Genomic DNA, 57,671 nt, shown 5'->3' on the forward strand with positions numbered 1-57,671 from the left:
AGGGTTTACTAATGTAAATCCAAATGAAATATTAGTAATTCTGGCAACATTGATGCCATCGGAGTTACATGCTTCGGTATCCACTTTAGCTCTACAGTTATTGCAAACAAGAAATACTAACTTATTATCTATCTCATTATTATTTACCTTGTATACCGCGTCGAGAGGGTTTAGAGCTATTATTTATGGATTAAATGAAGCCTATGAAGAAAAAGAAACTAGAGGGTATATAAAGGTTATCTTTATTTCGGTATTTTTTATGATAGGAGTATCTTTAGTAATAATTTTCCTACTTTTATTTTTAGTTTTTGGAGAAATGTTAAGCAAATATCTGGTAGGATGGATTGGGCTAGATGGAAATGTTGTTAGATATATTGGACTAATAAGATATCCTGTAGGATTCTTAGGCATGATAGTGGTTTTTTCAGCTCTATACTACTTTATTCCTTGTAAAAAGGTAAGCTGGCTTGAGGTAATGCCAGGAGCAATTTTCACTAGTTTTTTGTGGATTATACTTTCAATGCTATTTGCTTACTATGTGAATAATTATGGAAACTACTCTGCTATATATGGGAGCATAGGAGCAATTATAATTTTGATGCTGTGGCTTCAAATAACGTCTACCACCATTTTATTAGGTGGGGAGTTAAATGCTCTTTTAGCACATGATAGAGAGCTAAAATATAGGTTAAGTGAAAACAAGAGATAAATTATCCTAAGATTCTAGAGAAATGCAAAAAAGTATAAAAGCCTATATGTTAGTTTATTGCTTTATAAGTAACTCTATAGATTAAAATCAAAACATTAGGTAACAGAAATAGGACCTAATCAATACTATATATTAATAGCTAAATAAACTATGAAGAACTCCTTCATAGTTTTTACTTTAAATTAAGTATTATAGATTTAATTATTAAGTGGGGTTTTATTAGAAATCCTTTAATTTAAAGCTTTAGCTCAGTAATACAAATAGGTGATAAGGTGTATCCATTGAAATTTAAGCCCATATATTTTGAAAAGATTTGGGGAGGTAGAGGATTAGAAGCTATAAAGGATAACTTACCACAGGGAGATATAGGCGAGAGTTGGGAAATTAGCTGTCATAAAAATGGATCCAGTATAATTTCAAATGGAAAGTATGAAGGAATTACCTTAAAAGAATTAATAACCTTATATAAAGATAAAGTTTTAGGTGAGAGGTTTCAGGAGGAAGAGTTTCCTTTACTATTAAAATTCATTAGTGCTAGTGATAATTTATCAGTTCAAGTACATCCCAATGACTATTATGCAAAGCTATTAGAAGAGGACAGGGGAAAAACAGAGGCTTGGTATGTATTAGAAGCTGAAGAAGGTGCTAATCTTATAATTGGAACAAAAGGATGCAATAAGAATGACTTTATGGAGGGAATTGAAAGAGGAACCTTAGAAAAATGTTTAAATATAATTCCAGTAAAAAAGGGTGATGTATTCTTTATTGAGAGTGGACTAATCCATGCTATTGGTAAAGGGGTAGTGCTTCTAGAGATTCAGCAAAGTAGTGATATTACTTACAGGGTATATGATTATAATAGGGGAAGAGAAATTCATGTAGATAAAGCTATGAAGGTAATAGACTTTAATTTAAGCAGTGAAAAACTTGAGGGGGAGCTTCAAGTTACAGAAGATTATCATAGAAGAAAATATATTTCTTGTAAGTACTTTGAATTTGAAGAGTATATCATTAGAAATAATTTTAAAGATGATACTAGGGGCGAAAAGTTTTTTCTGTATAGCTGCATAGAAGGTGAAGGGAAAATAGTATATTCTGAAGGAGAAGAGTCAATAATTAAAGGTGAAAGTATATTAATACCATGCTCCCTTGGGAAAGTTAAAATTTTGGGACAACTGAAACTAATTAAAGTTCATGTGCCATAAGGTATCTGAAAATAAATAACAAGTCAAAGATGTGAAGAATATTTTGAGTTCACAAGCAAGCTTGTGCATACAAGTAAATAGGTTTCTTAGATAGTAGAGCAGAGCTATCTAAGGGTTCTGTTGATGTAGCATAACTCAATATAGACGAGGATACTGACTTATTTATTTTATGAAGATGCCTAACTCATGATCCTAACTATCCTCCTAAAGATAGCGAGTTTGTCGCTATCTTTTACTTTTTATAGTGTTATATGTTAAAATAATCCTGTAAATGTTTAATAACATTGCAATTAATAAAAGGTTTTGATACGTTATGGAGATAATATAAAGTTGGAAATCCTAAATCTAGTTATACACACCTTCTATAGATCCTTAATAACAAAATTAGTAAGTTAATGTAAAAGGCATAAAGAAGCTACATTAGAATTAAGGATATTAAGACTTTAATTCCATATATATTAATTTTTATGAGGTGATATTATATGAAAGTTAAAAAAGCCATAATACCAGCAGCAGGACTTGGTACTAGATTTTTACCTGCTACAAAAGCAGTGCCTAAGGAAATGCTACCAATAGTAGATAAACCAACAATTCAGTACATAATCGAGGAGGCGGTAGCCTCTGGAATAGAAGAAATTCTTATCATAACTGGAAGAAATAAAAAGCCTATAGAAGATCACTTTGATAAAGCTATTGAATTAGAGTTAAACCTTGAAAAAGGTGGGAAACAAGATTTATTGGAGTTAGTACATGAAAGCACTAACTTAGCAAATATACATTATATAAGACAAAAGGAACCTAAGGGTCTTGGGCATGCCATAAGTTGTGCAAAAGCCTTTGTGGGAAATGAGCCCTTTGCAGTTATGTTAGGTGATGATATTGTTGATAGTGAGGTTCCTTGCTTAAAGCAGTTAATCGAAGCCTATGAAGAAAAAAATGCTACAATTTTGGGTGTTCAAGAAGTAAAGAGAGAAAATGTTAACAAGTATGGTATTGTTAAAGGAACAGAAATTTCTAATAGAGTTTACACTGTTGAAGACTTAGTAGAGAAACCAAAGGTTGAAGAAGCACCTTCTAATGTTGCCATATTAGGAAGATACATAATAACTCCTGAGATTTTTAATATCTTAGAACAGACTAAGCCAGGTAAAGGAGGAGAAATTCAACTAACTGATGCTCTTAAAACTTTGATTTCTAAGGAAGAAATGTATGCTTATGTCTTCGAAGGAAGAAGACATGATGTAGGAGATAAACTAGGATTCCTTCAAGCTACAGTTGAATATGCTTTTAAAAGAGAAGACTTAAAAGAAGACTTTAAGGAGTATTTAAAAGATATATTAAAATAATAGTCATAAAATCCCTGCACTTATAATAATATTTAATGAAATGAAGTTAAATAAAAGAAAGTTAGGTAATGAGTTTATTCTTATTGTCTATATTCTTTTATAGGATTTAAATTTGAAGCTTATAAAATCTTTAAATTTAAGCATCATACTAATTAAATGTAAAGTGGGGGATTTTTTATGTCAAAGCAAAACAGAGGGAAAGCACTATGGAACTTACCGGCAAGAGGAAGAGGGACTTGTCCAGTTTGTAAGGTTGAGAGAATTAAGGTTCTGTATGATAAGACCCTAGGAGATGGTAATAAATTAAAGGTATGTAAAAGGTGTAGGAATAAAAAGATTCAAAGCTTAGAAAAGTAATATAGGTTATACATTGTTTTTTACAATAAAGTTTTTGTAAACAATCTCTACTAAAGAAAATGTAAATAGTGAGAGTTTGATTATGAATTTTTTTAATTCAATGTATATAAATAAAGGTATGTTGAAAATGTAAAGGGAACAAAAATGGAGAAAGCGATTGTCATCCATTTTTGTTCTTTTTTATTTTATATAAAGAAACTATAAATTTTACTCTAATTTCGACATAGAGATTATTATGGAGTAATTTATAGAGAGTATAGAGTAAAGAATAATTAAATAATTAGTATACTAATTATTAGAGTGGCTAAATATAGTCATAATGCAAAATGTGGTAGTATATTTTTATATATAACTTTAATATGAAGGAATATATAAACAGTTTTCAAGATAAGGAAATAAGAAAAAATAGAACGATTTTAATTAGGATTATAATTATATTAAAAAATGTTTAAGGAATAAACGATATATGTAGAATTTGAAAGAAATTTAACGGAAAAAATTTGTAAAATACCTTTATATTATAGTGTAAAATATAAACTGCATGATTTATTTATAATGTAAATAAGTAGTAGATATTGTATAGGAGGATATCAATGATTTCAATTACTAATGTAGATGTTGAATTTTATGATATTCTTTCGGACCCTGTAATAATTATTGGTGAGAATAATAAAGTTTTGTACTGCAATGAAAGAGCTATAAGATTTTTAAGATTCTCTACTTTAATGGAGATAAAGAATTTGCCGTTAGATAACTTTGTACAGTTTATGGGTGATGAAGAAGTAAAATTTAATTATGAGTTTTTAAGCCAAAGAAAAATATTGAATAGAATAAGAACTAAGATAAGTACATCTTTTCATGAGAACATTAAAGTAGAGATAGTTGGAAAAGGTGTTGTTTTTGATGGGATGGAAGCCATACTACTTTTGTTCAAGTTAGATGACTTACTTCACGAAGAGCAAAAGCTTGTTAATGATTATTTTGCAGATATAACAAGTAATGGATATAAAGAAATTGAAACAGTAGAAGATAATATTCAGGTGGAAGGATTGAATCAACTTAGTGAAGGAACTTTAAAAACTATAATTACCCATACACCTAATTCTGTGATTTTAGTTAAAAAGGGAGCAATCATATTTGCTAATAAGGCAGGTGTTGAGCTTCTAGGCAAAAAAAGTGAGAAGGAAGTATTAGGGGAGGATTTCTTTGAGTTAGTTAAATTTGATTTGGATGCAAAAGAAAATGTCATATGTGATGCTAAAAAGCTAATGGTTAGTGATACAATGCTACCAGTAGTAGAAAGAAAACTTACAAGAAAAGATGGTTCACAAATTTATGCAGAATTAACGGCTATGTGTTTTAAAGAAAATGAAGAAATTTTCACCTTATTTATTGGTAAGAATATTACTAAAAAAGTAGTGGCTGAACAATGTCTTCAGCGCAATCAAGCAAACTACTCTAAAATACTTCAATTTATGCCTTTTGGGGTAGCTATTTATAATGAGGATAAAGTTACATTTTCTAATGATGCCTTGTTTAAAATACTTGGAGTTCAATCGCTGAATGAAATAAATAAAAAGAAAGTCTTTGATTTTGTTCATAAAGATAGTTTGAAAGAAGGTTTTCAAATGTATAGGACTGTATATAAAAATATACAGCAATCAGAATTTAAAGAAATGATTTTAAAAAGAAAAAATGGTACAAAAGTTCAAGTGGAGATGGGGGCAGTGCCCATATTTTTTGACAATAAAATGTCAGTGATTTTTGTAATTCATGATATAATGGAAAGAAAAAAAGCTGAAAAAGATAAATTTAAACTGGACCAAGCATTAAAGTATGACAAGCTAAAAACAGAATTTATCTCTAACGTATCACATGAGTTAAAAACCCCGTTAAATATAATATTAAGTATTGTTCAAGTATTAGAACTTAATCAAGGAAAAGAAGCAAAACATTTAGATAAGAATAAATATTTAGGTGTTATGAAGCAAAATTGTTATCGATTACTAAGACTCATAAATAATTTAATTGATATTACTCGAATTGATGTAGGATACTTAAAAATGGATTTTGGAAATTACGATATAGTGAAAGTTATTGAGGATATAACTTTATCTACAGTAGAATATATTGAGAACAAAGGAATGTCTATAATTTTTGATACAGATATTGAAGAGAAAATTATAGGTATAGATAGAGAAAACATGGAGAGAGTAATGCTCAACTTGCTTTCTAATGCAGTTAAATTTTCAAAGGAAAATGGTGAAATATACGTAAAACTATCGGACTTAGGAGAAAAGGTAAGGATATCTGTAAAGGATAACGGCATAGGTATACCTAAAAATATGCATAAGAAAATATTTGAAAGATTTGTACAAAGTGAATCTCTATTTACTAGATCCCATGAAGGCAGTGGAATAGGTTTATCTTTAGTTAAATCTATAATGCAAGCTCATGGTGGACAAGTTTATGTTAAGAGTAAGGAAAATAGAGGCAGTGAGTTTATATTAGAACTTCCTAACATACTTTCAAAAAAAGAAAGTATGTTAGCACAAAAAAAAGCTGCTAATGCAGGAAATGTACAGAAGATAGAATTAGAGTTTTCAGATATATACAGTTAGTATAGAACATTATTAGGACATAATAATCACAGGTTATTGCTAGGCTATAGAGGATATTTTTTATATCTAGCAACACTGGTTATAACTGTTTAATTACTAGGGATGTTTTTGTAAACAAGTATAATATAAACATAGGATTACTAAACAATAGAATTTGGGAAAAATATTTACAAAGTGTTAACACATATTTGTTGTTATTTTTTTCAAAGGATGATTATAAAGTTCTAGCATGGATAAAATCCTTAAAAGAAGAATATATATTTTGGAGGTAAACCATGAATAGAATTGTTTTAGTTGGAAGATTGACTAGAGATCCAGAAATGAAAGTTCTGGAGGATAATAACAAGGTATTAACTAGAATTATGTTAGCAGTAGACAGACCTTATAAAACCCCAGCGGGAGAAAAGCAAGTAGATTTTATACCAGTAGTGCTTTGGGGAAAGAAAGCAGAAATAGTTAGTGAATATTTAGTTAAGGGAAGTATAATAAGTGTTACTGGAAGACTTCAAACAAAAGTCTATGAAAATGCGGAAGGCCAAAGAAAGTTTATTTCTGAAGTAATCGCAGATGAGTTCCAATTTATGAGTAGTAAAAGGGCAAATGAGAAAATAGTTTAAATAACTTTACATATAACTTCATAAATAGGTTTAGTTAATTAGAGAAATGTGTTTAACGTTATTTCATAATGTTAAATTATTTCTCTTTATTTTTTTGTTCGTATTGATATAATTATATGAATCAAATATGGGGAAAGAGGTTTGCGTGTGATACAAATTTCATAAGTTTTAATATTTTGAAAACTATTTAAAAATATATAAATATGTACGATAAAGTTGGTATAATATATTCATATAGTTAGGAGGTTAATTTATGGAGATTACAAAATTTCAACAGTTTAGCGAAAAAGTTAGGGAAAATATTGGAAAGGTAATAATAGGAAAGAGGGAAAATATAGATAAGATAACAGTAGCCTTTATTACCTCAGGTCATGTACTGTTAGAAGATGTTCCAGGACTTGGAAAGACAAAACTATCAAGAAGTTTAGCTAAGACTATGAATTGTAGCTTTAAAAGAATTCAATTTACTCCAGATTTATTACCGTCAGACTTAACTGGGATTTATTTTTATAACCAACGTAGTCAAGAATTCGAGTTTAGAGAAGGTCCGCTTTTAAGCCAAATAGTATTGGCGGATGAAATAAATAGAGCTACTCCAAGAACTCAATCTGCTCTTTTAGAGTGTATGGAAGAAAGACAAATTACTGTAGAAGGAAACACTATTCCTTTAAAAAAACCTTTCTTTGTTATAGCAACGCAAAACCCTGTAGAGCAATTTGGAACCTTCCCATTACCAGAAGCACAGCTAGATAGATTTTTTATTAAGCTTTCTATGGGTTATCCGGATTATAATGAAGAAAAGCAAATGTTAGATAGATTTATGGAGTCAGACCCCTTAGATACCTTACAATCAGTAGTAACTATGGAAGAGATAGAGTATGTACAAGATAACTACAGTAAGGTTCATGTAAGTGAAGAAATTAAGAACTACATTTTGGATATTGTTAAAGCTACAAGAGTTCATAAGGAAATTGAACTTGGCTGCAGCCCTAGAGCATCCTTAAATATGATGAAGGGGTGTCAAGCTTTAGCAGCCATCAGAGGAAGAGATTATGTTATTCCAGAAGATGTGAAAGAACTTGCGGTACCAATTATGAGTCATAGAATTATAGTTAAAAATGAAATAAATATTGGAAATAATAAAGCACAAAGCGTAATTAATGATATATTGAACACTGTTGAAACTCCCTTAGAAAAAATATAGGGGTGATACCATGTTATTTCAATATTTATTCTTAATAGCTCTGGTTGCCTTGCTTGTGATATTTGCTGACTTTACTAGAAGAAAGGGCTTTGATAATCTTAAAATATATAGAACCATAGAAAAAAATAGGCTAGTAGAAGGTGAAACCTTTGAAATGACTATGGTACTAGAAAATAATAAGCGATTACCCTTATTTTTTCTGGCAATTGAAGAGAAAATCCCAGCAGGATTAAAATATGCTAATGATGCAACCATGTTTAGGGAAGGCAATGATATTTGGCATGTTAGTAAGTATTCGGTTAAATGGTATGAAAGAAAGAAAAGAATATATACTCTAGTAGGTGCTGAGAGAGGTACTTATTTAATAAAAAATATGAGAATAAATGTAGGAGATATATTTGGATTTTCTGCTAATAGCAAAGAGGAAGAAGATTATGTAGAAATTTTAGTTTATCCAAGAATTCATGGTATTAATAAGTATGAGTTTGATATCACTAATTTTCAGGGAGAAGATGCTGTTAGAAGGTGGATACACAAGGACCCTCTTTTTATTAAAGGTATAAGAGAATATAATGTTGAAGATAGAATGAAGGATATCCATTGGAAGTCCAGTTTAAAAATGAATAAGCTTATGGTTAAAGACTATGACTATACCTCAGAACGAGAGCTAGTTATAATTTTAAACCTTCAATGTGGAGATCCGTACTGGACAAACATTCAAAAAGATGCTATTGACTCAGGAGCTAGGATTGCAGCTTCTTTAGCAGCTAAAGCCTTAAAGGAAGGAATTCCTACTGGACTTTGGACAAACGCTCAGTTAGTAACCTTTGACACTAAAGTTCCAAATGAAATAAAGCCAGCTATGAATAGTTTTACTAGCATTATGGAGATGTGTGCAAGAGTTGATTTAGCTATAAAGTGTGATTTTAATGAGTATTTAGCTAGCAGACTTCAACACTTAAATCCTAATTGCACCTATGTAATTATATCATCATACTTTAATGACAAGGATATAAACCTAATAACTAAGATGAGAAAAAATGGGTATAGGTTAAAAATTATAGATGTTTCTTTAAAATCCTCCTTGCCTAATATAGAAGGTATAGAAAAAATAGTATATAAAGGGGGAGTAAGATAATGAGTTGGTTTAGGCAAATAAAAACTCTGTACTCTTCAACTTATGTGCTAATGATATATATTATCTGGACAATGTTAACTTGTACCTTCATAGCTAATGAAGTATCCTTTAACCTTTATTTAATTACTTTGTTTAATGTGTTTTTAATGGAGTATTTATATGATAAGGAATATAAAAAGCACATAATTCTTTTGGTTCCTTTAATAATTGGAGCAGTAATATTATGGATTATTTACGACCCATATAAAGCGATACTAAATTATTTATTCTTTACAGCTTCAATAATTGTAGTTTATAGAGAAGAACCTAATCAAATAAATTATTATGAATATAAGCAAAGATGGATTGCAGGAGCTTATCTCATGGTAGGAGTCGCTGTATTTATTTTCATCTTTTCCTATCCATTGTTAGAGAAAATGTTTAGAGTATTTGTTATGTATCTGATTTTAGTGGTTATTAACTTAAGAGAAAGTTTAAGATATAGCTATAATATCAGAAGCAAGCATTCTAAATATATAAACCTAGGAATCATAGGGTTCATGGTTATTATCTTTCAAGAGCACACCTATAGGATATTCTCAGCTATTGTTAAGTCCATATATGGAGGAATAAACTATATTTTAAATATAATTTTAGGCGTTATTATTATTATAGTACGTTATCCTGTTGCTTATGGAGTAGAACTTTTAGGTAAGCTATTTGCAAACAGGGAAATGAATGCTGAAGCAGTACTTGAAGGATTTGCTAAGGTTAATGTACCAATAGAAGAACTTTTTAAGCAGGATACTTTTAGAGATGAAGCTTCTATAGCTTACGTAGCTGTAATATTAAAAATTATACTAGCTGCAGCTATTATAATAATAATTGTGAGAAGTCTTTCAGCTTTAATTAAAGTAGAGAAAAGAGAAGAAGGTTACGTTGAGCTCAGGGAAAAACTTAATGACAAGAAAAAGAATAAAGAAGGGCTTATACAAAAACTTAAAAAAACTATATTTAGGAAAAGAGGAAATCTTAGAGAAGAAATTCTTTACAGCTACAGTGAGTTTGAAAGAGTTACGGAAAAGGCAGAAATTTTCAAACCATATATGACTGCTTCACAACTAAAAAATGTAACAAAAATTAAAGTTGATAATATAGATAAGCTGGATGAAATGACGGACATATATAATAAAGCTAAATTTTCAAAAAAAGAACTTAAGGGAGAAAACCTAGAAGTAGTAAAGAAGGCAGTGGATAATATAAAATCACAATTATAACTATAAATTATATAATAAATATTATATAATTTTAGTTATAAAATATTATGAACAAAATGAAAACCTAGGCTTCGGACACCACTTTGTTTTAGGTAAAACTTCTTCTAGAGAGTTTGTTTAAAATAAAGGTGATGATTATTTAGGAGTCTAGTTTTTTTTCGACAAATGTAGAATTCTCAAATTGATTAATGCAACCTTTAGTTAAAATATTTTACAAAAAGGTTGACAATTAGTTGATAAAACATAGGGTTTTACAAAAAGGTTGAAGAGCTAAAAGAATGATTTTTACAAAAAGGTAGCGACTATTTTACAAAAAAGCTTCAACAAATTTAGTATTTTCCGACACAAAAAGAACTATAATGACCACTTAAATGTAAATATAAGGAAAAATATCTGATTGATACTACATTAAGATATCAATTTCATGATGATTGTGTCATTTTTAAGGGAGAATCTTTAAAAACTCCCACCATTAAGTGACACAATTTTCGTTTTCTTAGTGTTAAAATTTATTCATAGAGTTAGTAATAACAAGGGGGTTATCTAAGTGGTAGTTGAAACTTTAATGAATAAGGTATTAGAAGAGGGACGAGAGTTTACATACGTATATAAACTTCTAAAAAATGATTTTCTTATGGAAGTTGATGGTAACCAAAGAAATGTACAAGCATATGGTATTGAAATAGAAACACAAGGCGTAGTTAACGGAGAAGTAGAAAAAATTTATAGTGACTGCGAAAAATATATTAGTCCTCAAAGACATAAGGTGAAAGCATTGTTAAAGTTATTAAGTGATAATGCTGTATCACCAATCCATTTCATAGATATTGCTGGAGAATATATAGATGAATATATAAGTGATTTTGATGAAGAGTTTAAAGGAATAGCTAGTTGCTAAGGGAGATTTTACTCCCTTATTTTTTATACAAAATTAAATTTCATGGTTGAAGTCTATACAATAAGATTAAGTTTTATGGTAATATATTTAAAAGAACCTAAATTTTGAAAGGGTATTTTAAATGCAAATAGAAGGCTTGTATGGAGGGTTATTGCATATAAGGTATCTATGTCCTAGGATTAGCAATGTAGGTTTTAAGTAATTACAGAATCTTTTGCTAAATACAGGTTCTTTAAATTTATTTTATAACTGTTAGTGAAAATGAATATGCTCCTTTAGGAACTTTTTCATTATTTAATGAAAGAAGGGGGTGGTGTTGTGATAGTAGGTGTAGGAGTAGATATAATTGAGATTAGAAGAATAAGATCTGCATTAGATAAGGGTGAAGGATTTTTACAAAGGATTTTTACTAGTGAAGAAATAGAATATCTCAAAGGTAGAAATCTAAGACCAGAGTACATAGCAGGAAGATTTGCAGCAAAGGAAGCTGTGTCTAAAGCTTTAGGCACAGGTTTTAGGGGCTTCGAGTTTAAGGATATTATAATTGAGAGTACTACTCTAGGAAAGCCTATTGTTATATTGAAGGGAAAGGCAAAATTAATTGCTGAAAAACAAGGGGAATATAATTTGCATTTAAGCATTTCTCATGGAGAGGATAGTGCAATAGCTTATGCTGTTTTGGAGGTGAATTCCCATGGAAAGGACCTTGAATATACTAAAGAAGAATAAATTAAGCTCCCTCATATTTAATAGTAGGGAGATAAAGATAGATGAAACTATGATACAAAATGTAATAAGACCTAGGAGTGAGGAGGGATATAAGGGGGATTATGGAAGAGTTTTCATAATTGCAGGCTCTAAAGGGTATGCAGGCGCAGCTTATTTAACAGCTCAAGCAGCAGTAAGAAGTGGGGCTGGACTTGTAACTCTTTGTACTCCAAAGGAACTTCAGGATATTATGAGTGTAAAGCTTACGGAAGCTATGACTTTAAGTTATGAGGATACAGAAAAAATAAATAATATTATAGCTAAAAGCAATGTTATAGCAATTGGCCCTGGCATGGGTAATAGTAGACTGACTTATAATATTTTAAGTGAAACTATTTTAAAAAGTGATTGTCCAATAGTAATAGATGCAGATGGTTTAAATGTTTTACAAAACAATTTAGAACTTTTACAGTGCAAAAATCATGAAGTGATACTTACTCCGCACTATGGTGAAATGGCAAGACTTACAGGGCTTACTGTGGATGAGGTAAAAGAAGATAAGTTGAAAATTGCTAAGAAGTTTGCAAAGGACAATGATATAATTTTATTACTTAAGGGCCATAGGACTATAATTACAGATGGTGAGTATGTATTCATAAATACTACAGGGAATAGTGCAATGGCTTCTGGAGGAATGGGGGACACTTTAACAGGAATTATTGCATCCTTCATTGCTCAGGGATATGAACCTTTAGTAGCTACTTACTTAGCAACTTATGTTCATGGATATTGCGGGGACAAGCTAGCTGAAGATATGTTTTGTGTTAATGCATCTCATTTAATACAAGAGTTACCATTCATAATAAAAGATATTATGAGAAATAAATAAAAAGCATATATTTTGCAAGTAAAATCCAATAAACTTCAGGAAGTTCATAAAACAACTTAAGTTATTTCATCAAGGTATAATTGTCACAATACCAGTAATTGCTGGTTATAGAATGTTACTTTTTATAATAAATATAGTAGTGTATAAATTACTTGGAGGACAGTTATGAGAAAAAAGATTACTTTTACACTACTAGGGATCATGGCAATTTTTATAGTTTTAGCAATTATAGGAGTTGGGATTAGTAAGATATCAAAACCACAAGATCCAGAAGATATAATTACTACTTTATCTAAAAAACAAGGGTATAAAAGTGATGTAACCATAGAAGTGGTTAATGATATGCAAACTCTTGTTTATAAAGGACATCAGGTTTATAAGAAGGATGTAGCTTATAAATTAGATCTTAATGAGGGAAGAACCTTTACTTTTAGGGGTGATGAGGTAACAGTAGTAGATAAAGAAAACAAACGAGACTATAAAGTTGACAAAGCTTTTGATGAAGTATTAAAATATGGTTTTATTGGAGAATACATAGGATTAATATACACAAATGAAGATATAGGTTATAAAAAAGAAACCATTAATGATGAAGAACTATTACTTATAGAGGTTTTAATTCCAGGAAGCAATAGAAATTTGTTTAAAGGAATTATGTACGTAAGTATAAAGGACAACTTACCTAAGAAGCTAGTGATTTACGATGAAAAAGAAAAAGAGAGAGTAAGATACACTTATGACAACTTCAATTGGACTGAGAAAATTAATAATGAGGAATTATAACCTAATTCCTCTAAGTGACTAGTGGGGTGAATAAGTTGTTTAAAGATTTAAGGCCTGTATGGGCAGAAATAAATTTAGATGTACTTGCAGAAAATATGAAGGAAATTAGAAGAGTATCGACTAGTGAAAATATAATAGCAATAATAAAAGCAGATGGTTATGGTCATGGAGCGGTAGATATAGCACCTGTGCTTTTAGAGAATGGTGCTAATAGGTTTGGTGTGGCAATTATAACTGAAGCCATTGAGTTAAGGAAAAATGGTATTAACGTACCTATTATGATATTGGGCTTTACACCACCTACCTTATACGGAAGCATACTTGACTATGAAATTGAGCAAACTATTTATACTTATAGTGATGCAGAAGCTTTGTCTGAAGTTGCAGTTCATGCGAATAAGATTGCTAAAATTCATATAGCAGTGGATACAGGTATGGGAAGAATAGGATTTTTACCTCATGAGGAAAGTGCTTTGGAGGTATATAAAATAAGCAAGTTACCTAATGTAGAAATAGTAGGACTTTTTACTCATTTTTCTTGCTCAGATGATTTTGATAAAACTTATTCGTTATTGCAAGTTAAAAGGTATAATGAGTTTAATGAGAAACTATTAGAATTAGGCGTAAATATTCCAATAAAGCACTTAAGCAATAGTGCTGCAGTGTTAGATTTACCAACAGTTCATTATAATGCAGTGAGACCTGGAATTATACTTTATGGGTATTATCCATCTCAGGAAGTAGCTATGGAAAAAGTAAAGGTAAAACCTGTAATGTCCATAAAGGCAAATATAGTGCACATAAAAACCTTAGGAAAAGGTGAGTATATTAGTTATGGAAGAACTTTTATAACCGAGAGAGAAAGTGTAATTGCTACTTTGCCTATTGGGTACGCAGACGGTTTTACCAGATTGCTGTTTGAAAAAGCAAAAGTTATTGTTGGGGGCAAAATGGCGCCAGTAGTAGGAAGAATTTGCATGGATCAGTGTATGATAGATATTACTGATATTCAAGGAGTAAAAGTAGGAGATGAGGTTATACTTATAGGTGAAGATGAGTATAACAACGTCATTACCGCCGATGATATCGCCAATAAGTTAGGAACTATAAGTTACGAGGTAGTTTGTGCAGTAAGTAAAAGAGTTCCAAGAGTTTACAAAAAGCAAGGTAAAATCATAAAAATAAGGAATTATGTATAAATAAGTCCTAATTATAGAAGAAAAGTGTTAAAAAAATGTTGGAAAAAGTAGAAATATGATTTAATTTCTTTGACATAATGACAGTTGTTGAATTATAATTAATCTGTACATATAGTTGTTATTGTTAACAGGAGGTATTAAATTTCCATGTCTAATTCAAAGAAATTGATCGCTGAACTCTCAAAGACTTTTTGCCAAGAATTTAATGAAGCTTTTCAAAAAGAAAGTAAAAAAAATAGTAGATTTATTGATAAGGGTTTAATACTATATATAGAAGAGAGAAAATCTTCAACCTTTTTGGAGGATATGAAGCATGGCTATTTAGCTATGGCGGAGTTGAATCTAGAGAGTGCGGAAATTGGTTTTGAAAATGATATGTATGATTTAATTGAATATGAAGCTAGGCTTTAGGAGAGTGAATGCCTCATGACAACTGTTGTGAAGAGGGGAGATATCTTTTATGCTGACCTGAGTCCAGTAGTTGGCTCAGAGCAAGGTGGGATTAGACCAGTAATCATTATTCAAAATGATATTGGAAATAGATATAGTCCTACTGTAATTGTTGCAGCAATAACTTCTCAGATAAATAAGGCGAAACTCCCTACTCATGTGGAAATATCTTCAGAAGAGTATGGTTTGAATAAAGATTCAGTAGTTTTGCTAGAGCAAGTGAGAACCTTAGATAAAAGAAGGCTTAAGGAAAAAATTGGTCACATGACCGATGATGACATGGAAAAAGTAGATGTTGCATTGATGATCAGTTTAGACTTAAAGGTTAAAAGTAAAAGTTAATACAAAAAAAATTGGACTGTTAGATTATTAGCTAGCAGTCTTTCTATTTTTTAACTATGTAATTAAGAAGGATTATAATTACTTAAATTCTTGTAACTAAATAAATTGGTTATATAAAAGAAAATAATTTGCCACACTTTAAAAGAAAAAATATTGTGGCAATAATAAAAACTAAATCACAATAGTGAGAAAAAACTAATTAAAGTATCACAAATATCATTAATATAAGTAAAAAACAGCATAATTCAATAATAAAGCATTATTAGAGTATCATAAATTTTCTTTTTTTATGAGAATTTGTCCACTTATTTATAATAAAATGTTGTTAAATTACAACAAACTGTTGTTAAAAAGAAGAAAATTGTTATAATAAACTATAGAAGTAAATCTAGGAGGTATACTATGAAAAAATCGCTAGAGTCATTAAAAGATATTACTAAGAATATAAGACAGGACATAATTAAAATGTTAACAGAGTCAGGTTCAGGACACCCAGGTGGCTCCTTATCAGCAGTAGAAATTATGACTACATTATATTTTAATGAAATGAATGTGGATCCTAAAAATCCAAAAGATCCTAACAGAGATAGATTTGTACTTTCAAAGGGACACGCTGCTCCAGTATTATATAGTGTTCTTGCTGAAAAAGGATTTTTCAATAAAGAAGAGTTAATGGGATTAAGAAAATTAGGATCAATGTTACAAGGACATCCTAATATGAATTACATACCAGGTGTAGATATGTCTACAGGATCCTTAGGTCAAGGGATTTCAGCAGCAGTAGGAATGGCTCTTGCTGGAAAGTTAGATAAAAAGGAATATAGAGTATACACTTTGCTAGGAGACGGTGAACTTGAAGAAGGTCAAGTTTGGGAAGCTTCTATGGCAGCAGCACATTATAAATTAGATAATTTAACTGCTTTTGTTGATTTTAATGGCCTTCAAATTGATGGCGATGTAGAAGATGTAATGAATCCAAATCCAATTGCAGATAAGTTTGTTGCCTTTGGATGGAATGTGATTGCTCTTGAAGATGGTCATGATTTAGAGGCTATAAAAAATGCTATTGAAGAAGGTAAAAAGGTTAAGGATAAACCTACTATGGTAGTATGTAAAACTATAAAAGGTAAGGGTGTATCTTTCATGGAGAATGAAGCAGGGTGGCATGGTTCTACTCCTAATAAAGAGCAATGTGAACAAGCGTTAAGTGAAATTGGAGGGGAAGCATAATGAGTAAAATAGCAACAAGAGAAGCTTATGGAAAAGCACTTGCTAGAATAGGTCAAGAAAACGAAAATATAGTAGTGCTTGATGCGGATTTATCAAAATCTACTAAAACAGCAGATTTTAAAAAAGTTTGCCCTGATAGATTTATAAACATGGGGATTGCAGAAGGAAATATGATGACTGTAGCAGCGGGGCTTGCTGCTTGTGGTAAAATTCCATTTGCATCAACTTTTGCTATGTTTGCAGCAGGAAGAGCTTTCGAACAAATCAGAAACTCAATATGCTATCCAAAATTAAATGTAAAAGTTTGTGCAACTCATGCAGGAATTACAGTTGGTGAAGATGGAGCTTCTCACCAGTCAGTTGAAGATATATCTTTAATGAGAAGTATACCAAATATGGTTGTTATTAGTCCAAGTGATGCAGTGGAAACTGAAGCTGCTATTGAGGCAGTAGCAAAATATAATGGACCATGCTATGTGAGATTAGGTAGAAGTGGTGTACCAGTTATTAATGATAATGAAGGTTATAAATTCGAAATTGGTAAAGGCGTGATTTTAAGAGAAGGTAAAGATGTAGCTATAATTGCTACTGGAATAATGGTAGATGCTGCTCTTGAAGCGTGCAATATTTTAGCTGAAGAAGGAATTAAGGCTAGAGTTATTAACATTCACACAATAAAACCTATTGATGAAGAGTTAATTGGAAAAGCTGCTAGGGAAACAGGACTTATTATTACTGCAGAAGAACATAGTATAATAGGTGGACTTGGTTCAGCAGTTGCAGAGGTTGTTACCTCTTTACATGCTGTGCCAGTAATAAGAGTTGGAATAAAAGATACCTTTGGTGAAAGTGGAAAACCAGCAGAGCTTTTAAAAGCCTATGGATTAACTTCTGAAGACATAGTAAAAGCAGTTAAAAAAGGGCTTGAATTAAAATAAAATTTTTAAGCATAAAGCTAGTTTTTAAGGTTAATTTTAAAATAAGTTTAATAACTTCTAAAGGTGGATTTTAAAATCCACCTTTAATTTTATAAATGTTATGTAACTCTGCCTTGAAAGTTTTCACTACGAGTTATAATAACATGGTGTAAGGAGAAAAAGTTTATGGATAGAGATACTTTACTAAAAATGGATTCTTATATGGCTTTAAGTATAGTAAATATGAAATTAAGGGATGAGTTTAGTTCCTTAGAGGATTTTGCTCTGTATTGTAATATTGAAACAAAAGAAATTCAACATAAATTAAGTGAAATAGGCTATGAATATGATTGTATAACTAATAGATTTATATCTATGATTTAGTGATTTTTCAGACAAATTGTGATATAATTTTTACACTGATAAATTTTTTAAGAGTTGAAGAATTTTATCACAGTAAGGAGAGAAGTAATTATGAAAACAGCAATAGCTAATTTTTTTGAGGATTTCGTATACTGCATAAAGCTTTCTTTGAAAATAACTCTTCTTCCAATTTTGATTGGTTTGGTAGCTACAACTATATATTGCTTAATAAGCAAAAATCCAATATCTTTGTATGCTTTACTAAGAGGAGTTAGAAATACTGGTATAATTATGTCATGTTTTGGTTTGTTTATTTGCGCTTTAGCATTTTTGAAACCAGATACCCTTGGTCCTTTAAATTATCAAAAACAGTGGAGAATGTATTTTGTGAAGTTTAATTTAGTTGGAGCAATAATGTGTATTTGTACACTAATACTATTTTATTTTCTTATGTTTGATTTAGGATTGTGGTATATGTATTCCGCATAAAATAAAATTACAAGTAAATTTTGTCGAAGATGGAAATGTTATTACAACATTTCCATTAATTTTTATACAAAATAACATGTTTTTCACTATATTTTTTGTTTTTAATTATTTTATCTTGTATTTTTATGTTATAATGAACATATATTTTTACGCACATGGATTTGATTTGCACAAAAACAGATTAAATTAACTATATAATAAAAAAATATGGTTAAATTACTTAGGCTATGCATTGATTAAAGAAAAAATTTTAAGGAGAGTGAGAGTTTACATGATAGAATTTAAGAATGTAACTAAAGTTTATGATAATAATGTTCTTGCACTATCGAATTTAAATATAAATATAGACAAAGGTGAATTTGTTTTCCTTGTAGGGCCTAGTGGAGCAGGAAAATCAACTTTCATAAAAATGTTATTAAAGGAAGTAGATCCAACAGCAGGAGAAGTTATAATTGCAGGTACTAATATAACTAAACTTACCCATAAGGAAGTTCCTTTTTATAGAAGAAAGATTGGAGTGGTATTCCAAGATTTTAGATTGATACCAACTTTAAATATATACGAGAATGTAGCTTTTGCCCTAAGAGTTATAGGTGCTAGTGAAAGAGAAATTCAAAAGAAAGTTCCATCAGTTCTAGCAATGGTAGGACTAACAAAAAAGAGAAATGCATTTCCAAATCAATTGTCTGGTGGGGAACAGCAAAGAGTTTCTATTGCTAGATCTATAGTAAATAGTCCATCTCTTTTAATTGCGGACGAGCCTACAGGAAATCTTGACCCTGAAACTTCACTAGAGATTATGGATATTATCAGTGATATAAACAGAGCAGGAACTACTATTGTTATGGCAACTCATGCTAAAGATATTGTTGATACCATGAAAAAGAGAGTTATAGCCATAGAAAAAGGTACAGTAGCGAGAGATGAAGAAAGGGGTAAATACGGATATGAAATTTGATTCAGTTAAGTATTTTTTTAATGATGCTTTTAAAAGTATAAGAAGAAATAGAACTTTGAGCATTGCTTCTGTTGCAACTGTAGCAGCTACACTATTTATTTTAGGGGTAATAACTTTAACCATGGTAAATGTTAATAAGGCAGTGGAACAGTTGGGTTCAAAGGTTGAAGTAAAGGTGTTTTTGAAAGATGACATCACAGAAGAACAAAAAACTTCTCTAAAGGATAAGTTAGATGGAATTGAAGGAGTAAGAGAAGTAAACATTGAAACTAAAGAACAAGCCTTAGAAAAAGTTAAAGAACAGTTCAAGGAAAATGCTGAAGTTTTAACAGCTGGCTTTGAAGATAAAAATCCTTTTCCAGGCTCTTATACTGTAAAAGTTAATAAGCCAGAGGTAGTAGATGCTATAATAGCAGCCGTAAAGGATACGGAAGGAATTGAAAGCATAAGAGATGCTAGAGAAATAATAGAAAAAATTTCAGCCCTAACTAATTCAGTAAAAGTAGTTGGAGCTGTATCATTTGTAGTATTCATAGTTGTGTCTCTTTTCTTAATTGGAAATACTATAAAAATTACTGTTTATTCAAGAAAACGTGAAATTGGGATAATGAAATATGTAGGGGCTACAGACTGGTTTATAAGATGGCCATTTATTATTGAAGGTGTTATGCTTGGTATAATTGGAGGTATAATTTCTACTATTATCCTAAGCGTAGTTTATAGTTTATTAATAAATAATTTACCTTCAGAGGCGCTAATGGGATTCTCTTTAATAGGGGTATCTTATGTTTGGAAAGTAGTAATTTGGGAGTTTATTCTAGCAGGTATGTTCATAGGAACTGTAGGAAGTATTATTTCAATGAGAAAGTTCTTAAAGGTTTAAGATCTTTTTAGATAAGAAATTTATTTGTTTCTAAGATTTACTGTGAGGCAAGAAAAAAATATTTTTTGAAGACATATTTTAAAATTATGTAGATTTTATTGCACATAGAATTCTATGCAAGTGTATTATAAAATAGATTTAACACAAAATAATATTAAGTTAAAGAGAGACTAAGAAAAATTTTCTTAGTCTCTCTTGCATACGTATAATAGATGTGTTAATGTTAATGTTGTAGAACGTGTGTTTGGGAGATTGCCATAGAGTTAAGAGGAACTTAATAATTATTTCTTTAAAATAATTATTAAAAATTACCTGAAAGTGTTATAATTATCTAGTATTTACATACATAATATATATGGACTATATAGAGAGGGTGGATTTCATGGACAATGGGAATATGAAAAGTGAAAAAAGAAAATGGATAAGAAGAACTGTGGCAATAGTGCTTTTTACCAATGTCCTTACCTTTGGCATTACCAATCTTATTTCTTTTAAAATGCCCAATGGAAAGGTATTAGTTAGCAGAAAAACTTACGAAAATATAATTGATTTTGAAAAGCTATATACCATAAAGGATAAGATAGATAAATATTATATTGGAGAAATTAATAAAGATAAGTTGGTTGAGGGAGCAGCAAAGGGAATGGCGGCAGCTTTACAGGATCCATACACTGTATTTATGAATGAAGCTGAGTTCTCAGATTTTGCCACTCAAACTGGTGGAACTTATGTAGGACTTGGATTACAGATTGGAGCTAAAGAAGATAAGATAGTAGTTATATCAACCTTTGAAAATTCTCCAGCTGAAAAGGCAGGAATTCTAAAAGGTGACATAATTGAAAGTGTTAATGATATTACTGTGACAGCTCAGGACATGGAAAAGGCTACTTCCATGATGAAGGGCAAAGCAGGCGAAGAGGTTAAACTAAGCCTTTCAAGACAGACTAGGGGGACCTTTGAGGTTAAAGCAAAAAGGGCAGAAATAGAAATGGTAACAGTTAAAAGTGAAATCCTTGAAAATGGTATTGGTTATATTCAAGTTTCAATGTTTGATGAACACACTGCAAGTAATTTCGACAATGCTTTAAAAAATTTAACTGCAAAAGGAATGAAGAGCCTAGTATTAGATTTAAGAGAAAACCCTGGTGGGCTATTAGATCAAACAGTAAAAATGACTTCTAATTTTGTGGCTAAAGGGAAGAATATAGTGTACACAGAGGATAAAGAAAAAAATAAAAAAAATTATGACTCTATAGGAGGAATTGCTGAGGGATTGCCTTTAACCATCTTAATTGATGGCGGCTCTGCTAGTGCCTCAGAAATTTTTGTCGGAGCAATTAAAGATTATGGCTTAGGAACTTTAGTAGGAGAAAAGACCTTTGGAAAAGGTGTCGTTCAAACTACTTTCTATAGAGATAAGGATGGCTTTGGAGATGGAACAGCTCTTAAAGTTACAATTTCTAAGTACTTTACTCCAAATGGGCAAAATATTCATGGTATAGGAATAGCACCAGATGTAGAGGTGCTTTACCCACAAGAGTTAAAAGAAAAACCTTATAATAGGGATTCAGATCCCCAATTCAAAAAGGCTTTAGAAGTAGCCAGAGAAAAGTTGAAATAAAATTTTATTAAGTATCTGCTGGGCACATAAAATGAATAACAAATAAGGATGCATAATAAACTTGCATTACATTGGTTATTTTTATGGGGAAAAGTGGATACTTAATTTCTATGGAATTTCAAGGTGAATATTTCAGTTATAACACAAACCTGCTTCCAAAGTTGTTTAATAAAATGAACTTGTTCATTATATAACGAGCTTTTAGCTTGGCATTGAGTATTAAGCTTAATACTCAATAATTAAAGTGTTGAATTTAGTTGCTTATTGATATAATATATGTATATTTGTAGTTTAGCATAATGTGAGAGGAGGCATTAAACATGGAGCTACTTATTTATACCTTAACACAAGTTTCTTATGCTATCGTTGAGCCATCTTATGCTTTTGTTTTAATAATGATGGGAATTGTTTTTTATATTAAAAATAGAAAAACTGCTACCTTAGAAAAGTTAATTATGGGCGAAAATTCTACATCTCCCTTCGAACTTACCATTTCACAAATTGTTATGGGGATATTTGGTGGGGTTTTAGCTAGTATGATTTTTACATATTTAGGTGTAGTATTTCATATGAATTCCAATATTTACATAGTTTTCATGATATCTATTTTACTGATGTTTTTTAATCCTAGGTTTCTGTGCTTGTCTTATTCAGGCGCTGTATTAGGAGTAACGTCTATATTATTGAATATAGCTTCGAAATTCTTAAATAATCCAAGTCTAAATTTATTAAAAGTAGATATTACAAGTCTTTTGCTATTAATAGGAGTAATGCATGTAGTGGAAGGAATATTAGTAATATTAGATGGAAAAAGGGGAGCTATTCCAGTATTTGGGGGAAGAGATAGGAAAATTGTAGGTGGATTCGCCTTTAAAAGACAATGGATACTTCCAGTGGCAATACTAATGATGATGGAAGCCACTAGTGGAACTTTTATATCAGGAGAAGCTGTGGCGACACCACAGTGGTGGCCAATAGTAAATCACAGTGCAAATAAAGCCTTGTTTGAAACTATGATAATTGGAGCATTACCTTTATTTGCTGGAGTTGGATATTCTTCAGTAACTTTTACTAAGAGTAAAACAGCTAAAACTCTTTTTTCAGGAACCTTAATTATTGGGTTTGGAATTTTTGTTTCAGCATTATCTATATTTAGTAATTATGGTTTTGTTGTTCAATTATTATTACTTATAATTACACCTCTAGCTCATGAAGCAATGATAGCCTTTGAGAAGTATACTGAGAGAAATGATGAACCTATGTATTCTAGTAATGAAGAAGGCATAAGAATTCTTGAGGTAGCACCAAAGTCCTTGGCTAGTACCATGGGACTAAAGTCAGGAGATTTAATACTTGAAATTAACGATAATAAAATAACTACCGATGAAATGATGTTTAGTTTTCTAGAAACTATTCCTAATTATATTTGGATGAAGATTAAAAAGGCAAATGGTGAAATTAGAGAAATAAGTCATACAAAAGTAAGCAATGAGGGAAGAATAGGAATTGTCATCGTTCCTAGAAATATTCCATCTAAGTCAAGAATAATGAAAACAGAAGAGGGAAACTTTACTGATGTTTTAAATAAATTAAGAAAAAAAGAACAAGATGATGAAGATAAGGAAAATAAAGAATAATGAGGTGAATATATGACAGGATTTAAAATTCACTCAAAATTTAAACCTATGGGGGATCAACCACAGGCAATAGAGAGTATAGCAAGAGGTATTAGAGAAGATAAAAAGTTTCAAACCCTGCTAGGAGTTACTGGTTCAGGAAAAACCTTTACTATGGCAAATATTATTGAAAAGGTGCAAAGACCAACTTTGGTACTGGCACATAACAAAACTTTAGCGGCTCAGCTTTGTTCGGAATTTAAGGAGTTTTTTCCGGAGAATGCAGTAGAATATTTTGTGTCTTACTATGATTACTATCAACCAGAGGCCTATGTTGCTCAAACAGATACCTTTATCGAAAAGGATGCCTCAATTAATGACGAAATAGAAATGCTGAGACACTCTGCTACCTCTGCCTTAATTGAAAGGAGAGACGTAATAGTAGTTGCCTCTGTATCTTGTATTTATGGACTAGGTAATCCAGAGGAATATAAGAAGCTAACTGTATCTTTAAGAGAAGGTATGGAAAAAGATAGAAATGCGGTTATAAGACAACTTGTAGATATACAATATGAAAGAAATGATATTAACTTTGTACGTGGTACCTTTAGGGTTAGGGGAGATGTTTTAGATATTTTTCCTGCATCATCTACAAGTAAAGGTATAAGGGTAGAGTTTTTTGGAGATGAAATAGATAGAATTAGGGAATTTGACACATTGACAGGAGAAATAATTTCTGGCAGAAAACATGTTGCTATTTTCCCAGCCTCTCACTTTGCAACTTCCAAGGATAGGTTAGAAATTGCTATAAAGCAAATTGAAATGGAACTTGAACAAAGACTAGAGGACCTTAAGAATCAGGATAAACTTTTGGAAGCTCAAAGATTAAAACAAAGAACTAATTTTGATATAGAAATGATGAGAGAAGTAGGATATTGTTCGGGGATAGAAAACTATTCTAGAATTTTAGATGGAAGGCCAGCAGGAACATCACCACAGACCTTAATTGATTATTTTCCAAAGGATTTCTTATTATTTATAGACGAAAGTCATGTAACTCTTCCTCAGATTAGAGCTATGCATGGAGGAGATAAATCAAGAAAGACTTCCTTAGTGGAATATGGCTTTAGACTTCCTTCAGCCTATGATAATAGACCGCTACAATTTGATGAGTTTGAACAAAAGCTAAATCAAGTGCTATTTGTTAGTGCTACTCCAAGTAAGTATGAGGCTGAACATAGTGAAAATACAGCAGAACAAATCATTAGACCAACAGGACTTTTAGACCCAGAGGTAATTATACGTCCCATAAAGGGCCAAATTGATGATTTATATGGGGAAATTAATAATACTATTGAAAAAGGCTTTAGAATTCTTGTTACTACCCTTACAAAAAAGATGGCAGAGGATTTAACTAAGTATTTTAAAGAAATGGGAGTAAAAACTACATATTTACACTCAGATATAGATACCATTGAAAGAATGAAAATTATAAGGGATTTGAGAAAAGGCGAATTTGATGTTTTAGTGGGAATTAACCTTTTAAGAGAAGGATTAGACATACCAGAAGTAGCACTAGTAGCAATTTTAGATGCAGATAAGGAAGGATTTTTAAGAAGTGAAACCTCTCTTATACAAACTATTGGAAGAGCTGCTAGAAATTCCGCCAGCAAGGTTATAATGTATGCAGACAATATAACTAATTCAATGGATAAAGCCATATCAGAAACCAATAGAAGAAGAAAAATACAGTTGGAGTATAATGAAGAACATGGAATAACTCCTACAACTATAATGAAGGATATTAGAGATGTAATCGAAGTATCTACTGCCGTGGCAGAAGAGGTTGTAGAATATGGAAGTTTAGAGGAAGCACTAGAAGCTGATAGAGTAGATTTGGGAAAACATGTAGAGAAACTTGAGAAGGAAATGAAACAAGCTGCAAAGGATTTACAATTTGAAACAGCGGCTCGAATCAGAGACGAAGTTCTACGATTGAAAAAAAAGTATAAGTTATAAAATTAATGAAGGAGTAAACTATGAGAGATAAAATATTTATAAAAGGAGCAAAGGTACATAATTTAAAAAATGTAGATTTAGAGATACCTCGTGATAAGTTTGTTGTATTTACAGGCTTGTCGGGATCAGGTAAGTCTTCTTTAGCCTTTGATACCCTTTATGCTGAAGGACAAAGGAGATATGTGGAATCTCTTTCCGCCTATGCAAGACAATTCTTAGGGCAAATGAATAAACCAGAAGTGGAATATATAGAAGGATTATCCCCTGCAATTTCCATAGATCAAAAAACTACAAGTAGAAATCCTCGTTCAACGGTGGGAACTGTAACAGAAATATATGACTACCTAAGACTTTTATATGCAAGAATTGGAGTACCTCACTGCCCAAAGTGCGGTAAGGAAATTACCCAACAAACAGTTGATCAAATGGTAGACCAAGTCATGGGGTTACCTGAAAGAACTAAGCTTCAAGTTCTAGCTCCTGTAATTAGGGGTAAGAAAGGTGAGCATGTAAAGGTTATTGAAAGCATAAAAAAGAATGGGTATGTAAGAGCAAGAGTTGATGGGACTTTAGTTGATTTAGCTGAAGATGAAGTGAAGCTAGATAAAAACAAAAAGCATACTATTGAAATTGTTATAGATAGGATTGTGGTTAAGGAAGGTGTTGAGTCTAGACTTTCTGATTCACTTGAAGCAGCTTTAAAACTAGGCGAAGGATTAGCGATTGTCAGCATAATTGATGGAGAAGATATACTTTTTAGTGAGCAATTTGCTTGTGTTGAGTGTGGAATTAGTATTGGAGAATTGGCACCTAGAATGTTTTCCTTTAACTCTCCATTTGGAAAGTGTGACAAGTGTGATGGATTAGGAACACTTATGGAGATTGACGAAGACTTAATAGTTCCAGACAAAACTAAGAGCATAAGTGAAGGAGCTATAGTTACCTTTGGCGAAAGTAGCTTAAAAGATGATTCTTGGACCTTTTCAGTATTAACTGCCTTAGCTAATCATTACAATTTCAGTTTAGATACACCTTTTGAACAGTTAGAACCTAAGGTAAAAGATATAATCCTATATGGAACTAATGGAGAAAGAATCAGGGTGGAATATACAAAGGAATTTAAAACAGGGGTATACAATCATGCCTTTGAGGGAGTTATAAATAACTTAAAAAGAAGATATTTTGAAACCTCATCAGATTATATAAAAAAAGAAGTAGAAGAGTATATGAGTGACAACCCTTGTCCTAAGTGTAATGGAGCAAGACTTTCAAAAGAGGCCCTTTCAGTAACAATAGGAGAAAAAAATATTTCTCAGCTTTGTCAGTTATCAATTGTAGATGAAATTAAGTTTTTAGATACTTTGGTACTATCAGAAAAGAATGCTATTATTGCTGCACAAATTTTGAAAGAAATTAAGAGCAGATTAAACTTTTTAAAAGATGTAGGTCTTGATTACTTGAATCTGACTCGTTCAGCAGGAACTCTCTCTGGAGGGGAAGCTCAAAGAATTAGACTTGCTACTCAAATTGGCTCAAGTTTAATGGGCGTATTATATATATTAGATGAGCCAAGTATTGGATTACATCAAAGAGATAATGATAAGCTTATTGGAACATTACAACATTTAAGAGATTTAGGAAATACCTTAGTTGTTGTTGAGCATGATGAAGATACTATGAAAGCAGCAGACTTTATAGTAGACATTGGACCTAAAGCTGGTGAACATGGTGGAGAGATTGTTGTTGCTGGAACTATGGAAGATATTATGAATTGTGAAAAATCTATTACAGGACAATATTTAAGCGGCAAGATGAAGGTTCATCTACCAGATGAATACAGAAAAGTTGACTTAGAAAGATCAATTACTGTAAAGGGTGCAAGAGAAAACAACTTAAAAAATGTAACAGTATCTTTTCCATTAGGAGTATTTACTTCAGTTACAGGAGTTTCAGGCTCAGGAAAAAGTACTTTGGTAAATGAAATTTTATACAAAGGGCTTAATAAAAAAATAAATAATACCAAGAAGATTCCAGGAAAACATATAGATATTTTAGGAAGCGAAAATATAGATAAAATTATCAATATTGACCAAAGTCCAATTGGGAGAACTCCAAGAAGTAACCCAGCAACCTATACAGGAGTTTTTGATTTGATAAGAGATGTGTTTGCAACCACTTCAGAAGCTAAAATGAGAGGTTATAAACCAGGAAGATTTAGCTTTAATGTAAAGGGTGGAAGATGTGAAGCTTGTAAAGGTGATGGAATAATAAAAATTGAAATGCAATTTTTATCTGATGTTTATGTACCTTGTGAGGTTTGTAAAGGAAAAAGATATAATAGAGAAACCTTAGAAGTAAGATATAAGGGTAAAAATATTGATGAAGTTCTTGAAATGACAGTAGAAGAAGCTCTTAAGTTCTTTGAAAATCTACCAAGAATAAGTGGTAGATTACAAACACTAATGGATGTAGGACTTGGATATGTTAGACTAGGTCAGCCATCTACAACCTTATCTGGAGGAGAGGCACAAAGAATTAAACTTGCCTATGAACTATCTAAGAGAAGTACAGGAAAAACACTGTATATTCTAGATGAGCCTACGACTGGACTGCATATTGATGATGTGAATAAATTAATTTCTATACTTCAAAGGCTTGTAGAAGGTGGAAATACAGTAGTTGTTATTGAACATAACTTAGACGTAATAAAATGTTCTGATCATATCATAGATTTAGGGCCAGAAGGCGGAGATAAAGGTGGTACTATATTATGTGTTGGTACACCAAGAGATATATGTCGTTGTGAAAAGTCTTATACAGGACAGTATCTTAAAAAAATGTTATAATAATGTAGAATTAGAAGTTAAAGACTTGAAGTTCGGAAAATATTATGTTAAAAATGCCTTAGGGAAACCGTCAGACGGAGGTTCTTATGGTTTCCTAAAGCTTTTAACTATAAAAAATTAGCTTTCAAGTCCTATGACATTTTAAACCTTGGTCAATACCATAATAAAAATTAACTTATTCATTCAATGACCTCACCTTAAATATTTAAGTTACGTATATTATAAAGGGTAACTAGGAAATATAACTAGAAGGTTGTTTGAAATGAAATTGTTGATTATTAAAAGGAGTTTTGTTATGAATAGTTTTAAATTCATATTCAATTTGGTGATAATAGCTATTATTTATTTTATTATAATCTATGCTTTAAAGATTATGTATAATGACACTAAATCTGTAGGAAAGAAAAAGAAGAAAAAAACTGTAGATTTCGGATTGGAAGTAGTAGATAAAGGAGATAATCATAATCTTAGAAGTGGCGGAGTAATTCCAGTAAATGAAGTTCTAACTATGGGCAGAAATGAAGATAATATGGTTGTTTTAGAAGATAGATACGTATCTTCTCATCATTTAAAGATATATTTTAGAAACACGGATTATATTTTAGAGGACTTAAATAGTACTAATGGAACCTTTGTTAATGAAGTCAGAATAAAAAATAAAGTGACTTTAAATAAAGGAGATAAGATAAGAGTAGGGACTTCTACCTTTAAAGTTCTTTAATAGGAATTAAGTTTCATTATAAGAAGACTAGTTCTAGGAACCGAGTTACTTTAACTATTAAGAGTTTATTTAACTAAAAAATATTTAATAATAGTTAAAGCAATATAGTTAAGGTATCTTAAGAGTTAACAGTCACATGAAAGGATGAAATTATGGATACTTTAAAAGAAGAAAAGCGAGTGCTATGGCTCACTTATTTATTAATAGCTACCATATTTGTAAATGTAGCCTTTATATCTCCCACTTTTGATAAAGGTGCAGTAATTATGGGGGTTATATTATGTGGACTTTTAGCTTATTCTCACTTTATAATAAGAAAGTTTTTCCCAGACGGAGATAAGTATATTTTAATATTTTCAAATATATTAGCAGTTATTGGACTTGCTATGCTTTATAGATTAGATTTACCAGTTTCAGGAGGAACCTATGTAACAGATGAAGCAAGAACTTTTTTAGCTACAAAGCAAATCATATTTTTCACTTTAGGAGTAGCTGCTTTTATTCTTGTAGTAGTAATACTTCCGGATTTAAAAAGCTTTAGCAAGTATAAGTACTTTTACTTAGTGGTAACTCTTGTTTTTATGGCAATGGGAAGCCTTCTGGGAAAGGAAACCTTTGGAGCGAAAAACTGGGTTTCTATAGCAGGATTTTCTTTTCAGCCATCTGAGTTTGGAAAAGTAGCTCTGGTGGCATATTTAGCTTCAGCTCTCAAGGATTATGGTAATCCTTCTAATTTATCAAAGAAGCTTGGAGGTAAAATATTTAAAGATAACCCTAAGTTTAATAATGTAATTAGCTTAATTGAGCCAGCTATAGTAGTAATGATATCCTTAGCATTTATGCTATTACAGACAGATTTAGGTTCTGCACTGATTTTCTTTTCAATCTCCCTTACTATGTTATACATAGCAACTTCTAAAGGAAAGTATGTGGTTATTGCTCTAGTATTATTTATAGTTGGAGCTGTGGCAGGGTATTTTCTTTTTGGTCATGTTAGAACCAGGGTAATGATTTGGCAAGATCCTTGGAAGTATGGTTATGATGCAGGCCTTCAGTTAGTCCAATCTTTGATAGCTATTGCAAATGGAGGTTTTTTTGGAAAGGGTTTAGGCATGGGATATCCTGGGTTCATACCAGTTATTGAAAGTGACTTTATATTTTCTGGGATTTGTGAGGAACTAGGATTATTAACAGGCCTTGCAATAATTATTTTGTATTTTTTAATTTTCTATAGATGTATTAGAGCTGCTATTTATGCTAAGGATAATTTTTCGAGACTACTTGCAGTTGGATATAGTACTATGATAGTTTCACAAGTATTAGTAATTATAGGTGGCGTTACAGGTGCAATTCCGTTAACTGGAATTACTCTTCCACTAGTGAGCTATGGTGGAAGTTCAGTGCTTATAACTTACATTTCTTTAGGAATAATACAAAAAATTTCAGAGGAGGGGAATAGCTATGAATAATCTTTCAAACAATGTAAAAAAAGTCATGGTTATATTTCTCTTGTTATTTGTAGCACTAATTACCCACATAAATTATACTGTGCTTTTTAAAAGTGATGCTGCTGTACAAAGTGTTTATAACAAAAGAAACGCAGCAGAAAAAAGTAAAATTTTAAGAGGAAGTATATTTGACAGAGACAATAACCTTATAGTAAAGGGTGAAAAAACAGGTGAGTTCACACAAAATAGAGAATATATTGGTGGAGTTCCTTTTGCTCATGTAATAGGTTATTATGATGAAGTATATGGAATGAGTGGTATAGAAAAGAAATTAGATGAGGAATTAAGCGGTAAGTCTATAAATGGAATAAAAGATTTTCTTAGTTTCTTTAAGTTCTCAAAGGAAGAAACTAAAGAAGGAAATAATGTAATTACTACCATAAATTCAGACCTTCAAAAGAAGGCCTATGATTTATTAGGAAACAAACGAGGTTCAGTAGTGGCATTGGATCCAACTACTGGAGAAGTATTAGCAATGGTATCCAAACCAGGATTTAACCCTAATACTCTAAAAGAGGATTGGGAAAAGCTGAGTACAGACACTAACACTCCCTTCTTAAATAGGGCAGTTTCTGGTCTCTATCCACCTGGTTCAACCTTTAAGGCAGTAACTGCTATAAGTGCATTAGAAAATATTAGTGGAGTTACAAATAAAACCTTTAAAGATGAAGGCAGAATACAGTTTAATAAAAGTCAATACTTAGAAAACTATAAAGGTAAAGCCTTTGGCAGTATTAACTTGGAGCAAGGGTTTACTGTGTCTAGCAATGTGGTTTTTGGTTCTTTAGCTATGGATCTAGGAAATGATACTTTAAGAGCTACAGCAGAAAAATTTCTTTTCAACAAGGACATTCCTTCAAGAACTTTAACTATAGATAATAGCAAATTTCCAACTTATAAGAAAGAAGAAATAGGAAATATTGCACAAAGTGGTATTGGTCAAAGTGGAGTTCTTGCAAGCCCAATAGAGATGGCGTTAGTTGCTGGAACCATAGCAAACAATGGGATTATGATGGAGCCAAATGTAGTAAAGCAAATTGTAACTGCTAATGGAGAGGTAGTTAAGAGTTATGAGCCTAAGGAAATAGGAACAATAACCTCTTCAGACAATGCTGAATTATTGAAAAAGTATATGAGATCAGTAGTAACCAAAGGAACAGGTAAGGATAGTGAAGTATATGGAGTTCAAGTCAGTGGCAAAACAGGTACTGCGGACCAAGATACTGGAAAGAAAATTCCACATTCTTGGTATATAGGTTTTGCACCTTATGAAAATCCAAAGATAGCTTTTGCTATTATTGTAGAAGAAGGTGGAAATGATTCTTATAATGCAACAGATATGGCTGGAGCATTAATGAAGAGTTATTTCGGGAAATAAGACAAAATAAACCCTTGGAGCATCTGGGGTTTATTTTTATGCATAATTTCAAGTATGTTATAATAGGGTAATAAAGTTCAAGGAAAGTATAATTATGAGCAATAAGGTCCACTTTAAACCTGATTAAGGTTAATTTTTATAACAGATTTTAAGAAGGAGTAAGTTATGAAAGGGAAAACTCATGCAGCAGTTGGAACATCAGTTTTTGTATTTTTGTGTAATATATTACCCGGGAAATTCGGACTAATTAACTTAGTTTTCGCCATAGTTGGTTCTCTTTTACCAGATATAGACCATCCTAAAAGTTTTGTAAATAGATATTTATTGCCTTTTAGAAATCAGGCCACTAAGGTAACTTTATTTTGTTCTTTGGGCATATTAATGTTGTACTTAGATAGTATTTTTAATAATGTTACCATTTTAAAAATCATAGGAATTTCACTAATACTAATAGGGGTATCTACTCATAGGATGGGTCTAACTCATAGCTTACTGGGATTAATAATATTTTCAGTAGTCCTCAGTTTTTTTGCTAATATTTACGAATTAATATATGTGGAGTTTTACTTCTTTTTCAGCTTTTTTCTACATTTAATTTGTGATATGTGTACCAAAAGAGGTGTACCTTTATTTTATCCCTTTAGTAATAAGAAATATAAACTTCCCCTTACCTTTACAACAGGAAGTTTTATCGGTAACTTTTTAGAGGGAGCTATTATTGTGCTATCCATAGGCTATGCAGGTTATAATATAGGGATATTGTTTGACATATTCAGATAATCTTAAAATTAGTTTTATAGTTGATTTTTAGTATCTGTGATAAATAAGAAGGTTTATGATAGTATATAAATTGTAGCAATTTCTACATTACTCAATAAATTAAAAGCAACTTGTATAAAAAAAGCAAAAGTATATTTATTGTTAGTGTAGTCTCTTTATTGCAATCTAAATATTACAAATAGTTGTAGAAATATATAAATCAGTTTTTATGGAGGTGAAACTATGTTTGATTTTGAATTTCATTTAAAGAATCTGCCTGATAGCCCAGGCGTTTATCTTATGAGAAATTCTTTAGGTGAAGTTATATATGTAGGTAAAGCAAAGAATCTAAAAAATAGGGTAAGGCAGTACTTTCAAAGTTCTAAAAATCATAGTGAAAAGGTTAAGGCTATGGTTAAGAACATTGATGAATTTGAATATATAGTTACAGACTCTGAAATTGAAGCTTTAATATTAGAGTGTAATTTAATTAAAAAATATAGTCCAAGATATAATATTTTGTTAAAAGATGATAAGTACTTTCCTTTTATAAAAATCACTGTAAATGAAGAGTTTCCTAGGGTCATTGTTACAAGAAATCACGCCAAGGATGGCGCAAGATATTTTGGGCCTTATACAGATGCCAGTGCAGTTTATACTGTTTACGAGCTAATTAAAAAAATATTTCCTCTTAGAACTTGTAGAAGAATTATAAAAGAAGATGGACCTAAAACTAGACCTTGTTTAAATTATCATATAAATTTGTGTAAAGCCCCTTGTGATGGATTAATATCAAGAACTGAGTATGGGAAAATTGTCAATGAAATCATAGACCTTCTAACAGGGAAAGATAAGGATATAACTGATAAACTAAGAAGAGAAATGGAAGAAGCCTCAGAAAATCTAGACTTTGAAAAGGCAGCTACCCTAAGGGATAAGTTATTAGCTATTGAAAAGATAAATGAAAAACAAAAAATTATCAGTGGAAACTTTGAAAATGAAGACTTTATAGCTATATCCCAAGATGAAAAAGATAGTTGTATTCAAATCTTTTTCTTAAGAGATGGGAAAATGGTTGGACGAGAAGACTTTATTTTAGATGATACAGGAAGTGAAAGCCCTGACAGTGTGGTTTCAAATTTCATAAAGAGTTTTTATGGAGGAACTGCCTTTGTGCCAAAGCATATTTATGTTACTCATTGTGAAGACATAGAAATTCTTGAGCAGTGGCTTACAATGAAAAAGGAATATAAAGTTTTAATTAAAACACCTCAAAAGGGAGAAAAGCGTAAGGTTTTAGATATGGTTCAGAAAAATGCAAGTCATGCCTTAGAGATGTTTAAAATTAAACATAAAGTAAATAAAGAACTTCATACTATTGCATTAACTGAACTTGTAGAAACTCTTAACTTAGATGAAATACCAAGTAGAATTGAAGCCTATGATATTTCTAATATAATGGGAATGGATTCCGTTGGTACCATGGTAGTATTTCAAGATGGGGTAAGCAAGAATAGTGATTATAGAAGATTTAAAATAAAAACTGTACAAGGTGCTAATGACTATGAATCTATGAGGGAAATTTTATACAGAAGGTTTAAACATGGCCTTGAAGAAGTTGAAAAAATAAAAAATAATGAAATTGCTTTAAGTGCAGGAAAGTTTTCTGTTTTTCCTGATTTAATTATGATGGATGGTGGGAGAGGACAGGTAAATGTAGCTTTAGAAGTACTCCAAGACTTGAAGATAAATATTCCTGTTTGTGGTATGGTTAAAGATGACAAGCACAAAACCCGAGGACTTATATATGATAATATTGAAGTGCCTATAAAACCTAGCTCTCAATGTATGCACTTAATAACTAGAATACAAGATGAAGTTCATCGCTTTGCCATAACTTATCATAGAACCTTAAGAGATAAGAGGACTCTTTATTCAATTTTAGAAGAGATTCCTAAGATTGGAGAAAAGCGAAGAAGAGAACTACTTAAAAAGTTTGGAAGTATTGAGAATATAAAAAATGCTACCTATGAAGAGTTAATAGACACTCCTTCTATGGATAGTAAAGCAGCTGAGAGTATAATAGAATACTTTAATCATACTACGGAAGGATAGTTTGTCTATAAAGAAGAACAGGTATAAAGGAGGAAGATAAATGAAAAATTTTATAGATGTACACACTCATACAATAGCTAGTGGCCATGCCTACACAACGTTATTAGAAAATGCAAAGGAAGCAGCTAATAAAGGAATCAAGGTCTTAGGAGTATCAGATCATGGACCTAATATGCCAGGAGGACCTCATTTGTTTTATTTTGGTAACTTAAGAGTAATTCCTAGAGAATTATACGGTGTGAAAATATTAAAAGGCTGTGAAGCTAACATCATAGACTTTCAAGGAAATATAGATATACCAGAAAGAATACAAAATAACCTAGACTACATTATAGCTAGTCTTCATGATGTATGTATTGAGCCAGGTACTGTTGAAGAACATACTAATGCCTATCTAAAGGTTATGGATAATCAAAATGTAATGATTATTGGCCACCCTGGGAATCCTAGTTTTCCGATGGATAATGAAGCCTTTGTAAAAAAAGCTAAAGAAAAGGATATTATTATTGAAATAAATAGTAGTTCCTTTAAAGGAGCAAGAAAAGGTTGTGAGGCTACTTGTTATAACATTGCTAGGTTATGTAAGGAACATAGGGTTAAAATAATCTTTGGAAGTGATGCACATACTTGTTTTCAAATTGGAGAATTTAAGGAAGCTGAGGAACTTATAAAAGATTTAAATATGCCAGAAGAGTTAATAATGAACAGTGATGAACATAAATTTGTAAATTATTTAAGAGAAAAGGGAAAAAATATGTAATAATCCTTGATATGGCAATGCAAATTAATTTATACTAAGTATATAATAATGATTAAGAAGAGGTATAGAATGAGCTTGAATATGAATTTTATAAAAGAGTTAAAAGAAATTGTAGGAGTGGAAAATGTAGCACTTGATGAACCTATGAAAAATCATACTTCTTTTAAAGTTGGAGGACCAGCAGATGCATTAGTATATCCAACTAATTATGATATGGTAAAAAGGACAATTTCACTTTGCAAAGAGAGTAATGTGAGTTACTTTATTTTAGGTAATGGCTCAAACCTTTTAGTTAAGGATGGAGGCATAAGAGGAGTTGTAATTAAGTTTTGTAAGTTAAATAAAATTACAGTAGAAGATAATAAAATTATTGCAGAGAGTGGAGCAAAACTTAATGATGTTTCTACAGCTGCCTTAAACTCAAGCCTTGCAGGTTTTGAGTTTGCTAGCGGAATACCAGGAAGCATTGGAGGAGCAACCACAATGAATGCTGGTGCTTATGATGGTGAAATGTCAAAGGTACTTTACAGTGCTTTAGTTATAGACAATAAAGGTGAAATAAGAAGCCTTTCTAAGGAAGAATTAGAACTTTCCTATAGAATGAGTGCAATTTTAAAACATGGATATATAGTACTTCAAGTAACCTTGGAGTTAGTAAATGGAGATAAAGACAAGATTAAGACTAGAATTGATGAACTTACACAAAGAAGATGCGAAAAACAACCACTTGAGTATGCTTCAGCAGGAAGTACTTTTAAAAGACCAGAGGGATATTTTGCAAGCAAGTTAATACAAGATGCTGGGCTAAAGGGGTTCCACGTAGGGGCTGCAGAAGTCTCACAAAAACATTCTGGATTCCTTATAAATAAGGGAGGCGCTAGTGCAAAGGATGTTTTAGAGTTAATTTCATTAGTTAAAGCTAAGGTGTATGAAAAGTTTGGGGTAGAACTACACACCGAAGTTAGAATCATTGGGGAAGATAACTAAATTATAAAGGCTAAAAATATATAGACTTTATAATTTTAAAATTACAGTATTTCTTAGTTTAAAAATTTAGGCATCTGAAAATAAATAATATGTCGAAGATGCCAAGGATATTTTGAGTAAACCAAGGACACAGAACCTATTTATAGTTGAGCTATTAATAGGTTTTGTGAACGTAGTATTACGCAAAATAGGAGAGTAGACTGATTAGCTATTCTTTCACCATGCTTTGACAAGTAACAAGTTCCTTAGATAGCAGAGCTAACTAAGGGTTCTGTTGGAGTAGTATAACAAAAAATAGATGAGGACGCTGACTTACTTATTTTTGGAAGATGCCATAAGGGAAGAAACATAAACTTAATATGTAAGAAATAATTCTTGTATAGTAAGTTTATAAAGTATTCCCTTAAAAAACGCAAAGAAAATTCATAATTTTTAAACTTTTAAATATTGTAGTTATATAGATAAATAAATAAGGGGGAAAAACAAATGGGGTATGCTATTAGAGCAGAAATTCTTGACCTAGGGGTTTATAAGGCAGGAAAGCCAATTGATGAGGTTAAGAGAGAGTTAGGACTTGAGGAGGTTATTAAGCTTGCTTCCAATGAAAATCCATTAGGATGTTCACCAAAGGTTAAGGAAGCACTTAATGATATTATCAATGAAACTCATATGTATCCAGATGCATCTAATTTCGAACTAAAGGAAGCAATAGGTAAAAGATTGGGAATATCACCAGAACAAGTATTTTGCGGCACAGGATCAGACTCTCTTATAAGAGTTATTTGTAATACTTTTATAAATCCTGGAGATGAAAGTATCATGGCTGAAATTACATTTCCAAGGTATGAAGCTTCAGTTAAGTTAATGGGAGGAAAGGTAATTTCAATTCCTATGAAAAATAATGGGTTAGATATAGAGGAAATGGTAAACGCCATTACTGAAAGAACTAAAATTATTTGGTTCTGTAACCCAAACAATCCAACTGGAACTATTTTTACAAGAGAAGAATTAGATAAGGTATTAGGTAAAATTCCACCTAATGTGGTAATTATAATGGATGAAGCTTATATAGAATATGTTACTGATAAGAATTTTCCAGATTCCTTAGAATTACTTCCTAAGTATCCTAACATGGTAATACTGAGAACCTTTTCAAAAGCTTATGGTCTTGCAGCTTTAAGATGCGGATATGGTATTGTTCATAAGGAGTTAGGAGAATATTTTAATAGAATTATTGGACCATTTGATGTAAATCTATTTGCTCAAAAAGCAGCCATAGCAGCATTAGAGGATGAAGCCTTCTTAAGGTTAGTTCATGATACTAATGTTAAAGGCAGAGACTACTTATATGAGGAACTAGACAAAATGAGATTACCTTATGCTAGGACTAATGCTAACTTTATTATGATGAACACTTTAGTGGATGATAAAGTAGTTTTTGATAAATTATTAAGAGCTGGAATTATAGTAAGACCTGGTTATTTATTAGGAATGCCAGGTTGGATGAGAGTAACCATTGGAACAGAAGTACAAAATCATAAATTTATAAAAGCACTTAAGGAAATCTTGGCTACTGTTTAAAGTTCACATATCATAAAAATACACATTGAATTTCAATGTGTATTTTTATTATTTATGTATGTTATTAACAAGATGTTAAATATAATATATTATGTGGTATAATAATTAAAAGTAATATAAATATACTAATGGACTTATGTGTAAGTTTGAACACTATTTTTCAAGTAGAAAATTATTGTAAAACAACTTCTATTAAATAGGGTGTAAAAAGAATAGATGTTATTTTAGTTCCTTTACAGCAATCCAGGTAGCATAGAAAACTTCAAGAAAAATTTTAATAAGCAATACTTCAATTTATAATAAAATTGTCTTATAAGTTTATTATGAATTTAAGATAATAATAATGAATACAAATTTGCAAAGGGGTGTATTAAATGAGATTTGTAATAGTGACGGGAATGTCAGGCGCTGGAAAAACACAAGCTATCAGAAGTCTTGAAGATTTAGGATACTTTTGTGTTGACAATTTACCACCCACATTAATTCCAAAATTTGCAGAGGCTTGTTTTCAAACTGAAGGTAAAATTGATAAAATAGCTATAGTTGTTGATATCCGTGGTAGAAGATTTTTTGATGATTTATTTGAAAGTTTAAATCTACTTAATGAGGATGGATATTTATATGAAGTATTGTTTTTAGAAGCAACAGATGAAGTGTTAGTAAAGCGCTATAAGGAAAGTAGAAGAAAACACCCATTAGCACCCGATGGTAGAGTTATAAATGGTATTAGTATTGAGAGAAAAAAGCTCAGAGCTATAAGAGATAAAGCTAATAAAATTATTAATACTACAAAACTCTCCAATAAGGAGCTAAATGAAGAAATCATAAATTATTTTGGAGAGCAGGGGCAAATAGAAACCCAACTTCTTATAAATGTAGTTTCCTTTGGTTTTAAATACGGAATTCCACTAGACTCCGATTTAGTATTTGATGTAAGATTTTTGCCAAATCCCTTCTACATCCCTGAACTTAAGCCATTTTCAGGATTAGATAAGCCAGTGAGAGATTATGTGCTTACTAAAAATGAAACTAAAGATTTTGTAGATAAACTAATTGATATGTTGTTATTTTTAATACCAAACTATAAAAATGAGGGAAAAAGACAATTGATTATTTCAATAGGATGTACAGGTGGAAGGCATCGTTCAGTGGCAATTGCCAATAAAATTTATGAGCTTCTTTGCCATAATGGTCATAATGTTACTGTTGACCACAGGGATATTAATGAGGATGTAAATCGAGGAGCAGGTAAGATATGAAGCTTAGGTACTGGCTAAGGCCAGGAATTGGAATTAAGCGGTGGCTTGCGAAATCAGTCTTTGGCATTGCACTTATAGTTTATGCCGTTATGGAACTTATAAATAAGTTTTATTTTGGATTAGATTATATTCTGTTTTGGATTTTAATTATTTTCATCGGTGTTTTTGCTGTTTATTATGGATTTTCTAATTATACTGAAAGAATGTTTGCACTTTTAAACTTAGAAGTAGTAAATCTATCACTAAGTAAGAAGAATATAGGAGAACTAATCTATGAAAAGAAAATCCTGGTTAAGGGACCTAAAATAGTTGTTATCGGTGGAGGGACAGGGCTTTCAAATATGCTAAGTGGCCTCAAAAAGTTCACTAGTAATATTACAGCCATTGTTACAGTAGCTGATGATGGTGGAGGTTCCGGGGTTTTAAGACAAGACCTGGGAATTCTGCCTCCAGGAGATATAAGAAACTGTATCATTGCCCTTGCAGATACTGAGCCTATAATGGAAGATTTATTTAGGTATAGGTTTAAAGATGGAAGACTTGAGAACCAGAACTTTGGTAACCTATTCTTAGCAGCAATGGATGGCATATCAGATAATTTTCTAGAGGCTATAAAAAAAACCTGTTCTGTACTTGCAGTTACCGGAAGGGTATTGCCAGTAACCTTAGAAAATCTTCAACTTTTTGCAAGGCTTAAAAATGGTTCCTTGGTAAGAGGGGAATCTGTAATACCTATAGAAGCAGTAAGAAGAAATTCACCCATTGAAAGTGTGTTTATAGAGCCTAAAGAAGCTAAAGCAGTAGAGGAAGCTATAACTGCAATTTTAGAGGCGGATGCTGTTATTTTAGGACCAGGAAGTCTTTATACTAGTATAATCCCTAATCTATTAGTAAGGGATATAAAAGAAGCCTTAAATGATACTAGAGGAATTAAAATTTATGTATCTAATATAATGACTCAGCCTGGAGAAACTGATAATTTTACAGTTCAAGATCACATTAAAGCAATTCATGATCATTGTGGCAGTATAATTATAGACTACGCAATAGTAAATGGTGAAAATATTGGTGAAGATTTAAAAAAGAAATATTTAGAGGAAGGTTCCATTCCGGTAGTTTTGGAAAAGTCTAAAAGTGATAATCTGGATGTGGAATATATTAAAGCAAACATTGTTAGAATTAAGAATGGATATGTAAGACACAACGAAGATAAACTTGCAGAAATATTAGTTGAAACAGTAATGAGAAAAAAATTATTCTATGATGAAAAAAGAATATTAGAGTTCTTTTATCTATCACAAAAATTAAAAGAAGCTAAAAGAAATAGGGAGTAAAGAAATGTCATTTTCACTAAAGGTTAAGAATGAAATTTGCAGATATACAAATTTATCAAAAGAAGAAGCTATAGCAGAATTATCTGCCATAATGAAGGCAAGTGGGACTTTAGGACTTGGAACAAATAAGTCTGTTAGTTTTAAGGTAGTAACAGAAAACCCTGCTATAGCTAGATTAATTTTTAAGATATTAAAAGAGCACTTTAATGTGCACACAAAACTTCTTGTAAAGAGAAGTAATTCATTAAAGAAAAATAATGTTTATGTAGTTATAATACCTGAGGATATCGATGTAAGAACTCTCTTGGAAGAAGTAGGAGTTTTGGAAAGAGAAGAATTACTAACAATTAATTATGGAATACCAGAAAATATGATTAATGATGAATTAAAGAAAAGAGCATATATAAGAGGGGCATTTTTAGGTGGAGGAAGCATAAGTAATCCAGAAAAGACTTATCACTTAGAATTCGTGACTCATAACTTTGATTATGCTACAGAACTAAGCAAGTTAATAAATACCTATGGTCTTTCTTCAAAAGTTATTCAAAGAAAAAATAGCTTTGTAATTTACATTAAAGAAGGAGAACAAATAGTTGATTTGCTAAACATCATTAGCGCTCATAGTTCACTTCTCCAACTAGAAAATATAAGAATCATGAAGGAAATGAGAAATAATGTGAATAGGTTAGTTAACTGTGAAACTGCAAACTTGAGTAAAACAGTAAATGCTGCTGTCCGCCAGGTAGAGAGTATAAAATTAATTGAAGAAGAAATCGGATTAGATAGGTTGCCAAAAAACTTAAGGGAAGTAGCAGAGTTAAGATTAGAATTTCCTGATGAGTCACTAAAGGAGCTTGGGGCAATGCTTAATCCTCCAGTAGGTAAATCTGGGGTAAACCATAGATTAAGAAGAATAGAAAAAATTGCAGAGGAGCTACATAAAGAAGGTAGGTAGAGTATGTCAAAGCATGAGGATATTATTAAGTATATACTTTCTCTAGATATTGGTACGAAAATTTCAGTAAGAGGTGTTAGTAGTGATTTAGGTGTAAGTGAAGGTACTGCCTATAGAGCTATTAAAGAGTGTGAATCCATTGGTATTGTTAACACAGTTCCAAGGGTTGGAACTGTAAGGGTAGAAAAACTTGAAAAAAGAAATATAGACAAAATTACCTTTGGTGAAGTAGTAAACATTGTTGATGGAACTCTTCTAGGAGGAAAACAAGGAGCTCATAAGAACTTGGAAAAGTTTGTTATTGGAGCTATGGAAGTTGAAACAATAAAAAAATATATCAGTCCTGGAGCCCTTCTTATTGTAGGAAACAGAGAGGAGGCCCAAAGGCTTGCCCTTGAAAATGGTTGTGCTGTTTTAATAACGGGAGGATTTTCCTGTAGTGAGGAAATTGAAGAATTAGCAGATGAAAATGAACTTCCTCTAATCTCTTGCACCTATGACACTTTTACTGTAGCGAGTATGATTAATAAAGCAATTTTTGAAAATAACGTTAAAAAAGAAATAATATTAGTAGAAGATATAATGGAAAAAAATCCAAAGTATTTGACCAGCTATGATAAAGTAAAAAAACTTAAAGAATTAATTGATAAAACAAAGCATGAAAGATATCCTGTTGTGGATGAAAACCAAAAAGTAATTGGAATAGTTACCTTAAATGATATTAAGGATAATAAGGATGATGAAATTATCGCTAGTATAATGATAAAGGACCCGATTGTAGTGATGCCAACAACTACTGTAGCTTATGCTGCACATATTATGGCTTGGGAAGGAATAAAACTTTGCCCTGTAGTCGTGAAAAAGAAGTTGGTAGGGGTTATATCAAGAGAAGATGTAATTAAAGCTATGCAACTAGTTCTAAGACAACCACATGTAGGTGAAACCATGGATGATTTAATTCTTAAGAATTTTGAATTTGAAACTAATAAGGATACCATGCATTTTTGGGGAGAGATAATTCCTGAAATGCTAGATTCTATAGGAACTGCTTCCTGGAACTCATTAAATATGTTATTATCTACTATGGGAACTATAGCTTTAAGGCAAAATACAAGTACTAATGTAGCCATAGATAGTTTTACTTCCTACTTTATGAAGCCTGTACAAATGGGAAGGGTAATAGATATTTATTCAGAGGTTCTAGACAGAGGAAGATACTATTCAAAAGTTGAGGTAACCATGTATAATGCCAACAAGGAACTTATTGCAAAAGCTTTACTTTCTGCTAAAGTTTTAAAGCGATAAAATCTGTAAAAATAATTTTTCGCAATTTACATAATACTGAAAGATGAAACCTAATTTACTCATCTCGTAGAAGTTAATGAAAATAAGGTATAAGTTACACTTGTTTTATTAATTCCATGGGAAAAAAACAAAGATTTAAATAAACAAACAGTAAATTAAACCTGTTAATCTTAGCTTAATAAATTTAATGTAGTTACAAATGTAATTAATATATTTAACATAACTAACCTTTAGGAGTTAATACTTCTAAAGGTTTTTTATTTTAATTATAGGTACAAGATAAAAGTGTTATATTTAAAAGAATAAGTGTCGAAAAAAGTAGCATAAATTTTAAATTAGTAAAGATATATAACATTTTATTTTAATTACTGTAGTGGTATAATTTGTATTATCCACAAATGTTTTACAATGTAGAACTTTGTGAGAAAGTATATAATTGGGGGGAAAGTTATGAAACTTTTTAAGTCAAAAAGATATGGTGCATTACTACTAGCTTTTGCTTTAGTAATTAATTTCATATCTCCAGTAAACTTAATAACGGCTTATGCTGAAACGCAAGATACTAAAATTCAAGTTCTTGCAACTTCAGACTTGCACGGCAGATTCTATCCATGGGAATATGCCTCAGATGCTGCAATAACTTCAGGTAGTATGACTAAGGTTGCTACTTTGGTAAAGCAATTAAGAGCGCTAAATCCAAACACAATTCTAGTAGATAATGGGGACACAATTCAGGACAATTCGTCATCTTTATTCCTAAATGAGAATGTACATCCAATGATGTTAGGAATGAATGAAATGGGTTACGATACATTTACCCTTGGAAACCATGAATTTAACTATGGAGTTCCAGCCCTTGAAAAGGTTGTAAAGGGATTAACAACTACAACTATGTTGTGTGGAAATGTATACAAACCAAGTGGAGAAAGATTAGGACAACCATACAAAATTGTTGAAAAGAATGGTATTAAAATAGCTATTATAGGTATGGTAACTCCACACATTACTAAGTGGGATGGTCCAAACCTAAAAGACTATGTTGTTAAAAATCCAGTAGAAGAAACTAAAGCTGTAATAAAAGAACTTAAGGATGGAAATAAAGCAGATGTATTTATAGCTTCAATGCATATGGGAATAGACAGTGAATATGGCAATGGGGATAGTGCAAGAGAAGTGGCTCAGGCTAACCCAGAACTTTCTTTAATAATTGCGGGACATGCTCATTCAAAAATTGTTGGGGAAAAAGTAAATAATGCTTATATAACAGAGCCAGGTAAATCAGGAGAGCAATTATCAGTTGCTGAACTAACAGTTAAACAAGAAGGTGGAAAATATACTGTTACAGCGGCTACCTCTAAACTTATGGATACTAAAGAAGTTGCAGATGATGAGGCATTAAAAGCAAAGTTTCAACCTTACCATGAGAAAGCATTAGTAGATGCTAGACAAGTTATCGGTAAGCTTGAAGGTGGACAACTTGCACCAGCAGAGGAGTTTAAAGGAATAACTCAAGCTCAAGTTCAAGATTCAGCAGTAGTTGATTTAATCTTAAATACACAAATGCATTATGCTAAAAATGTTCCTACGGGGGCTCGTCATGTATCAGGAGCTGCTATATTTGAACCAGGAGCAAATATAGCTGAAGGTGATATCAAAAAGGCTGATACTTCTAAGGTTTATAAATTTGATAATACATTAATGACTTTAAAAGTTAATGGTGCTCAATTAAAGAAATATATGGAATGGTCAGCAAGTTACTATAATACTTTCAAACCAGGAGATTTAACAGTTTCCTTCAATGAAAAAGTTAGAATTTACAACTATGATATGTTTGGTGGAGTTAAGTATGAAGTTAACATAGCAAAAGAACCAGGCGCTAGAATAGAGAAGTTAACTTATAATGATGGAACAGTTGTAAAAGATAGTGATGAAATATATTTAACAGTTAATAACTATAGAGCAAATACCACTCTACTTAATTCTGAATCAGGATTATACAAGGGTGAAGGTGTACAAGTTGTATATGATTCCTCAGCAGAACCAATTTCAGCAGTAAGAGACTTCATCAGGGATTATATTGTTAAGGTTAAAGGTGGAACTATTACTCCAGTAGTTGATAACAACTGGAAGGTAACAGGATATACTTTTGATAATGAACTTAGAGAACAAGCTAAAAAACTTGTTTCAGAAGGAACGTTGACAATACCTAAATCAGCTGATGGTAGAACTCCAAACATTAAGAGTTTAACTACTATTGATGTGATTAAAGCTTTAGGTGGAAAAACAACTAATCTTATAACCTTTAATGACTTCCACGGAACAGTGGACAGTAAGGCAAGCAGCAAAAATCCAGGCATAGCTAAGTTTGCTGCTGCAGTTAAAAAATACACTGCATTAGAAGATTCTAACAATGGATATGCTGTTTTATCAGCTGGAGATAGTTATCAAGGAAGCGCTATGTCCAACTTAACTTATGGTTCAGTTATTACAGAAATGCTTAAGGAAATAAAAGTTGAAGCATCAGCATTAGGAAACCATGAGTTTGACTGGGGAACAAATAAAATAGAAACTTGGGCTAAAGATGGAGGTTTTGATTTCTTAGCTTCAAATATTTATGATAAGAAAACTGGAAAACCAGTTGAATTTGCAAAACCATATAAAATTATTACTGAAGCAGGAAAGAGAATTGGTTTAATTGGAATTGCAACTCCAGAAACTGCCTTTAAAACATTAGCAGCTAATGTTGAAAATCTTGAATTTAGAGATCCAATTACTGCTGCAAATGAGTGGGCAACTTATTTAAATGAAACTGAAAAAGTTGACGCAGTAGTGGTTTTATCTCACCTTGGAACTTTCCAAGATAAAAATACAAAAGTAATCACAGGTGAGGGAGCTGATTTTGCTAAAGCTGTTAAAGGTGTTGATGCCATAATCACAGCTCATTCACATCAAGTAGTAAATGGAGTAGTAAATGGAATACCTGTTATTCAAGCTGGAAATAATGGTAGAGCTATTGGACAAATCTCTTTAGGATTCTTAAATGATAAAGTTTATGGAATTTCAACTTTAGAGGATTTATCTGGAAAAGTTAAAGATTTACCAGAGGATCCAGCTACAAAAGCTATCTATGACAAATATAATGCAGAGTTAAGTCCAATTCTCGATGAAGTAGTTACAACTTTAGAGAATGACTTAGACCACGATAAAACTGCAGGACTTACAACTCTTGGACAATTTAATACAAAATTGATGATGGATATTACAGGAGCTCAAATTGGATTAACTAATGGTGGTGGTATAAGAGCACCACTTTCTAAAGGACCGCTAACAGTAGGACATATGTATACAGTATTCCCATTTGATAATACTTTAGTTACAATGGAACTTACAGGAGCAGACCTTAAGAAAAACTTAGAACATGGCATAAATCCAAATAACGGAGTAGGTTGGATTCAATACTATGGAATTAAAGTATTCTATGATGAGACTAAACCAGTAGGAGAAAAGATTACATCTATCAGATTAATGGATGGAACTAAGATAGAAGCAGATAAGTACTATAAAATAGTTACTAATGACTTCATGGCAACTAATGGAGATGGATATAACTTCTCAGGAAACAAGAACCTTACTGATACAAATATTGTTATGAGAGATGCAATGATTAAAGAACTTAAGAAGTCTAAATCAGTTGCTTTCGAGAAACAAGACTTACTAGTTAAAGGAGAAGATACAACTGTAGATGAAACTCCAGTTGAAGTTCCAACTATAGATAATGATACAGCTACAATAGTAAACAATATTAAAGATAATAATATAACTAAAATAATTGTAGATGCATCTAAGGATACTACAGTGGATAAAGAAGTTTTCGAAGCTTTAAAAGGAACAGATAAAGTTGTTACCTTTAAGGCTGGAAATGTAACTTGGACCTTTAATGGTAAGGATATAACTAAGGTTATGGATATAGATTTATCATTAAAAACTGTAGACGACTCACTAAAATCAAAAATCAATACTGTTGTTGAAGATATGTTAGATGCTAAAGTTCCAGTATTTATGCTTTCCTTTAAGCATGATGGAGAGCTTCCAGGAAAGGCTGAAATAAAAGTATTTATGGGAACTGAGTGGGCTAATAAAACAGTAACTTTCTTTAGATACTTCCCTGAAAAAGGAACTTATGAAAAGGTTCAAACAGATGTTAATGTTGATAAAGATGGTTACGCTGTAATAACTTTAGATCACTGTAGCGATTACTTTGCTCTTGAGCAAACAATAGCAGTTTCTAAATTACCTCAAGCAGGTTCTGTAGCAGGAACAAATAGCTTTATTTCAATGGGATTCTTAGTTGCTATAATGGGTGCAGCAATGTACATTGCAACAAGAAGAAAAGAAGAAGAGCAAGCTGCTTAATAGTAAGATTATTAAGTGAGTTAGAGAGGAGTGTCTATGTGGCACTCCTTTTTTGTGGTATTATAATAGAGGAAACATAGTATTAAATTAGGGTAAATTAAGGTATATGAAAATAAATAACAAGTCAAAGATGTGAAGGATATTTTGAGTTCACAAGCAAGCTTGTGCAGACAAGGAAAGAGGTTCCTTAGATAGTAGAGATATCTAAGGGGGCTGTTGACACAGTACAACTCAAAATAGACGAGGATACTGACTTAGTTATTTTTTGAAAATGCCTAAAGGGGGGGGGGATAACTTGAAAAACAAGATATTTCGAATCGTGGGGATTTTTTTATTAGTTGTGGGTTTAGGGTCAATAAGTTATGGATTATTTAACAAATGGAAAACTTCAAAAGTACAGGATAATTTGATTAAGGACTTTGAAACAGTAATGAAGAATATGGAAGAGGGAAAAATTGCTGCTCCTGAAGAAAAAGCTACCACTGTGGAAGGGGCTAGTGCTAATAAGGTGAACATTACACCTATTGCACTTCTAGAAATTCCTAAAATAAATCTAAAGGTGGCCGTGGCAGAAGGGACTAAGGACGAGATAATTAGTCAGGCAGTTGGTCACTTTAAAGGCACAGCAAAACCCGGAGAAATCGGAAATTTTGCATTGGTTGGCCATAGGAATTTTACTACAGGAGAGTTCTTTCTAAAAATTGATAAACTAAAACCAGGAGATGATATAATAGTAACCACCCTTGACAAGACTTATACATATAAGGTTACTGGACAAGAAACTGTAAATCCTGAAGAAGTTCATGTGTTAAATCCTACAAAAACTCCAACCATTACTTTAGTAACTTGTAGCTTAAGTGGCAAACAAAGATTAATTGTCAAAGGGGAATTAGCTCAATAGGAGGTGATTCAGTAAAATGGAAAAAACTATACTAGAAAAACAGAGCCCTGGTAACTTTGTACATCTACATGTTCACACAGAATATAGCTTATTAGATGGATCAGGCAAGATATCAAAGCTTATTAAGAAAACCAAGGAACTTGGAATGAAGAGTATCGCAATTACAGACCATGGTACTATGTATGGAGCAGTAGATTTTTATAAGGCAGCTATAGAGGAAGGGATTAAACCAATTATAGGATGTGAAATATACGTGGCTGGAAAGTCTATGCATATTAAGCAACCTGACTTAGATAATGAAACCTATCACTTGGTATTGCTAGTCCAGAATAAAAAGGGCTATGAAAACTTGATGAAAATTGTTTCAACAGCTTCAATTGAAGGTTTTTATTATAAACCGAGGGTAGACCATGAGTTCTTAAAAGCTCATAGTGAGGGCCTTATTGCAACTAGTGCCTGTCTTGGAGGAGAAGTTCAATCAAATTTACTGAAGGGCAATAAAGAAAAAGCTAAGAAACTTGCATTAATGTATAAGGAAATCTTTAATGGGGAGTTTTATTTAGAACTTCAGTATCATGGAATGTCAGAGCAACTACAAGTAAACGAACTTATAGTTCAGTTGGCTAAAGAATGTGATATACCTGTTATTTGTACCAATGATGTTCATTATATAAATAAGAAGGATAGTCACTCCCATGAAATATTATTATGTATTCAAACAGGAAAAACCATGGAAGATGAGAAAAGAATGAAATATCCTTCTGATGAATTTTACCTAAAATCACCAGAAGAAATGGAGAAAATCTTTTCTTATGTTCCTGAAGCTTTAGAGAATACAGTGAAGATTGCAGAAAAGTGTAATTTTGATTACGAATTTCATGTATCTAAGCTACCAAAGTTTCCACTGCCTGAGGGGGTAGATTCCTATGATTACCTTAGGGAGACTTGTTATAGGGGACTTATTGAAAGATATGACTGCTTTAAAGAACTAAGAGAAAAAGATTTAGATTTCAATAGGATTAATACTCTTTGTGATGAGGAGTGCAATGTAAAAGAAATTTGTGACAGGTTAGAATATGAGCTTAATATCATAAAGCAAATGGGTTATGTAGACTACTTTTTAATTGTTTGGGATTTCATAAGATTTGCAAATGAAAATGGGATTCCCACAGGACCAGGAAGAGGTTCAGCAGCAGGATCAGTAGTTGCCTACACCTTGGGAATAACAAAGATAGATTCAATAAAATACAGCTTACTCTTTGAGAGATTTTTAAATCCTGAGAGAATAAGTATGCCGGACATAGATTCGGATTTCTGCTACGAAAGAAGACAAGAAATTATTGACTACGTAGTTGATAAGTATGGAGTAAATAATGTATCACAAATAATAACCTTTGGAACCATGGCAGCTAGAGCTTGTATTAGAGATGTGGGAAGGGCTATGAACTATCCATATTCAGAAGTTGATAGAATAGCTAAAATGATTCCTACAGTTCTTGGAATTACCATTGATAAAGCTTTGGATATGAATCCTGAGTTAAAGGCAGCGTATGATGATGATGAAAGAGTTAAGGAACTAATAGATGTAGCTAGAGACCTAGAGGGGTTGCCTCGTCATAGTTCTACTCACGCAGCAGGAGTGGTTATAGCTTCAAACCCATTAGTTGAGTATGTTCCCCTTCAGAAAAATGAAGATATGATTGTAACTCAATTTACTATGGGAACTCTAGAAGAGCTTGGGCTTTTAAAGATGGATTTCCTTGGACTTCGTACGTTAACAGTTATGCAAGATACAATTAAAAATATAGAAGATAATCTGGGAATTCACATTGATCTTGATAAAATAGACTTTGAAGATGAAAAAGTCTATAGAATGATCGGAGAAGGGAAAACCGTTGGTGTATTCCAATTAGAATCAGCTGGAATGACTTCCTTCATGAAGGAACTAAGACCAGACAATCTAGAGGATATAATTGCGGGAATAAGTCTTTACAGGCCAGGTCCTATGGCAGAAATTCCAAGATATGTTGAAAGTAAAAATAACCCAGATAAGGTTCAATACATTACACCAGAACTTGAACCAATTCTAGGGGTGACCTATGGGGTAATGGTTTACCAAGGTGCGAAACGTTGCTAAATGAATATTTAACAGAAATGTTAAACCAAGTTTAGCGGAATGATTAAATCATTCTAACTATCTATCTGAGTTGTTGGGGGGAAGCACTCAACTGGACTAGGGGCTAATAGTCTAACTCTAATACTCCGTTATGCAAAGTATATAGTCGTATTTTTGTATAAAGCACGGTGAAGACGGTGAAAATCAGACCTGAGAAGTGGTTAGAGAAGTAATCGGGAGGCCATAAGGTTGCTATGTATACTATAAGAAACCTTTAATAAGCTCAAAACCAATAATATCTAAAAAGAAGATATTAGCTGTAGCAACAGTTAAGTAGAGATATTTATATTCTTGGTTATGAATATCTTAAGTGCATATTTACTGCATTTGTCCTTAATCTAATTAGCCTTGGTTAGGGATTGCTTGTGAGTTTAGAAGGATGCTAAGGCAACAGTGTAAGGCTAGGGTAGATGGAACGTTTGAACTTGAGAAGATAATGTTAATGATGACTAATATCAGAGGTATCTAATAGAGAGGAAATGCTCTATGAGTCTCAAGGGCAGCAGCTCGTAGTAATGATGAAGTAAGGTAACTCTTATGGAGTGAAGGGGCATAGTTAATCAGAACAAAAGTTTGCATATAATCTCTCATTAAGGATATATTAAAATTGGGAGGTTATGTTATGAAACCTTATAGTTGTGAAGTTAAAAATAAAGCATATGATTTATATAACCAGGGATTATCGGCAATAGCAATTAGCAAGATAATTGGAGCAAATGAGGCTACCATAAGAACTTGGTTAAGAAGAGAACAAATAGATATAAGAGATGGTGGATATTATAATAAAAAATATCCTGATGAAATTATTAATCAAATAAAAAAGATGTATGAATCGGGAATTAATACACCTAATATAGATAAAATATTAGATCTAAGAAGAGGTGCAGCTTCAGAGTTGTTAAGAAGTATTAGATATACTTTGAAACATAGAGGACCTAAATCCATGATTGAATATGAGGATTATTTTGATGTCATTGACACCGAGGCAAAGGCTTATTTTCTAGGTTGGATAATGGCTGATGGAAATATAAGTGTTTATAATAAGCAATATAGTTTAAAAATCCATATTGCTTTAAAAGATAAAGAAATTATCAATAAATTTCTTAAAGCTATTAATTCAACTAATAAAACAAAAGTAAAAGAGGGGGCACATAGTTCTTATTATGTAAGTTTAACATCAATACACATGTGCAAAATGCTAATAAGTCATGGAGTTTTACCACAAAAAAGTGGTAAAGAGATTTATCCAGGGGGGATACCAGAGCATCTTAATAAACATTTTATTAGAGGTGTTTTTGATGGGGATGGTATTACTGATATAGTGGGAAAGCGTAGTGGATTTGTGGGTAGTAAGAATATGTTAACTAGTATTTTACAAAAATTAAATAAGAGTGAAATCAAAATAATTCAAAATAAAAAGAGCAATAATATTTATTACTTTTTAGGTGGGAAAAAGTTCTCTAAATATCTATTTGAATTTCTTTATAAGGATTCTACAATATGGCTTGAAAGAAAAAAGGAAAGACTTCGTAAAATTTGTTCTGATTAATGGAACGCCGTGTGCGGTGAAAGTCGCATGCACGGTGTGAAGTGGGGGAAAAACATTACTGACCGTTAAGACGAAGATGATGTTTACCTATCACTATAACAAGTTATGCAAATCGTAAGAGATTTAGCAGGATACTCCTTAGGACGTTCGGACTTAGTTAGACGTGCAATGTCTAAGAAGAAACATAAGGTTATGGAAGAAGAAAGACGTAACTTTATATATGGAATAGTTGATGAAACTGGAAATGTAGAAGTTCCAGGCTGTTTGAGAAATGGTATAAGCGAAGAGGCTGCAAATAAGATATTTGACCAGATGATGGACTTTGCCTCATATGCTTTTAACAAGAGCCATGCTGCAGCCTACGCAGTTGTAGGCTATCAAACAGCGTATTTAATGTGTTATTATCCAGCAGAGTACATTGCAGCAATGCTTAATAGCATTATGGGTAGTAATGAAAAAGTTGCCTATTATATAAGATTTGCTGAGCAGTTAGGAATTCAAGTTCTGCCTCCAGATATTAATGAAAGTAACTCAGGCTTTACAGTAAAGGGAAATACCATTAGATTTGGACTTTCTGCAATAAAAAATGTAGGAGTGCCAGTTATTCATTCTATTGTAAGAGATAGAGTGAAGAAAGGTAAATTTAAAAACTTCAATGACTTTTGCAATAAAATTGATACCTCTGCAGTTAATAAGAGAGCTGTTGAGAGTTTAATAAAAGCTGGAGCCTTTGATTCTTTAGGAGTTTATCGTTCAAAACTCATGGCAGTGTTCGAAAAGCTTTTAGATGGTGTAGCCAATGAAAGAAAGAGAAATATTGCAGGTCAAATCAACTTATTTGGAGATTTAACTGAAGAAGAAACTAGTATTCAAATACAATATCCTAATATTGAAGAGTTTAATAAAAAATACCTTTTAGCCATGGAAAAGGAAATGACAGGAATATATCTTTCAGGTCATCCCTTAGACGATTATGAAAAATCCCTAAAAGTCCTTACAAGTCATAAGGTTTCAGATATTATTGTAAGTGATGTGTTAGAAGAGGGAGTAACGGTTGGAGAAGAGATTTCTAATATAAAGGATGGAACTAAGGTAATTTTAGGAGGATTAATTTCTTCCGTTACAAGAAAAATTACTAAAAACAATTCTATGATGGCATTCCTAACTCTAGAGGATTTATTTGGAACCATTGAAGTTATTGTGTTCCCTAAAACCTATGATAATTATAGGAATTTAATTAATGAAGATGAAATGGTTATAATAAATGGAAGGGTTAGTGTGAGAGAAGAGGAGCAAACAAAAGTACTCTGTGAAGAAATATCACCACTTATCAATGTGAGCAATGAGAAGATTTTTATTTTAATTAAGGATAAATCAATGCTTAATCCATCCATGAAGGAGATAAAAATAACCTTTAAGGATAACTTGGGAGCAACCCCAGTATACCTTTGCACTGCTAATGATAGAAAGAGGTATTTACTAGATAGGCAGGCCTGGCTAAAAAATGATTTTGACACTATCTCCATGTTGAAAGATATGTTTGGAGATAGTAATGTAAAAATAATGTAAGAAGCATCTTCAAGGTTTCTATTGCCTTGGAGGTGCTTTTTTCTGTAATAAAAATCTGAATTTATCACTAACCTAAAGATAAAAAATCAAATTATTTATAGAAGTTGAATTATTATCAGTGGATAAGGAAATTCTATAAATAGCTATGAAAACTATGGAAACAGTTACATTTAGATAATAAAAAAAAGTGGAAACCATTACATGAAAATTTATGTTAAAATGGGTTTAATTTTTAGATAAATACGTTGATATTATTATAGGTAAATATTAGAATTAATATATAGTATGAATTTTAAAGGGGGCATAATAATGAAGACTATAGCAGTTTTAACAAGTGGAGGAGATTCTCCAGCAATGAATGCAGCAATTAGAGCAGTAGTAAGAATAGGGAATGATAGAGGACTTAGGGTTCTTGGGGTACATAGAGGATATAATGGCCTTATCAATGGGGAAGTAGAAGAAATGGGCAGAAGCTCTGTTTCGGATATTATCCATAGAGGAGGAACCATTCTTAGAACTGCTCGTAGTGAAGAATTTAAGACCCCTCAAGGAAGAGAAAAAGCATTAAATGTAATAAAAGTTTTAAAAATAGATGGAGTAGTAGTTATAGGTGGAGATGGTTCCTTCAGAGGAGCCCAGCTTCTATCAGAACTTGGAGTACCAACAGTTGGAATACCAGGAACCATAGATAATGATCTTGCTTATACTGATTATACTGTAGGCTTTGATACTGCTCTTAATACGGCTTTAGATGCTATAAATAAGATTAGAGACACTTCAAGCTCCCATGAAAGAGTTAGTGTTATAGAGGTAATGGGAAGAAATTGCGGGGATTTAGCGCTATTTGCAGGAATTGCAGGAGGAGCTGAAAATGTAATTGTTCCTGAAAAAGAGTTCAGCTTTGAAGATATATGTAGAAGTATTTTTCAAGGAAAGAGCAGAGGAAAATTACACAATATAATAATTTTAGCTGAGGGCGTAGGCGGTGCTCATAAACTAGTTAAAAAAATTGAAGAGGTTACAGGGATTGAAAGTAGGGCTACGGTGCTTGGGTATATACAAAGAGGAGGAATACCAAGTGCTTTTGATAGAATTCTTGCCTCTCGATTAGGAGCAAAAGCAGTAGAAGTACTACTAGAAGGAAAATCTTCAAGAGTAGTTGGCACCAAAAATGGCGAAATCATAGATATGGATATTACAGAAGCTCTAGCTATAGAAAAACATTTTAATCAAGAATTATATGACATATCCATAGCCTTATCTAACTAAAATTAAAGTGATTTAAATTGAACTTAGATTTGAATTCTTATAATTAAGCTTATAATTTATCACAAGTATAATAGATACCTAGGAGGAAATTTATGAAAAAGACTAAAATAATATGTACAATAGGACCTACCACTGATGACAAGGAAATTGTTAAAAAACTTATAAAATTAGGTATGAATGCGGCAAGGCTTAACTTTTCTCATGGGTCCCATGAAGAACATAAGAAAAGAATAGATATGGTAAAGGAAGTAAGAAAAGAATTAGACAGGCATACAGCAATAATTTTAGACACAAAAGGACCAGAAATAAGAACAGGGAATTTTGAAGGTGGAACTGTAGAACTTAAAGAAGGAACTATATTCACAGTGTTTTCAGGGGAGGAAATATTAGGAGATGAAACTAAGTGTTCTGTTACCTATAATAAACTTCATGAAGATGTGGAGCCTAAGGACACAATTCTTATAAATGATGGATTAGTAGCACTTGAAGTTCAGAGCATTGAAGGAAATAAGATTCACACTATGGTAAAAAATACAGGTGTAATTGGAAACCATAAGGGAGTTAATGTTCCTGGAGTTGCAATAAATCTACCATCTCTTACAGATAAAGATATTGCAGATTTAAAATTTGGTATAGAAAATGAAGTTGATATAGTAGCAGCATCCTTTATTAGAAAAGCATCGGATGTACTTGACATAAGAAAAGTTCTAAGCAGAAATGGTGGAAAAGACATACAGATTTTTTCTAAAATAGAAAACAGACAGGGTGTAAATAATATAGATGAAATAATAAAATACTCAGATGGAATAATGGTAGCAAGAGGAGATTTGGGGGTTGAAATACCACCAGAAGAAGTGCCAGTAGTTCAGAAAATTATCATTGAAAAATGTAATGAAGCTGGTAAACCAGTAATTACAGCAACTCAAATGTTAGATTCAATGATAAGAAATCCAAGACCTACAAGGGCAGAGGCATCTGATGTAGCCAATGCTATTTTTGATGGTACAGATGCTATAATGCTAAGTGGTGAAACTGCTAATGGTAAGTATCCAGTAGAAGTAGTTAATACTATGGCACAAATTGCTATAACTGCTGAGCATCATATAAACTATGAAGCAAACTTAAAGAAAAAAAGAAAGTCCCATATACCAAACGTTCCAAATGCAATAAGCCTTGCAACTTGTAACACCGCAATGGATCTTAAAGCTTCAGCTATAATTACAGCAACTCAAAGCGGTCATACTGCAAGACAGGTATCTAAATATAGACCTGAATGTAATATAATAGCATGTACTCCATATGAAAAGGTTGCAAGAAGTCTTGCTTTAAATTGGGGAGTATATCCAATCCTAACACCAAAAACAGAAACTACTGATGAGTTAATTCAAAACTCAGCTGAGATTGCATTATCAGCAGGGTATGTTAAAAAAGGTGACTTAGTAGTAATCGCTGCAGGTATCCCAATGAACTATGTGGGAAGTACCAACATGATGAAAGTTCATATCATTGGAGATATACTACTTCAAGGTAAGGGAACTAATGATGTATCTGCCTGTGGAACTGCATTACATGTAAAAGATGCAAAAGATGCATTAAACAAACTAGAAGATGGAGAAATTATAGTTGTAAGAAGACTTGGAAGAGAATTTATGGAAGTTCTTGATAAAGTTACAGGGATAATTGTTGAAGAGGATGAAATGAGTTCTAGTGTAGTAATTGAATGTGCTGCGAAAGATATTCCAATAATCTATAATGCAACAGGAGCTTCAACTATAATTAAGTCTGGATGCTTTATAACCATGGATCCAAAACGAGGAATTGTTTATAGTGGAAGGGCTAATTTAAGCTATTAGTTATGATATTAGTTCTAAAAATATGAATTAAAAAATAATTTTGTATAATTTTGGTAAAACTATTGAGTTATTCATAATATTTATGTATAATATTGGAACAAGTGGCTAAAAATTTAAAAGATAACATATGGCAACTGATTTTATTATTGGCACCCTCTAGCGGGTGTCTTTTTTTGCACATTACTTGGTACATTTTAGTATTTAGTTATAGTACTTGTATAAAAACTTTAGAAACTCCATACACTAACCTTAAAAGTATGAAAGGAAGTGTTATTTATGACTAATGGAGCATTAACCTGTAGTGCACAATCTTGTGTACATAATATGACTGGACTATGTTCTGCTAATGTAATTCATGTTCATGGTGCTGGAGCACATTCAAGTGAGTATACAAACTGTGGAACCTTTGCAGAAAAAGGATTAAAAAATACTGTGACTCACATGTTAAACATGAATATACCAGGAGAAGTAAGACAGTTATTCAACAGTACAGAAATACAAATGAGCCCTAAAATCAAATGTGATGCAATAAAATGCAGATACAATGATAATAGGGATTGTCATGCTAACTTTGTTCAAATCCAAGGACCAGGAGCAATGACAAGCGCAAATACT

Annotated in this window: 44 protein-coding genes and 2 pseudogenes (2 of these 46 running past the window's edge); all 46 read left to right on the top strand. The window is 31.8% G+C overall.

Translation table 11 applies throughout. The features are described 5' to 3' along the window. Positions 1-709 carry the 3' portion of a YihY/virulence factor BrkB family protein gene (locus tag B3040_RS18120; protein WP_291576417.1) on the top strand. The gene continues 134 nt to the left of window position 1, outside the view, so the window shows 709 of its 843 coding nt (coding positions 135-843); its start codon lies beyond the left edge, outside the window; the stop codon is at positions 707-709. 272 nt (positions 710-981) lie between these two features. Beyond that, positions 982-1,914, top strand: a complete 933-nt coding sequence (locus B3040_RS18125; RefSeq protein WP_291576419.1) for a type I phosphomannose isomerase catalytic subunit — start codon at positions 982-984, stop codon at positions 1,912-1,914. Positions 1,915-2,396: 482 nt separating this feature from the next. Further along, entirely contained in the window at positions 2,397-3,260 is an 864-nt protein-coding gene (galU, locus tag B3040_RS18130; RefSeq protein ID WP_291576421.1) for a UTP--glucose-1-phosphate uridylyltransferase GalU, read from the top strand. 177 nt (positions 3,261-3,437) lie between these two features. After that, positions 3,438-3,617: a hypothetical protein gene (locus tag B3040_RS18135; RefSeq protein ID WP_291576423.1), complete on the top strand. Its 180-nt coding sequence runs from the start codon at positions 3,438-3,440 to the stop codon at positions 3,615-3,617. A gap of 593 nt (positions 3,618-4,210) precedes the next feature. Next, the gene (locus B3040_RS18140) at positions 4,211-6,238 is read left to right on the top strand and encodes a sensor histidine kinase (RefSeq protein WP_291576425.1); all 2,028 of its coding nucleotides are present in this window, start codon (positions 4,211-4,213) and stop codon (positions 6,236-6,238) included. 275 nt (positions 6,239-6,513) lie between these two features. Next, positions 6,514-6,855, top strand: a complete 342-nt coding sequence (locus tag B3040_RS18145; RefSeq protein ID WP_017414074.1) for a single-stranded DNA-binding protein — start codon at positions 6,514-6,516, stop codon at positions 6,853-6,855. 253 nt (positions 6,856-7,108) lie between these two features. After that, the gene (locus B3040_RS18150; RefSeq protein WP_291576428.1) at positions 7,109-8,059 is read left to right on the top strand and encodes an AAA family ATPase; all 951 of its coding nucleotides are present in this window, start codon (positions 7,109-7,111) and stop codon (positions 8,057-8,059) included. Between the two features lie 10 nt (positions 8,060-8,069). Beyond that, a complete protein-coding gene (locus tag B3040_RS18155) occupies positions 8,070-9,197 on the top strand; it encodes a DUF58 domain-containing protein (protein WP_291576431.1) in 1,128 nt (375 codons plus the stop codon). After that, positions 9,197-10,453: a hypothetical protein gene (locus B3040_RS18160; RefSeq protein ID WP_291576433.1), complete on the top strand. Its 1,257-nt coding sequence runs from the start codon at positions 9,197-9,199 to the stop codon at positions 10,451-10,453. The genes B3040_RS18155 and B3040_RS18160 overlap by 1 nt, the downstream gene beginning before the upstream one ends. A 547-nt stretch (positions 10,454-11,000) precedes the next feature. Continuing rightward, positions 11,001-11,351: a DUF6514 family protein gene (locus tag B3040_RS18165; protein WP_291576435.1), complete on the top strand. Its 351-nt coding sequence runs from the start codon at positions 11,001-11,003 to the stop codon at positions 11,349-11,351. A gap of 318 nt (positions 11,352-11,669) precedes the next feature. Then, a complete protein-coding gene (acpS, locus tag B3040_RS18170) occupies positions 11,670-12,080 on the top strand; it encodes a holo-ACP synthase (RefSeq protein WP_291576437.1) in 411 nt (136 codons plus the stop codon). Further along, positions 12,046-12,948 carry an NAD(P)H-hydrate dehydratase gene (locus B3040_RS18175; protein WP_291576439.1) on the top strand — a complete coding sequence of 301 codons (903 nt, stop codon included), beginning with the start codon at positions 12,046-12,048 and terminating at the stop codon, positions 12,946-12,948. The genes acpS and B3040_RS18175 overlap by 35 nt, the downstream gene beginning before the upstream one ends. 165 nt (positions 12,949-13,113) lie before the next feature. Next, positions 13,114-13,731, top strand: coding sequence for a germination lipoprotein GerS-related protein (locus B3040_RS18180; RefSeq protein WP_291576441.1), 618 nt, complete (start codon positions 13,114-13,116; stop codon positions 13,729-13,731). Between the two features lie 35 nt (positions 13,732-13,766). Next, a complete protein-coding gene (gene alr / locus B3040_RS18185) occupies positions 13,767-14,930 on the top strand; it encodes an alanine racemase (RefSeq protein ID WP_291576443.1) in 1,164 nt (387 codons plus the stop codon). Between the two features lie 147 nt (positions 14,931-15,077). Next, a complete protein-coding gene (locus B3040_RS18190) occupies positions 15,078-15,341 on the top strand; it encodes a CopG family transcriptional regulator (protein ID WP_291576445.1) in 264 nt (87 codons plus the stop codon). Positions 15,342-15,356: 15 nt separating this feature from the next. Beyond that, positions 15,357-15,722 carry a type II toxin-antitoxin system PemK/MazF family toxin gene (locus B3040_RS18195; protein ID WP_017414084.1) on the top strand — a complete coding sequence of 122 codons (366 nt, stop codon included), beginning with the start codon at positions 15,357-15,359 and terminating at the stop codon, positions 15,720-15,722. Positions 15,723-16,124: 402 nt separating this feature from the next. Next, positions 16,125-16,952, top strand: a complete 828-nt coding sequence (locus B3040_RS18200; RefSeq protein ID WP_291576448.1) for a transketolase — start codon at positions 16,125-16,127, stop codon at positions 16,950-16,952. Beyond that, on the top strand, positions 16,949-17,890 hold the full coding sequence (locus B3040_RS18205) for a transketolase family protein (protein ID WP_291576681.1): 942 nt from the start codon (positions 16,949-16,951) through the stop codon (positions 17,888-17,890). Before B3040_RS18200 ends, B3040_RS18205 begins: the two co-directional genes overlap by 4 nt. A gap of 165 nt (positions 17,891-18,055) precedes the next feature. Then, positions 18,056-18,253, top strand: a complete 198-nt coding sequence (locus B3040_RS18210) for a DUF4250 domain-containing protein (protein ID WP_291576450.1) — start codon at positions 18,056-18,058, stop codon at positions 18,251-18,253. 90 nt (positions 18,254-18,343) lie between these two features. Then, positions 18,344-18,721, top strand: coding sequence for a hypothetical protein (locus tag B3040_RS18215; protein WP_291576451.1), 378 nt, complete (start codon positions 18,344-18,346; stop codon positions 18,719-18,721). A gap of 271 nt (positions 18,722-18,992) precedes the next feature. Next, positions 18,993-19,679 (top strand): cell division ATP-binding protein FtsE, encoded by a 687-nt coding sequence (gene ftsE / locus B3040_RS18220; RefSeq protein ID WP_291576453.1) that lies wholly within the window; start codon positions 18,993-18,995, stop codon positions 19,677-19,679. Continuing rightward, entirely contained in the window at positions 19,669-20,562 is an 894-nt protein-coding gene (gene ftsX, locus B3040_RS18225; RefSeq protein ID WP_291576455.1) for a permease-like cell division protein FtsX, read from the top strand. Before ftsE ends, ftsX begins: the two co-directional genes overlap by 11 nt. A 382-nt stretch (positions 20,563-20,944) precedes the next feature. Further along, positions 20,945-22,183 (top strand): S41 family peptidase, encoded by a 1,239-nt coding sequence (locus B3040_RS18230; protein WP_414632549.1) that lies wholly within the window; start codon positions 20,945-20,947, stop codon positions 22,181-22,183. A 320-nt stretch (positions 22,184-22,503) separates the two neighbouring features. After that, positions 22,504-23,820 (top strand): site-2 protease family protein, encoded by a 1,317-nt coding sequence (locus B3040_RS18235; protein WP_291576457.1) that lies wholly within the window; start codon positions 22,504-22,506, stop codon positions 23,818-23,820. A 12-nt stretch (positions 23,821-23,832) separates the two neighbouring features. Next, on the top strand, positions 23,833-25,818 hold the full coding sequence (gene uvrB / locus B3040_RS18240) for an excinuclease ABC subunit UvrB (RefSeq protein WP_017414093.1): 1,986 nt from the start codon (positions 23,833-23,835) through the stop codon (positions 25,816-25,818). A 20-nt stretch (positions 25,819-25,838) separates the two neighbouring features. Then, positions 25,839-28,664, top strand: coding sequence for an excinuclease ABC subunit UvrA (gene uvrA, locus B3040_RS18245; RefSeq protein WP_291576460.1), 2,826 nt, complete (start codon positions 25,839-25,841; stop codon positions 28,662-28,664). Positions 28,665-28,959: 295 nt separating this feature from the next. Next, a complete protein-coding gene (locus B3040_RS18250; RefSeq protein ID WP_291576462.1) occupies positions 28,960-29,385 on the top strand; it encodes an FHA domain-containing protein in 426 nt (141 codons plus the stop codon). Between the two features lie 152 nt (positions 29,386-29,537). After that, the gene (locus B3040_RS18255; RefSeq protein WP_291576464.1) at positions 29,538-30,854 is read left to right on the top strand and encodes an FtsW/RodA/SpoVE family cell cycle protein; all 1,317 of its coding nucleotides are present in this window, start codon (positions 29,538-29,540) and stop codon (positions 30,852-30,854) included. Next, positions 30,847-32,271, top strand: a complete 1,425-nt coding sequence (locus B3040_RS18260; RefSeq protein ID WP_291576466.1) for a peptidoglycan D,D-transpeptidase FtsI family protein — start codon at positions 30,847-30,849, stop codon at positions 32,269-32,271. Before B3040_RS18255 ends, B3040_RS18260 begins: the two co-directional genes overlap by 8 nt. Before the next feature lie 165 nt (positions 32,272-32,436). Further along, positions 32,437-33,051 carry a metal-dependent hydrolase gene (locus tag B3040_RS18265; RefSeq protein ID WP_291576468.1) on the top strand — a complete coding sequence of 205 codons (615 nt, stop codon included), beginning with the start codon at positions 32,437-32,439 and terminating at the stop codon, positions 33,049-33,051. A 222-nt stretch (positions 33,052-33,273) separates the two neighbouring features. After that, positions 33,274-35,145 (top strand): excinuclease ABC subunit UvrC, encoded by a 1,872-nt coding sequence (uvrC, locus tag B3040_RS18270; protein ID WP_291576470.1) that lies wholly within the window; start codon positions 33,274-33,276, stop codon positions 35,143-35,145. 40 nt (positions 35,146-35,185) lie between these two features. Continuing rightward, positions 35,186-35,905, top strand: a complete 720-nt coding sequence (locus B3040_RS18275; RefSeq protein WP_291576473.1) for a phosphatase — start codon at positions 35,186-35,188, stop codon at positions 35,903-35,905. Positions 35,906-35,974: 69 nt separating this feature from the next. Beyond that, a complete protein-coding gene (gene murB, locus B3040_RS18280) occupies positions 35,975-36,892 on the top strand; it encodes a UDP-N-acetylmuramate dehydrogenase (RefSeq protein ID WP_291576476.1) in 918 nt (305 codons plus the stop codon). Between the two features lie 486 nt (positions 36,893-37,378). Beyond that, positions 37,379-38,473 (top strand): histidinol-phosphate transaminase, encoded by a 1,095-nt coding sequence (gene hisC, locus B3040_RS18285; protein WP_291576477.1) that lies wholly within the window; start codon positions 37,379-37,381, stop codon positions 38,471-38,473. Between the two features lie 374 nt (positions 38,474-38,847). After that, positions 38,848-39,732: an RNase adapter RapZ gene (gene rapZ, locus B3040_RS18290; protein ID WP_291576479.1), complete on the top strand. Its 885-nt coding sequence runs from the start codon at positions 38,848-38,850 to the stop codon at positions 39,730-39,732. Next, a complete protein-coding gene (locus B3040_RS18295; protein WP_291576481.1) occupies positions 39,729-41,066 on the top strand; it encodes a gluconeogenesis factor YvcK family protein in 1,338 nt (445 codons plus the stop codon). Before rapZ ends, B3040_RS18295 begins: the two co-directional genes overlap by 4 nt. Positions 41,067-41,070: 4 nt before the next feature. Beyond that, a complete protein-coding gene (whiA, locus tag B3040_RS18300; protein WP_291576483.1) occupies positions 41,071-42,021 on the top strand; it encodes a DNA-binding protein WhiA in 951 nt (316 codons plus the stop codon). A gap of 3 nt (positions 42,022-42,024) precedes the next feature. Beyond that, positions 42,025-43,326: a DRTGG domain-containing protein gene (locus B3040_RS18305; protein ID WP_291576485.1), complete on the top strand. Its 1,302-nt coding sequence runs from the start codon at positions 42,025-42,027 to the stop codon at positions 43,324-43,326. 450 nt (positions 43,327-43,776) lie between these two features. Further along, complete coding sequence (locus B3040_RS18310; RefSeq protein ID WP_291576487.1) at positions 43,777-47,739, top strand: 5'-nucleotidase C-terminal domain-containing protein; 3,963 nt, start codon at positions 43,777-43,779, stop codon at positions 47,737-47,739. A gap of 295 nt (positions 47,740-48,034) precedes the next feature. Beyond that, positions 48,035-48,640: a class D sortase gene (locus B3040_RS18315; protein ID WP_017414108.1), complete on the top strand. Its 606-nt coding sequence runs from the start codon at positions 48,035-48,037 to the stop codon at positions 48,638-48,640. A gap of 16 nt (positions 48,641-48,656) precedes the next feature. Continuing rightward, positions 48,657-50,759, top strand: a pseudogene (locus B3040_RS18320) (DNA polymerase III subunit alpha); the annotation flags it as partial. Positions 50,760-51,438: 679 nt separating this feature from the next. Further along, positions 51,439-52,365: a terminase gpP N-terminus-related DNA-binding protein gene (locus B3040_RS18325; protein WP_291576490.1), complete on the top strand. Its 927-nt coding sequence runs from the start codon at positions 51,439-51,441 to the stop codon at positions 52,363-52,365. A gap of 99 nt (positions 52,366-52,464) precedes the next feature. Next, positions 52,465-53,934, top strand: a pseudogene (locus tag B3040_RS18330) (OB-fold nucleic acid binding domain-containing protein); the annotation flags it as partial. Positions 53,935-54,243: 309 nt separating this feature from the next. Continuing rightward, on the top strand, positions 54,244-55,203 hold the full coding sequence (pfkA, locus tag B3040_RS18335) for a 6-phosphofructokinase (protein ID WP_291576492.1): 960 nt from the start codon (positions 54,244-54,246) through the stop codon (positions 55,201-55,203). A 92-nt stretch (positions 55,204-55,295) separates the two neighbouring features. Beyond that, positions 55,296-57,056, top strand: a complete 1,761-nt coding sequence (gene pyk / locus B3040_RS18340; protein ID WP_291576494.1) for a pyruvate kinase — start codon at positions 55,296-55,298, stop codon at positions 57,054-57,056. Positions 57,057-57,332: 276 nt separating this feature from the next. Next, on the top strand, positions 57,333-57,671 hold the 5' portion of the coding sequence (locus B3040_RS18345; protein WP_017414112.1) for a DUF1540 domain-containing protein. Its footprint extends 24 nt past the window's final position; only the first 339 of its 363 coding nucleotides appear in the window; the start codon lies at positions 57,333-57,335; its stop codon lies off the right edge, out of view.

This window comes from Clostridium sp. UBA4548, from assembly GCF_002387895.1.
GTDB lineage: Bacteria > Bacillota > Clostridia > Clostridiales > Clostridiaceae > Clostridium_J.

Excerpts from the sequence above, each read along its gene's own strand:
- galU (WP_291576421.1), top strand. The coding sequence starts at position 2,397 with ATGAAAGTTAAAAAAGCCATAATACCAGCAGCAGGACTTGGTACTAGA.
- B3040_RS18135 (WP_291576423.1), top strand. The coding sequence starts at position 3,438 with ATGTCAAAGCAAAACAGAGGGAAAGCACTATGGAACTTACCGGCAAGA.
- B3040_RS18140 (WP_291576425.1), top strand. The coding sequence starts at position 4,211 with ATGATTTCAATTACTAATGTAGATGTTGAATTTTATGATATTCTTTCG.
- B3040_RS18145 (WP_017414074.1), top strand. The coding sequence starts at position 6,514 with ATGAATAGAATTGTTTTAGTTGGAAGATTGACTAGAGATCCAGAAATG.
- B3040_RS18150 (WP_291576428.1), top strand. The coding sequence starts at position 7,109 with ATGGAGATTACAAAATTTCAACAGTTTAGCGAAAAAGTTAGGGAAAAT.
- B3040_RS18155 (WP_291576431.1), top strand. The coding sequence starts at position 8,070 with ATGTTATTTCAATATTTATTCTTAATAGCTCTGGTTGCCTTGCTTGTG.
- B3040_RS18160 (WP_291576433.1), top strand. The coding sequence starts at position 9,197 with ATGAGTTGGTTTAGGCAAATAAAAACTCTGTACTCTTCAACTTATGTG.
- B3040_RS18175 (WP_291576439.1), top strand. The coding sequence starts at position 12,046 with ATGGAAAGGACCTTGAATATACTAAAGAAGAATAAATTAAGCTCCCTC.
- B3040_RS18180 (WP_291576441.1), top strand. The coding sequence starts at position 13,114 with ATGAGAAAAAAGATTACTTTTACACTACTAGGGATCATGGCAATTTTT.
- B3040_RS18190 (WP_291576445.1), top strand. The coding sequence starts at position 15,078 with ATGTCTAATTCAAAGAAATTGATCGCTGAACTCTCAAAGACTTTTTGC.
- B3040_RS18195 (WP_017414084.1), top strand. The coding sequence starts at position 15,357 with ATGACAACTGTTGTGAAGAGGGGAGATATCTTTTATGCTGACCTGAGT.
- B3040_RS18200 (WP_291576448.1), top strand. The coding sequence starts at position 16,125 with ATGAAAAAATCGCTAGAGTCATTAAAAGATATTACTAAGAATATAAGA.
- B3040_RS18210 (WP_291576450.1), top strand. The coding sequence starts at position 18,056 with ATGGATAGAGATACTTTACTAAAAATGGATTCTTATATGGCTTTAAGT.
- B3040_RS18215 (WP_291576451.1), top strand. The coding sequence starts at position 18,344 with ATGAAAACAGCAATAGCTAATTTTTTTGAGGATTTCGTATACTGCATA.
- ftsE (WP_291576453.1), top strand. The coding sequence starts at position 18,993 with ATGATAGAATTTAAGAATGTAACTAAAGTTTATGATAATAATGTTCTT.
- ftsX (WP_291576455.1), top strand. The coding sequence starts at position 19,669 with ATGAAATTTGATTCAGTTAAGTATTTTTTTAATGATGCTTTTAAAAGT.
- B3040_RS18230 (WP_414632549.1), top strand. The coding sequence starts at position 20,945 with ATGGACAATGGGAATATGAAAAGTGAAAAAAGAAAATGGATAAGAAGA.
- B3040_RS18235 (WP_291576457.1), top strand. The coding sequence starts at position 22,504 with ATGGAGCTACTTATTTATACCTTAACACAAGTTTCTTATGCTATCGTT.
- uvrB (WP_017414093.1), top strand. The coding sequence starts at position 23,833 with ATGACAGGATTTAAAATTCACTCAAAATTTAAACCTATGGGGGATCAA.
- uvrA (WP_291576460.1), top strand. The coding sequence starts at position 25,839 with ATGAGAGATAAAATATTTATAAAAGGAGCAAAGGTACATAATTTAAAA.
- B3040_RS18250 (WP_291576462.1), top strand. The coding sequence starts at position 28,960 with ATGAATAGTTTTAAATTCATATTCAATTTGGTGATAATAGCTATTATT.
- B3040_RS18255 (WP_291576464.1), top strand. The coding sequence starts at position 29,538 with ATGGATACTTTAAAAGAAGAAAAGCGAGTGCTATGGCTCACTTATTTA.
- B3040_RS18260 (WP_291576466.1), top strand. The coding sequence starts at position 30,847 with ATGAATAATCTTTCAAACAATGTAAAAAAAGTCATGGTTATATTTCTC.
- B3040_RS18265 (WP_291576468.1), top strand. The coding sequence starts at position 32,437 with ATGAAAGGGAAAACTCATGCAGCAGTTGGAACATCAGTTTTTGTATTT.
- uvrC (WP_291576470.1), top strand. The coding sequence starts at position 33,274 with ATGTTTGATTTTGAATTTCATTTAAAGAATCTGCCTGATAGCCCAGGC.
- B3040_RS18275 (WP_291576473.1), top strand. The coding sequence starts at position 35,186 with ATGAAAAATTTTATAGATGTACACACTCATACAATAGCTAGTGGCCAT.
- murB (WP_291576476.1), top strand. The coding sequence starts at position 35,975 with ATGAGCTTGAATATGAATTTTATAAAAGAGTTAAAAGAAATTGTAGGA.
- hisC (WP_291576477.1), top strand. The coding sequence starts at position 37,379 with ATGGGGTATGCTATTAGAGCAGAAATTCTTGACCTAGGGGTTTATAAG.
- rapZ (WP_291576479.1), top strand. The coding sequence starts at position 38,848 with ATGAGATTTGTAATAGTGACGGGAATGTCAGGCGCTGGAAAAACACAA.
- B3040_RS18295 (WP_291576481.1), top strand. The coding sequence starts at position 39,729 with ATGAAGCTTAGGTACTGGCTAAGGCCAGGAATTGGAATTAAGCGGTGG.
- whiA (WP_291576483.1), top strand. The coding sequence starts at position 41,071 with ATGTCATTTTCACTAAAGGTTAAGAATGAAATTTGCAGATATACAAAT.
- B3040_RS18305 (WP_291576485.1), top strand. The coding sequence starts at position 42,025 with ATGTCAAAGCATGAGGATATTATTAAGTATATACTTTCTCTAGATATT.
- B3040_RS18310 (WP_291576487.1), top strand. The coding sequence starts at position 43,777 with ATGAAACTTTTTAAGTCAAAAAGATATGGTGCATTACTACTAGCTTTT.
- B3040_RS18325 (WP_291576490.1), top strand. The coding sequence starts at position 51,439 with ATGAAACCTTATAGTTGTGAAGTTAAAAATAAAGCATATGATTTATAT.
- pfkA (WP_291576492.1), top strand. The coding sequence starts at position 54,244 with ATGAAGACTATAGCAGTTTTAACAAGTGGAGGAGATTCTCCAGCAATG.
- pyk (WP_291576494.1), top strand. The coding sequence starts at position 55,296 with ATGAAAAAGACTAAAATAATATGTACAATAGGACCTACCACTGATGAC.